Genomic DNA, 57,270 nt, shown 5'->3' with positions numbered 1-57,270 from the left:
TTCAAATTTGCAATGATTGTTTGCAATTAATTCTATTTCGAGAACTTCGACCGGTCGATATTCTCATCACATCGCAGCACACCACATCGCCACGAACGCCGACACCCGGCGTGACCGAACGACTCAACCGAATGAAGGAGCAACACCATGGCACGCAAACTCGACAACAAGATTGCACTCGTGACCGGCGCCACCAGCGGCATCGGTCTGGCCACCGCACAACGCTTCGCCGCCGAAGGCGCGCACGTCTATCTGACGGGTCGCCGCCAGGTGGAACTCGATGCTGCGGTCGCCTCGATCCGCGAGGCCGGCGGCGAGGCGACCGGATTGCGCGTCGATTCGACGAAGCTGGATGAACTCGACGCCCTTTACGCCCGAATCGGCGAAGCCCATGGCCGACTCGACGTGCTATTCGCCAACGCCGGCGGCGGTTCCATGCTCCCGCTTGGCGAGATCACCGAAGCCCACTTCGACGACACGTTCGATCGCAACGTGAAAGCCGTGCTGTTCACGGTACAGAAGGCGCTGCCGCTGCTGGCCGACGGCGCATCGGTCATCCTCACCGGTTCGACGGCCGGTAGCTCGGGTACCGCAGCGTTCAGCGTGTACTCCGCGTCGAAAGCCGCGGTGCGCGCCTTCGCCCGTAGCTGGATTCTCGACCTCAAGCCGCGTCGCATCCGCGTGAACACGATCAGCCCCGGCGCGACCCGCACGCCCGGCCTCCTCGATCTGGCCGGCAACGACGCCGCACAACGTCAGGGCCTCGCCGACTACCTCGCCGCACAGATTCCACTGGGGCGTCTGGGCGAGCCGACCGAAATCGCCAACGCGGCCCTGTTCCTTGCCTCCGACGATGCCAGCTTCGTGAACGGCGCCGAACTGTTCGTCGACGGCGGTCAACAACAGATTTGAGGCGAACGCGAGGTGAGGTCGCGAGGTGAGGTCGCGAGGTGAGGTCGATTGCGCACATCGCTTGCGGGCGACGAAACCACTGCGCATTGCGGCCTCGATCCGCCAGTGCCGCCGACGGGTCAAGGAATGCATGCCTGCGCACTTTCGACCTCACTCCGGACATCACGTCCGAACCCGCAACAACGCCACGAAGCCGCCGCCCCCCACGAGTGCCGTCACCACGCCCACAGGCAGGTCTTCCGGCGCGATCATCGTGCGGGCGAGCACGTCGGCCCAGATCAGCAGCACGGCACCGAGCAACGCGCAGACCGGCAGCAGACGTCCGTGTTCGGCCCCCACGATCCGGCGGCAGGCATGCGGCGTAACGAGGCCGACGAACCCGATGGCGCCGCTCACCGCCACCATCGCCCCGGTCACCAGCGCGCCCATGAGAAACACTTCCCCTCGAACGCGCGGCACGTTCACGCCCAGCGTCACCGCGGCGAGATCGCCCGTCATCAACGCGTTCAGTTCGCGGCGTCGGCCAATCAGCACAATGCCGCCGATCAGGGCAATCGTCGCCGGCATGGCGAGGATGTCCCAGCGCGCGAGGCCGAGACCGCCGAGGGTCCAGAACAACACGGACGACGCCGCGCGCTGATCGCCGAGATACAGCAACAGGTTGGCCGCAGCGAGCATCACGAACGACACGGCGACGCCGGCGAGCAACAGCCGGTCCCGTTCGAGGCGCCCCTGCCGGTGCGCGAGCACGATCACCGCGAGCGTTGCGAACGCTGCCCCGGCGAAGGCGAGCAGCGACACCGTGAACGGCCCGAAGACCGCACCGAGAAAGAGCGTCGCGAGCACCGCACCGAACGTCGCCCCCGCGCTCACACCGAGCAGATGCGGATCGGCGAGCCGATTGGCCGTCACGGCCTGCAACGCCACACCGACCATCGCGAGCGACGCCCCCACGATCGCCGCGAGCAACACGCGCGGCAAGCGAATGAGCCACACCACGGCATCCTGCGATGCCGTCCAGTCGTGCGCGACCATGCTTTGTCCGGCGCACTGCCCCACGCACGTCAAATGCGCGAGCACGATGCGCAACGTCAACGACGGCGCAATGGCCGTCGGGCCGAAACCGGTCGCGAGCACGATCGACACGATCAGTGCGAGCGCCAGTGCGCCCATCGTCATATACCGACGTGCCTGCACGGCCCTCATTGGGCGAACGCCTTCGGATACAGGCCGCGCGCAATCCTCTGCACCGCCTGCACGTTGCGAATGCCTGGGGTCGCTTCGTCGTAAGGCACCACGATGAAGCGGCGCGCGCGCACCGCCTCGACCTCCCGCAATGCCGGCTGATCGAGCAGGAACGCAATCTTCTGCGCCGCCGTGACGGCGCCGTAATCGACGACGACGATCGCCTGCGGGTTGCGCGCCACCACGGTCTCCCAGCTCACACGCGTCCAGCTTTGCGCCACATCGTCCATCACATTGCGCCCGCCGGCGGCTTCGATCAATGCCGTGGGCATCGCAAGACGTCCGGCAGTAAAGGGACTCTCCTCGCCGCTGTCGTAGACGAAGGTGCGCACCGGTGCCGTCTTTACGCTCACCCGGCTCACCCGGCTCACCCGATGTTTCAGCGTCTCAAGCTGTGACCGCATGCCGTCGATGATCGTGTCGGCCGCGCGTTCCACGTCGAAGATGCGTCCAAGATTGCGCAGATCGTTGTAGACGTCGTCAAACGACGCCGCACCACGTGGCATCACATGGCCGCACGATTCGCTCAGCTCATAGGTGCGGATGCCCATCGGCTCGAGCATCGCGGGCGTGACCGGGCCTCCGACATGCATGCCGTAGTTCCAGCCCGCGAAGTAAAAGTCGGCCCCCGCCTGCACCAGCACCTCCATCGACGGATACCGCTGCGCGAGTTCGGGCAGCCCGGCGAGTTGCCGACGCAGTGTGGCATTGCCGGTCTTCCATCCACTGATGCCGGTAAAGCCGACCATGCGCGATTTCAAACCGAGCGCGAGCATCATTTCCGTCAGATTGACGTCGTTGCTGACCGCGCGCTGCGGCGCGCGCTCGAACGTCACCGCGCGGTTGCAGCTTTGCACGGTGACGGGATAGCGCACATCGGCGCGCACGACCGTCGGGAACAGCACCGAGAACAACATCGAGAAAAGCATCGAGGTCAGGGCCATCGATCCCATCAGAACATAGCGTTTCATATCGGATGCACGAGTGTGATTCGGGGACGGCCGGTGACGGGATGCGCATCGACCAGCGCTTCGACGTGAAACGCCTGCGCGAGCCGCTCGACCGTCAGCACCTCGGCCGGCGCGCCATGCGCCACGATCTCGCCGTTCGCCAGCACATACAGACGGTCGCAGTAAGCGGCAGCAAGATTGAGATCGTGAAGGGTCGCGAGCGTCGTCACTTGCAACGAACGGATCAGCCGCATGAATTCGATCTGATGATGCAGATCGAGAAAGCTGGTCGGCTCGTCGAGCATCAGCACGTCCGGTTGTTGCGCGAGCGCACGCGCGAGCAGCACTCGCTGCTTCTCGCCGCCCGAGAGCGTGGCGAACGCACGCGCGCGGGCGTTCGTCATGTCGACGTCGCGCAGCGCTTGCTCGACGACGCGCGCATCATCGGGCGTATCGACGTCGAGCAGGCGCTTGTGCGGCGCTCTGCCCATCCAGACGACCTGTTCGACGCTCAGGCCGAAGTCGTCCGGCAACTCCTGCAAGAGCACGGCGATGTGCTGCGCCGACCAACGCGGCGACGCGCGCCAAACGTCGGTGCCGTCGAGCGTGACCGTGCCCGCCTGCGGCTTTGCGTAACGGAATGCGCAGCGCAGCAGGCTCGTCTTGCCGCTGCCGTTCGGGCCGATCAGGCCGACGAACTCTCCGCGCGAGACGTCGAGCGAGATCGACTGAAGTAGCGGCGACGCCTTTGGGCCAGCCAGATCGGCGGGCGACCAGCTCAGGCTGGCAATGTCGAGTGCGCGGAGCATCTTTGGACGGGCCTCAGAACTTCATCGTCGCCACGACCTGCGCCGAGCGCGACGGGCCAAGCAGCCACTCGGTCGGCGATTCCGACGTCACCGCATACGCGCGATTGCCAAGGTTGCGCAGGTAGAGCGTGAGATTGATGCGTCGCGTCGCCTGCCACGACGCCGAGGCGTCGAATACCGTGTACGACGGTATCGGCGCCGTGTTCGCGTTGTCGCTGTAGCGACGCCCGACGTAACGCAATCCCGTGCCGATCACCACGTCGCGCATTGGCGTGTAGGTCAGCCACACGTTCGCGGTCTGCTGCGGAATGTTGTTCGGCACGTTGCCGTTGCGCGACACCACCATCCCATTCACGCTTTCGTCGAAATTATCGTAACGGGCGCGCAAGAGCGACGCGTTCGCCTCGACGGACAAGCCGTAGCCCAGCGTCAGCGCGCCGGACACCTCGACGCCGCGAGACGATTGCTGGCCGACCTGCTGCGTCAGCGTCGGATGCAGCGGATCGGTCGTGAGCAGATGGCGCTTCACGATCTGGTAGACGGCGAGCGTCCAGAAGCCCCGAGCGTCGGGCAGTTCCTGCTTGAGACCCGCCTCCCACTGCTCGCCGGTCGCGAGATCGAACCGGGTCTGCGATTGCGACAGCGTGACCAGCGAACCGATGCTGTCCGCGCCGCGCGTGTACTGACCGTAGACCGACGCCGAGGGACTGAGCTGATACACGAGGCCAAGACGCCAGCCGACGTTCGAGAACGTCTTGCCGAACTCGGATCCTGTGGCCAGTTGCCGACGCGAATAGTCGAGATAGTCGTAACGCACGCCGCCCACCGCCGACAGGCGCGGCGTGATGCCGAAACGGTCTTCGGCGAACAACGCCACCTGACGTGTCAGCGTGCGGAATTCGGGCAAGGTCGGATCGGGGCTGGCGAACACGCCCGGGTCGAAAGCATCCGCATTGACGGCCGACGTGCCGCCAAACGGTGTGTTGCTGTCTCGCTGGAACGAGATCTGATTGGCCTCGACGCCGACGACGAAGCGGTTCGCGTGGCCCGCGATGGTGCGCTCGACGGTAGCATCGAGCCGGTTGCCGACCTGATGCTCGTGCTGAAGGATCTCGATGTAGTCGCTGCGCGTGACCCGACGCGTGGACGGGTCCATCTCGTACGATTCGCTGTTACGCCAATGCCGGTTGGTGTTCAGGTAGTACAACTGATCGCGGATCGTGATGCCGTCGGCGGCCCGGTAGACGCCGGTCAATCGCGTCGACTGATCGAAGTAGGCGATCAGTGCGTCGCCCACGTTGAAGTTCCGGTAACGCAGGGACGTATCGATCGTGCCGTTGTTGAGCGGCACACCGAAATACGTCGAGGGCATCTGACGTGCGTAATCGTAGTCGAGCGTGAACGATAGTTTCGGCGACACGTCGAGTTTCACCGCGCCGCCGACGGATGTCGTATGGGCGTCGCCGCGCTCGACCCATCCGTTACTGCGGTTGTCGCTCACGTAGAAGCGGTACGACAGCATCGGGCCGAGTGCGCCGGTCGTGTCGAGCGCAAAGCGCTTCTGGCCGTCGGTGCCGAAGCCCGCCTGAATCGTGGTCGCGGACTCGCGCTGCGGCCGCTTCGGCACGACATTCACCACCCCACCGATTGCGCCCTCACCGTACAGCACCGACGCCGGTCCGCGCAGGACATCGATGCGCTCGACTTGCCAGGTGTCGAAGGGAAACGTCATGGTGCCCGCGCCGGGATAAAGGCGCGTACCGTCGTAGAGCGTCATCACCGATTCCTGACCGGCGAAGCCGCGTACGGCGAGCGCGGTGCCGCCATTGCCCGGCGTGGCCGTGCTGGTCAAGCCGGTGGTGCGCGTCACAGCGTCGTTCACGCTCTGATCGCCGCGCGCTTCGATCTGCCGGGCGGTCAGCGTCTCGACGCTCGCGGGCGTGTCGAGACTGGACAGGTTCAGACGGGATCCGGTGGTCGTCGGCGTGGAGAGTGGCGCATCGTCGCGCGCGTGTTGCGCATTGACGTTGACCAGCGGCAGGTGGGTGTCGTCGGCGAACGTGACGGCGCTGCCGAACAGCGAGACAACGGTGAGCGCGGCTTTGCCAAGGGCGAAACAACGCCCTGCCGGGGCCCTGTCGAGGGCCGTCGAGCATGGATGATGCATGGGTCTCCTGGGGTTTCGCGCCCCAAAAAAATGGTCGATGTGCCCGACGGCCAGGTCTGACTTCCCGTCACGAGGACGAGTCACAGTGGCGCGACCGCGCTGGATTTGCACCAGCTTCCGGCCGTCGGTAGCGCGCATTCTACGTGTTGTTTCGGTGGATGTCGCTCACATGACAGGCAAACGCGAGCCTTGAGCGAATCGGCACAGCGATTGATCGTTCGCGCATCGTGTCGCCGCGTTGGCGAGGGTAGACTGCATCGGCCTTCTCCGGAAAACCACCGACGATGCGACCCGACACTGCGCCCCACCCACGCGACATCCAGCGAGACATCCATGCAAGACCCGACATCGGGCTGACAGCGCGCGTTATTCAGGGCAACGAACTACGGATTGCCAGCGTTCATCTGGAACGCAATGCCCTCATCGTCGTGGACAAAGGCATCAAGACGGTGACGACCGGCGATGGCGTGCGCGTCCGCGCAACACCGGGTCAGGCCCTCGTCGTACGTGGTGCGCAGACGGTGGACTTCACGAACGTGCTGGCGTCGGACGGCACGTACGAGGCGCGGTGGCTCATATTCGACGACGCGCTGTTGCTCGACGAACGCTATCGTCGCGATGCCACGTCGGCCGGTCGCGCCGCTGCCGAGCGTCAATCGGTAGTTGCCATCGGGAAGGTCGGCGGCCAATTCCATGCGTCGTTCGAAGCGGCACGCGAGGCACTTTCGCCCGTCGATTTGGTACCCGAAGGCGTTGCACGGCTGCGCGTGCTGGAAGTCGCCTACTGGCTGCTTGCACGTGGCGTAGCGCTCGCGCCACACGCTGCCCGGACGTCCGTCGCGGCCAGAATCCGCCATCTGATTGCCGCGGACGTCGATGCATCATGGCCATCCGCCATCGTGTCCGGGCGCCTCGCCATGTCCGAGGCCACGCTTCGACGTCGGCTCTCGGCGGAAGGCACGTCGCTCACCGAGGTCGTGGCGGACGTCCGAATGACCACGGCCCTGACCATGCTTCAGGCAACGTCGCGCCCGATCTCGGACGTGGCGATGTCCGTCGGCTACGAATCGCCGTCGCGATTCTCGGTGCGCTTTCGCGAGCGTTTCGGTTTCTCTCCCTCCGCCGTGCGCGATCCCGATCGCGGCGATCGCAGCGAGCGCGGCGCCTAGCCCTTCAGGAATTCATTCCCATGCTGACCGTACATCACCTCGGCGTATCCCAATCGGAGCGCATCGTCTGGCTCTGCGAAGAACTCGCCATCCCTTACCGGTTGGTGCGTTATGCGCGCGACCCTGTCACTCGCCTGGCGCCGGAAGCACTCAGACAGTTGCACCCGCTCGGTGCCGCCCCGGTCATCGAGGACGGCGACACGATGCTTGGCGAATCGGCTGCCATCGTGGAATACCTGCTGACGAAATTCGGCGACGGCCGACTGCAAATCGGACCGGATCACGCCGACTATCCCCACTATCTGTACTGGTTTCACTTCGCCAACGGCAATCTCCAGCCGATCATCCTGCGCTACATGACGCTCGCGCGTTCCGGACTGCCCGTCGATCATCCGGCGCTCACCAGCACCATGGGGCGACTGCAAGTCGCACTCGACACGATGGACGCGCATCTCGGCGCCCGTCCCTATCTTGCTGGCGACGAATTCACTGCCGCCGACATCATGACCGTATTCTCACTCACGACCATGCGCGTGTTTCAGCCCATCGACCTGACGCCGTACCCGCACATCCAGGCTTATCTTGCCCGGATTGGCGAGCGTCCCGTCTACCGACGCGCGATGGAGATCTGCGAGCCCGGGATAGTGCGCGAATGCTGACGAAAATCCGCGCAAATGAGCGTTTTGATGCGCGAATTCGGCGAGCGTGAGCAGAAAGTAGCCCAATCGGGAAGACCCGTAATACAATCGCCCCCACTCTGAATTCCCTCCCCCTCGGCAGAACGCCACCCTGCGCCATGCCCGCCGCGTCGACGGCGGCCGGGGGACGCTCATTCGCGCATCAGGCTACTGAGGAACACGACTTTGGCAACATCGGAACATGACCCGCTCGGCGAAGGCATCGAAGCAGGGGCGTCAGCCCCGTCGGAGCTGCGCCGCTCCCTGTCCGCACGGCACCTGACGATGATCGCCGTGGGCGGCTCCATCGGAACCGGCCTGTTCGTGGCCTCCGGCGCCACCATCGCGCAGGCGGGGCCGGGCGGTGCGCTGCTGGGTTATGTGCTGATCGGCCTGATGGTCTACTTCCTGATGACCAGCCTCGGCGAACTGGCCGCCGCCATGCCCGTGTCCGGTTCGTTCTCGACTTACGGCGCGCGCTATGTCGACGAAGGCTTCGGCTTCGCGCTGGGCTGGAACTACTGGTACAACTGGGCCGTCACCGTCGCGGTCGACCTCGTCGCCGCCCAACTGGTCATGGCGTACTGGTTCCCCCATGTTCCGGGCGTGTACTGGAGCGCCTTGTTCCTCGCCATCACTTTCGGTCTGAATGCGCTGTCGGCGCGTGGCTTCGGGGAAGCTGAGTTCTGGTTCGCGCTGATCAAGGTCGTTGCCGTGCTGGCGTTCGTCGCCATGGGCCTGATGATGCTGCTCGGGATCATTCGCGGCGGCGAGACCGGCGGGGTTGCCAACTGGACGGTCGGCGACGCCCCGTTCGCGGGAGGCTTCGCCGCCCTCATTGGCGTGGCCATGGTTGTCGGCTTCTCGTTTCAGGGCACGGAACTCATCGGCATTGCCGCCGGCGAATCCAAGGACCCGGCGCGCAACCTGCCGCGTGCCGTGCGTCAGGTGTTCTGGCGCATCCTGTTGTTCTACGTTGCAGCGATTCTGGTCATCGGTCTGCTCATCCCGTACACCGATCCGCATCTGCTGCGCAACGACGTGACCGATATCAGCGTCAGTCCCTTCGCCCTGATCTTCGAGCGTGCAGGACTGCTGGGCGCGGCTTCGGTCATGAATGCCGTCGTGCTGACCTCGGTGCTCTCGGCAGGCAATTCCGGCATGTATGCGGCCACCCGCATGCTCTACAGTCTGGCGCGCGACGGCAAGGCGCCGCGCGTGTTCGGCGGCGTGTCGCGCAACGGCGTGCCGATGTGCGCGTTACTTGCGACGGCCGCCGTCGCGGCACTGTGCTTCTTCACCTTCGTGTTCAGTCCGAACGCCGTCTACATCTGGCTGCTCAATACGTCCGGCATGACGGGCTTCATCGCCTGGCTGGGCATCGCGATCAGCCATTACCGGTTCCGCCGTGGTTACGTCAAACAGGGGCACGATCTGGCGAACCTGCCCTATGTCTCGCCGTTCTTCCCGTTCGGGCCGATCTTCGCGTTCGTGCTATGCCTGATCATCACGCTGGGGCAGAACTATCAGGCGTTTCTTCAGAACAGGATCGATTGGGGCGGCGTGGTCGCGACCTACATCGGCATTCCGCTGTTCCTGCTGATCTGGGCAGGCTACCGTCTGGTGCGCGGGTCGCATTTCGTCAGGTATCGCGACATGCATTTCCCGACAACGCAGGCGTCCCGCCACACAGACGCCCGCGTCGGGTCCGAGACTAGTAACGCGCTTCGCTGAGATCGGCGAGCAGCGTTGGGCCGGTGGGGCGCCAGCCGAGCCGCGCCTGCGTCAGTGCGCTCGACGCGGGCATATCGAACGTGACGAACATCGACATCCATCCGAAATACTCGGCGGCCTCCTCGGGTCGAATCGAGACGACGGGCAGGTTCAGGCCCTGCCCAAGCGTCTCGGCAATGTCCCGGACGCTCACGCCCTCCTCCCCGACCGCGTGATATCGGGCACCCCGCTGGCCCGCCTCCACCGCGAGACGATAGCAACGCGCCACATCCGACACGTGCCCGGCCGGCCAGACGTTCTTCCCCTCCCCCACGTAAGCGACAACGCCCTTCTCACGCGCTGCGGCGATCAGCGGCGTGACGAGCCCCTGCCGGTACGGGTTATGCACCTGCGGCAAGCGCATCACCGACACGTTCACCCCTGCGTCCAGAAGCGCATTGCCCGCGATCTCAGACGCGATGCGCGGATTCGCGTGCGTGCTGTCGAAGACGTCCTCGCTCGCGGGCAGACCGTTATGCTGGCTTCCGATGCCGGTGCCGGACGTGATCACGAGCGGGCGGTCCGTGCCGGCGAGCGCATTGCCCAGCGCGGTAATGACGCGCGCGTCCTTTTCGCAGTTCTCCACGAACCGCGAGAAGTCGTGATCGAATGCGGTGTGGATGACGGCGTCCGCCCTGGCCGCGCCGCTGCGCAGTGAGTCGAGGTCCTCGAGTGTGCCGTGATGCACCTCGGCGCCCGCCTGGCGCAGCGCCTGCGCCCCTTCGTCGGACCGTGTCATGCCGATGACCTGATGACCGGCGTCGATGAGTTCGGGAACCAGAACCGAGCCGATGAAGCCCGTTGCGCCCGTCAGAAAGATTCGCATGGTGAGATCTCCGTGGTATTCGGCACTCACTATCCGATCATTCGTTATCCCGTTAAAGTAGTGATCTCATCATAGTAAAGCGACTAACAGGATCGGGATCGTCATGTCAGTCAATACTGCCAAATCGCTCGGCGACTTTTTGAGAAGCCGCCGCACGCGCCTCGACCCCGCCAGCTTCGGGTTTTCCGGGCGCCGGCGAACGCCCGGCCTGCGTCGGGAGGAAGTCGCCCAGCGCGCGCATATCAGCCCGACGTGGTACACGTGGCTCGAACAGGGCCGCGGCGGCGCCCCGTCGGCAGACGTGCTGGAGCGTGTGGCCAGCGCCCTGATGCTCACCGACGCGGAGCGCGAGCACCTGTTCATGCTCGGGTTGGGACGCCCGCCGGAGGTGCGATACCGCGCCGTCGAGACCGTCAATCCCCGTCTGCAACGACTCATCGACCTGCTCGACGCCAGTCCGGCCATCATCCGCACCGCCACGTGGGACATCGTCGCCTGGAACCGTGCGGCTGCGGTGGTACTGACTGATTACGGCAAGTTGCCGCCCGGACAACGCAACATCCTTTACTTTCTGTTCCGGGATTCAGGCGCCCGCTCCCGACAACATGACTGGCAGGCCATTGCCCGCTTCGTCGTTGCGGGATTCCGGGCCGACGTGGCGCGCGCGGGGTTGGCCTCGGAGATGGGCGAACTGGTCGACGAGCTTTGCCGCATGAGCCCGGAGTTTGCCGCCCTTTGGCAGGAAAACGACGTGGTGGGTCCGGCCGACGGTGATGGGATCAAACGTCTTACGCACCCGGAACTCGGCCCCATCACACTGGAGTATTCGGCCTTTGCCGTCGACGGCAGACCGGACCTGAGCATGATCGTCTACAACCCGCTCGACGAAGATGTTGCCCGGCGGATTCGGGCGCTCACCGCGCAAACCTGAGTCCTGCGTCGGCATAACGCGCCAATCGCGCCCGCCCAATCACATCAAATCCGTTACAGCACCTTGTCGAGCGCCTTGGCGAACCGGTCCACCGCCGCGTTCACGTCGTTGAGCTTGTCCAGGCCGAACAGGCCGATGCGGAACGTCTTGAAGTCTTCCGGCTCATCACAGCGCAGCGGCACGCCTGCGGCGGTCTGCACGCCGACATCGGCAAACTTCTTACCCGAGCGAATGCCATCGTCATCGGTGTAGCTGACCACCACGCCGGGGGCTTCGAAGCCTTCTGCGGCCACGCTGCGAAAACCCTTTTCCTTGAGCAGTGCGCGAATGCGACGCCCGAGTTCGAGTTGTTCGGCGCGCACCTTCTCGAGGCCGTAGGCTTCGGTTTCCTTGATGACGTCGCGCAGCGTCGCCAGGCTGTCGGTCGGCATGGTGGCGTGATAGGCGAAGCCGCCTTTCTCATAGGCTTCCATGATTTGCAGCCACTGGCGAAGGTCGCACGCGAAGCTGGTGCTGGTGGTCGCATCGATACGCTCGCGAGCGAGCGCACTGAGCATGACCAGGGCGCAGCACGGCGATGCACTCCAGCCCTTTTGCGGCGCGCTGATCAGAATGTCGACGCCGCACGCCTGCATGTCGACCCACACCGTCCCGGAGGCGATGCAGTCGAGCACGAACAGTCCGCCCACGGCATGCACCGCCTCGGCGACGGCGCGCAGATAGGCGTCGGGCAGCATCATGCCCGAGGCGGTTTCCACGTGCGGCGCGAAGACCAGATCCGGCTTGTGTTCCTTGATCGCGGCAACGACTTCGTCGATTGGCGCCGGCGCGAAGGCGGCTTGTCGCCCCTGCTCGACGGGACGCGCCTTGAGCACGATCGACTCGGACGGAATGCTGCCCATGTCGAAAATCTGCGTCCAGCGGAAGCTGAACCACCCGTTGCGAATGACGAGGCATTTCCTGTCGGTCGCGAACTGACGCGCCACGGCTTCCATGCCGAAAGTCCCGCTACCCGGCACCACGACGACCGAATTGGCGTTGTAGACCTTTTTCAGGCCCTCGGAGATATCGCGCATCACGCCCTGAAAGCGCTGCGACATGTGGTTGATGGAGCGGTCCGTATAAACGACGGAATATTCGAGAAGCCCGTCGCGGTCGACGTCGGGGAGCAATCCTGGCATGTCTGCCTCCGATAATAGTGATGTGACGCGTTATGGGACAGATTCTAACGAAATCCCGTCACCCCCGCCCCCGCCACCTGCCCGCCACCTGCCCGCCGCGCGCCCGACGCCTTCGACCGGGCGTCGCACGCCCTCCGATCCCGATTTCCGAGTTTCTTCACTTATTCATGATTCCGATCCATTGATCACTTCAGATTTCCCGTTTCGCGGCCGTTGAACATTTGCTGTAAATCCTAATGACAACGAATGACCATAAATAACGAAGGGGAAATACATGTATCGACTGCGATTCATCGCTGCGCTGGCCCTCGCCTTATTGCTCAGCGCCTGCGGCACGCCCATGCGCGTGAGCATGACGCCGGAGCAGCGTAGCAAAATCACGGAACTCACGGCCCACGTGGTCGTCGTGCAGGACGAAGTGATCGCCGCCGTTCAGCCCTCCAATGCCGCGAGCATTGCGCTCGGGGGTGGCCTGATCGGCGCCATCATCGACAGCAAGGTGACGAATAGCCGTGTCAACGACTCGCAACAGTTGCTCGGTCCGTTCTACGCTGCCATCGAAGATGTCGACTATCGTAAGGAATTCAACGAATCGATCGCGCAGGGGCTCTCCGGATATGCGATCAAGGTCGGCAAGATCACAACGACGCCGCGTTCGTTGACGGGCCCCACGCTCGCTCGCCTGCGCAACGAACTCCAGCCCGGCCAGGCCTTGCTGATCATCATTCCCCGTTACACCCTCACCATGGACTTCCGCAGTTTCGACTCGGAGTCCGTCGTCTCGATCTGGGTGAAGTCCGACGGTTCGAACACGATCACACCGGCCCAGCGCGGCGTGCTGCACTATCAATCGGCGCTGATCGGCCCGGGCGGCAAAGCCTCGCTCGCCCTGTGGGGTGCGCAAAACGGCGCCAAATTCCGCGAAATCGTGCGCGAGTCGATTGCCGAAACGGTCCGCATGGTGATGCTCGACATCGAGATCGCAGAGGACACGGCTACGAAGACCGGCCCGGTCAAGACGTTCTCGTACAACACCGGTGCAAGCGTCGATACGGTGCAGGGCACGGTGCTCAAGGAGGGGGACGCCCGCGCGATCGTGCTGGGCGCCGACAAGAAACTCTATTCGCTGCCCAATCCGGGCGGCTCCGCCACCGTGGCGCAGAAATAATGCCGGGGACAACCATGAAAAAGCACACGACGATTGCCCTCACCCTCTCCCTCGCCGTCGCAGCGGCCTTCAGCGCCGGCGCTTTCGCTGCGCCCGCGCCCGACACCGGCGCGTCGGCCGCTCCGGCGGTCCCGCCCGGCTATGGCGAGAAAGTCGACATGAAGTACGACGCGCTCGCCACCGAAACGCCCCTTCGCGCCGTTCAGGCCGGCACATGCCGCGTACATATCGTGCCGGCCGTGGACGCCCGCCAGAACAAGGAAACGATCGGCGCTTCGGGCAGCGGCGCGTTGCTCGTGGAGAACGTCAGCCCGTGGATGAGCGAAGGTCTCGCCCATCTCAAGGACTACGGCTATGTCGTCTCGGAAATCGCCGACGGCGCCCCGGTCCCTGCCGAAGGCGTGACCATACGAACCAGCGTGACGCGCGCCTTTACCTGGCAGATCGGCCTGAAGCTCTTCAGCATGGTCGCCGTCAAAGCCGAGTTCATGGATCGCAATGGGGTGCTGGAGACGAAGTACTACCGCGCGCATGGCGACAAGACCAATATGTGGGGTGCGAACGCCGAATATGTCACGACCCTGAACTACGGTCTGAACAACATGCTCCCGTTCATCGCCCGTGATCTCCAATCGCTGTGCAAGGGCGAGAAGGTCGAGGAGTACACCTACGCCGGCCCGGACGGCGTGCCGCAAGCGAAGTAGGCACGAGCGGCGGACATTCGTCCGCCGTTTTTGCGCGTCACGGACGCCGACCGGTCACATCCGGTCGGCGGCGTCTTGCGGCGCATCGACCAGCGACTTGTCCAGATAGTCGTGGAAATGGACCGTGACCTGGTCCTTCGCCAGCAACACCACGGCGTACGCCGGTGGCTCGTGGCTCTGACGCACCGGATGTACCGTATGCATATCGAACGGTACCTGGTGATTGAGGCCGCGCATCGTGGAATACGCAATGCCGTGCCAGCTGCCGCAAACCGGGCGATGCACATGGCCGAAAAAGAGGTGACGCACGTTCCTGCGCCCCCCGATCTGCTTCCGAAACGCCTCGGGATTGGCCAGACCGATGGTATCGAGGCTCGGAATTCCGATGTCGAAGGGCGGGTGGTGCATGAACAGATACGTCGGACGTTCCCCCAGCCGGTCAAGCTCTCTGCCCATCCAAGCCAGTCGCGCCTCGCAGTACAGGCCGCCATGTTGCCCCTCGTCGAGCGTGTCGAGCATCAGAAACGACGCGTCCCCCACATCGAAACGCCCTTGCACGAAGCCGTGGTCATCGCGCAGCCGCTCCGGGAACGACGCAGTAAAGACCGAGCGTCGATCGTGGTTGCCCATCAGGGGAAAGGACGGAAATGGCAGCCGGTCAAGTTGCTCGCGCAGCGCGGCGTAGCCGGACGCTTCGCCACGGTGCGTCAGGTCGCCCGTGATCACGCAACACTCGGCGTCGGTGTGATGGGCAAGAATGTCGTCGACGCACGCGACAAGGCGCGCATAGGGATCCAGCCCGTAAAGCGGCTCGCCCGGCGTGACGAGATGCGTATCGGTAATGTGGATGAACTTGGTCATTTGGGCGGCTTTCAGCAGTGCTGGGAAGACGATGATCGGGGGGCGGGTGCAAGGCGTCATGGACGCATGCACCGAGAGCATAGCGCGCGATACGCACGCATTGCCGCCCGCCGTCCTTCACCGTCCTTTCAACGGGGGGATGAAGCCAACGGCCTCAGATACCGAGCCAGGTCCGTGCGGCAAGCCGTAACGGCCCGCTCGCCCGCCTCCGATCCGGCGACCAGCCCCTGCATCAGGAAAAACGTCACATCGGTAATACCGATGCAACTCAGGGCGTGCCGCAGATACGGCGTGAGGAAGTCGGGCTGCCGTGCGCTCTCCCCCGTATGAAAACCGCCCGAGCCAACGATGACCACCGTCGGACGGTCCTTGAGCAAACCAACCTTGCCGTCGGGCGTGCTGGCAAACGACCGGCCGATGCGCACCACATGGTCGATCCATAACTTGAGCGATGCCGGCACCGTGAAGTTGTGCATAGGCGTCGCGATCGCCAGAAACGATGTCGCCTCCAATTCTTCGATCAGACGCTCCGAGAGCGCGAACTGCGTCGGGTCTGGTTCTCTCGACGTAATCGCCGCCGCGTACTCGCTCGTAATCGCCGGTAACGGAAACTGCGCCAGATCGCGAACGATGGTCTCGGCATCGCCGGAGATTCGGGCATGCTCGTCGAGACACGTCTGCGCCATCCCGAAGGCGCGGCTCGACGCACCGTGCGGGCTTGCATTCAACAACAGCCGCGTCATTGGACTGCCTCTTCGGTCATGTCGAGCGCTTGTCGGAAATGCATCCCCTTCGCCAGCAGGCCGTTGCGGAAATAGAAGCGCTGCGCGAGCGCCATATGCAGGCCGGTGTCGAGCACGAACTGGGCGCATCCCGCGTCGCGCGCAATTCGCCGTACCTCGGCGAGCAGGGCCGAGCCCACGCCGCCGCGCTTATTGTCGGCAGCCACGACAAGATCGTCGACATAAACGAACGGACCGTAAATCAGATTCGTCATGCGGCGATACCCGGCCAGCCCCAGCAATCGCTCGCCATCGAAGGCGCCCAGCAGCCGGTATGCCTCGCCGCGCTGGCGCTGCACCTGCTCGGCAAACGCGTCCGCGCTCGCGAGATGCGGGCGAAGTTCCTTCATGACGGGGTACGCCGAACGCACTTCGCCCGGGGTCTCAAGATGTTTGAAAGTCAGCAATGGGTTCATGGTCTCTCTCTGACGGTAGTCCATCGCCGACTCTAGTCGGGGCGCACAGGGCGGACCAGAGTCAAGAATTGACGGAACGTCAGGGACAAGATGCGCGCGCCATTGCCTTCACGCCATGGGCCGGGCATCCCTCACTGCGCCACCCATCCCATGCCTTGCCCCTTGCCCGTGCGCTCGCGCAGCGCGGCGACCAGATAGTCGATGAACGATGCAATACGCGCGGAGATCGCGGTATTGCGGTAATACACCGCATTGACGGGCTGGCGCACGTCCTGCGTCTGACGCGGCAACACTTGCACCAGCCGCCCCGACTCGCAGTCGCGCACCGTCATGAACTCGGACAGACAGACAATGCCAGCGCCCTCCAGGGCGAGTTGCCGGAGCGTTTCGCCGCTCGACGACATCACGTCCGGCTCGATGCGGTGGGGCTCGCCGTCGGCGCCGAGAATCGGCCAGACATTCAGCGAATCGGGCTGTGTGAAGCCCAGCAACGTGTGCTTCGCCAGATCCTCGACCTTGCGAGGCTGCCCGTGCTGTTGAAGATACGCCGGACTCGCAAACATTCGCACACGGCTGTTGCCGATCAGGCGGCTGTGCAAGGTCGAGTCCTTCAGCCGGCCGATCCGGATGGCCACGTCGGTGCGTCGCTCCAGCAAGTCGATGATGCCCTCGTTGCTGTTGAGTTCGAGCTCGACCTCGGGGTACCGCTCGCGATAGCCGGGCACCAGAGGCACGATCACGTGCAACATGAACGGCGTGGCGGCATCGATACGCAGCCGGCCCGACGGCTTCTCGCGCCGCGTGAGCATCTGCTCCTCCGCACTTTCCACCGAATCGATGATCGCCCGGGCATGCTGCAAGAACGCCTTGCCCTCCTCGGTCAGTTCGAGTCGGCGGGTCGTGCGCCGCAGCAGCGTCGTCTTCAGCTTCTGCTCAAGACGCCCCAACGTGCGGCTCGTCGCCGACACCGTCAGGTCCAGTTGCTGCGCTGCCGCCGTGATCGAACCGGTGTCCACCACGGCGGCAAAGGCTTGCAGTTCGTCGAGCGTGATCTTCATTGTTGATTTCAAATCAAAATAATTTCGTTTATAGGCGACTTTTTCGGCAAAAGTAAAGGGCGCACACTGCCGCCAATGCCCTCATTTTCGTCATAGCCCTTTATCCCGAACATTTCCGAATCTTCCGAGGTCTCCCCCAATGAACTCCTCTGCTCCCGACAACCCCACATCGTCCTCTCACGCCACGCTCTCGCTGCTGGCGCTGGCCATCGGCGCCTTCAGCATCGGTACGACCGAGTTCTCGCCGATGGGCCTGCTGCCCGTCATCGCCGAGGGCGTGAACGTCTCGATCCCGACGGCAGGCATGCTGATCACGACCTACGCCCTGGGCGTGATGATCGGCGCCCCCATCATGACGCTCATCATGTCGCGCTGGTCACGTCGCACGGCGCTCATCGCGCTCATGAGCATCTTCACCCTCGGCAACCTGCTCTCGGCGGTCTCGGCCAACTACACCACGTTGCTGCTCGCCCGCCTCGTGACGAGCCTCAACCACGGCGCCTTCTTCGGTCTGGGCTCCATCGTCGCGGCAAGCGTCGTGCCGCGTGACAAGCAGGCGAGCGCCGTCGCCACCATGTTCATGGGACTGACGATCGCCAACATCGGCGGCGTACCGGCGGCCACCTGGCTGGGTCAGGCCATCGGCTGGCGCATGTCGTTCGCCGCCACCGCCGGTCTTGGCGTCGTCACCATGCTGACGCTGCGCTTCGCGCTTCCGAAGGGGGAAGCCGGCCGCATGCCGGACGTGCGCCGGGAACTGTCGGTACTGACCCGCCCCGTCGTGTTGATCGCGATGGCCACGACAGTGCTGGGCGCGGGCGCCATGTTCACGCTTTACACGTATATCGCACCGACGCTCGAAGCCATTACCGGCGCCTCGCCCGGCTTCGTGACCGCGATGCTCGTGCTCGTCGGCGTGGGCTTCTCCGTCGGCAACATTGCGGGTGGCAAGCTCGCCGATCGCTCGATCAACGCCAGCCTGATCGTCTTTCTGGTACTGCTCGTTGCGGTCATGCTCGCGTTCCCGGTGCTGGCCCGCACACATCTGGGCACTGCACTGGCCGTCGTCGTCTGGGGTATCGCCACGTTTGCCCTGGTTCCGCCGCTGCAAATGCGCGTGATGCGCGCTGCGGCCGAAGCGCCGGGGCTCGCGTCGTCGGTCAACGTCGGTGCGTTCAATCTCGGCAACGCCGTCGGCGCCGCAGCCGGCGGTGCGGCGATCTCCGCCGGCTACGGCTACACGGCGGTGCCCATCGTTGGCGCGCTGATCGCCGGTTCCGGCCTGCTGCTGGTGTTGCTCCAGATGGCCCTGCATCGCCCGTCGATGCAGACCGCCAGCCGCTGAGTCGCCCCAATATTTGATTCAGATGCAAAAATTATTGACCTGTAACGGCGTTTATTTCATGAGTCGAAACCGCCAGAATGGTCCTCACGGCAACACGTATTCCATCACTTCATTTCATCAGGAGCTCAAGATGAGCAACATTCCCGCTTTCGGTCTTGGCACCTTCCGCCTGCAAGGCCAGGTCGTCATCGATGCGGTGCGCACAGGCCTCGAACTCGGCTACCGCGCCATCGACACGGCACAAATCTACGGCAACGAAGCCGAGGTCGGCCAGGCCATCGCCGAGTCCGGCGTGGCGCGCGAGGACCTGTTCCTCACCACGAAAATCTGGGTCGAGAACTACAGCAAGGACAAACTCGCCGCAAGCCTCGAAGACAGTCTCAGAAAGCTGCGCAGCGACTACGTCGACCTCACGCTGATTCACTGGCCTGCACCCGACAACGGTGTGTCGCTCGACGAGTTCATGACGGCGCTGGCCGAGGCTCGCGCGAAGGGCCTCACGCGTCAGATCGGCATCTCGAACTTCAACATCGACCTGACGAAGCAGGCAATGGCGGCAGTCGGCAAGGACGCGATCGCAACCAACCAGATCGAACTGAGTCCGTACCTGCAAAACCCGAAGCTCGTCGGTTTCCTTCAGGAACAGGGCATCCACATCACGTCGTACATGACGCTCGCGTACGGCAAGGTATTGGGGGACGCGACCCTTGGTGCGATTGCGCAACGCCATCAGGCGACGCCCGCACAGGTGGCGCTTGCTTGGGCCATGCAGCGCGGCTTCTCTGTCATTCCGTCTTCCACGAAACGCGAGAATCTGGCGAGCAATTTGCTGGCGCAAACGCTGCAACTGACCGAAGCGGACATGGCGCAGATCGCCGCCCTCGATCGCAACGGGCGCGAAGTCAGCCCGGAAGGGCTCGCCGCCAAGTGGGACGACTGATCGCCACTACGCTCACCGAGCGTCGTCGAGGCTTCCGGGCCGCAGCGATGCTCAGGGCGACCGCCTAACGGCGGCACGCAACGAAAATGCCCGTACGGCTGTGGCCGTACGGGCATTTTTCACATCCGGGCTCGCTGTCGGATCAGGGCTCCGCAATCGTGAACCAGAAGTCGAACTTGTCGAACAGGCCTAGCATTTCCTTGAACTTGGCGCGGTCGCCATCGAACTTAACCTGGCCGCTGTCCGCGAGATTGCCAAGCTGCAATTTTCCAAGCGCGATATCGTCGAGCGCCGCCCGATTCAGGCTGATATTGGCATCGGCCTTTTGCAGCACCGCGTCCTTGCTGTAGTTCATCACGCCGTTCTTCACCGTCAGCGCGTACTTCTGTTTCGTATCCGGGAAGTCGACGTTGAATGCATAGGACTTGCCCGCCGCCGACATTGCCCTTCGGATTCTTCGGCAACAGATTGCCGTACATGTATGACGCGCGGCGACTCATGACCGTGCCAGCGAACACGTTCTCGCTGACGGATTCCTCCATGAAGCCCTCGGGCGCGACCAGCGGCACCTTGCCCGAGCGCACGTCCTTTTCATCCACGACACCGCGAACGCCGCCGAAGTGGTCGACGTGGCTATGCGTGAAGATCACGCCGGTGACGGGCAGATTTTCGACCTTGCTGTTCACCAGATCGAGCGATGCCTTGGCCGTTTCCACGGCAGTTAATGGATCGATCACGATCCAACCCGTCTTCCCGCGCACAAACGTGATGTTCGCAAGATCGACGTTACGCACCTGATAGATGCCGTCCACCACTTGAACAGACCCTGTGCCGAGAGCAGCTGCGACTGACGCCACAAACTCGGATTGACGGTAGGCGGCGCCTCGCCTCCCATGTTTTGCTTCAGGAAGTCGTACTGCGCCAGATCAATGACGGTATTGCCCGAAGCCCCTTTGATCACGGGGTTCGGCAATGAAGCCACGCTGAATGTCTTTGGAATCCTGCTTGTTGGCGAACGGAAGGAAGTTGCGAAAAACTACGGATGTCATTCTCAACACAACGTTCGGGCAATGACATCGGTGCTTGGGGCAAAAGCTGCCGCCCTTTCGGGCAACCGGGGACACGAATGAATGTGGCGCTTTCCACGAATTTGCCATCGTTTCCCACTGCTTGAATGAAATTGATAATCGATAAAATGGTACGCCCACAAAGGCGCCATATCGATTCGACCACAGCGCATCGAGAAACCGACTTTACGAATTTATTCAGAGGTGCTATCAATTGAAAAACGTTCGACATTCGAGATATTCCGAAAGCGGCGATGCCAAAAATGGAATAACGAGTATTCGAATACCTGCGCCGATTATTTAAATAATTCTCATCAGAATATTTCCTACAAGAGGGATGACGGCGACCTGAACCCGGGGAAATTCAAGGAGGCGCGCAGAAGCGCGCAGATGCCATGAACGTGAGTCGTAATTCGGTAGTCCACGTCGTCGACGACGACGCCTCGCTGCGTACGGCCCTCTCACGTCTGCTCACCGCATCGGGGTATCAGACGAAGGAATATGCGTCTGCGGGAGAATTTCTCGTCAGCGAGCCGGACACGCGTCCCGGTTGCGTATTGCTGGATCTCGAACTGGGTGGCCCGAGCGGTCTCGATTTGCAGCGCGCACTGCGTCGCCAGGCTTCGCCGCTACCCGTCGTGTTCATGAGCGGGTATGGCGACGTCGCGAAGTCCGTCCAGGCGATGAAGGGCGGTGCAGTCGACTTTCTGATCAAACCGTTCGGTCGCGATGCCCTGGTCGGCGCCGTGGAGACCGCCATCGCCGTGGCTCAGGCAAAATCACCGCCGCAAGCTGCCGATGTCGAGACGGAATCGCCGCTAACCGGGCGCGAACGCACGGTATTGCAGGGCATCTCCAAAGGGCTGCGCAATAAGCAGATCGCGGCCGAACTTGGCCTGTGCGAGCGCACCGTCAAATCGTGTCGTGCCGAGCTCATGCGCAAATTGAACGCGTCGTCGCTTGCCGAGTTGCTGGTCAATGCACAGCGACACGCCCCGGAAACGACCTTGCGAATGTCGTGAGCGCGATGCGGTGGGCTTTCCTGACTGCGCTTGTCGCGCTTCAATGTCTTGCACTGCCGAATGCCGTCACGGCCCAGACGCGCAACGGCGACGCTGCCGCGCAGCCTGATCGAACCATCGACGCATCGAGCGCTGCCACGCCGTCGTACTGGCAAGAGATCGCCATTCTCCTGATCGTGGTGGGGGCGCAAACGATCACCCTGCTCGCCCTGCTCAAGCAGCGTCGCGAACGCAAGCAAGCGCAGCAGGAGGCGGCGACGCGACGTGCCGACCTCACGCGGGCAGCGCGCATCGCGACGGTCGGCGAGCTTAGCGCCTCCATCGCCCACGAAGTCGGCCAGCCGCTGGGCGCGATCCTCAGCAACGTCGATGCCGCCGATCTGATGCTGCAAAGCGCCGCTCACGATGCGCCCGAGCTCAGGGACATTCTGACGGACATTCGCCGCGACGCCCTGCGGGCCAACGATGTCATCGTGCGTCTGCGTGCATTGCTGCAAAATCAGGCGATCACCTTCGTGCCCGTCGATTTCGATGCGGTGCTGGAGCGCGCCACATCGCTCGTGCGACCGGAAGCGCGACGTCGCGGCATCGTCGTCGATGTCGCGCTCAACACGAACGGCGCACAGGTGCTCGCCGATCAGGTGCAGTTGCAGCAGGTGTTGCTCAATCTGGCGATCAACGCCATGGACGCAATGGAAAACGCGGAGCCGCCGGATCGCTTGCTGTCCATCGAGACGAAGACGTGGGAGCAAGGCGTCGAGTTGATCGTGGGCGACCACGGCATCGGCATTCCCGAGAACAATGCCGAGCAGTTGTTCGAAGCGTTCTACACGACCAAGGCGCGCGGCACGGGGCTTGGACTCTCCATCGTACGCTCGATTGTCGAAGCGCATCGCGGCACGGTCATGGCGCGCAGAAGGCCGACGAAAGGCACCGAGTTCGTTCTCTGGCTGCCTGTGGCGTTTGGCCTGCCCGGCGACGGATGTGCCATGCCCGGGACGACATAATTCGCAGCAGTCCAGGCAAAAGTTCAGCCGAAGAACCGGGACGCGTGCCGGCATGCGGCGCAAGCCGACTTGCCCGCAAGGGAATCACGGCGTTGCCCGAAGTCCCAATGGAAGCCCATGCATGTTCCGCAGAAGAATGCGGTCATATGGAAGCCGCTCGCCGCCCTCGCCTTTCGAAGCCACTCATCGCGATCCTCGAAGATGACGACGGGCTTCGCCGCGCGATCGAACGGTTGCTGCGTGTGGCAGGGTATCGCACTTGCACGTTCGCCAGCCCGGCGGATGCGGACCTCCGGGCGAGTGTGGCGATGGCGCGCTGCCTGATTGCCGATGTTCAGCTCCCCGGGACGAGCGGCCCGGCGTTTTACGCGTCGCTGCCGTTGCCGCGTCCGCCGGCGATATTCGTCACGGCGAACGACACGCCGGCCACGCGCGCCACCGTGCGGGCCGCCGGCGCGAGGGAACTGCTCACCAAGCCGTTTCCCGGCAGCGATCTGCTGGCCGCTGTCGAGCGGGCAACGCGCGACGCATCGTAGCCCGTTGCGCCGCCATGCCGCCATGCCCGCCATACCCGTCAGACCCGGAAGTCTGCCGCCATGTCCTCGTCGCTGCGCGCAACCAGCTTTCCCGAACGGCAGGCACGGATGAAGGCGTCATAGTCCTTCTCGTTCTGTGTCGCGTAAGCCAGCGCATAGTCGGTCATCGCGTCGGCCAGCCGCTTCCCGTCGCCCGCGTAAGACGAGATTTCGACCGCCAGACCGCCCGACTTCGCATGCGCGCGGGCGAGCGCCCAGCCACAGATGCGCGCATAACCCAGCAGGATCGTGTCGCTCATGCGTTCGACGTCCGCCGATATTTTCATGTCGCGCAACTGCCGGAAGTAAAAGTTGCGCCCGTTGGGCCCGGTCGTCCAGCCGAGAAACGCATCGCTGGCGGCTTGCAGCAGGCGCTGGCCGGCGACCACCCGCAGCCCCTGATGCGTCACCTTGCCGGTCGGGAAATAGCGCGAGATGACCGATTCGCGGGCTTCCTTGACCTGCAGGAACAGCGGCTTGCCGTGCGCGTCGACGAACAACATGACGAGACAGAACGTGCCGACGCTGCCGACCCCGACCACCTTGAACGCAATGTCCTGAAGCCGGAACTGGTCGATGAGCGCGCGGCGGTCGACCGACAACGTGCCGACGTATTCGTCGAAGGCCTGCGCGAGCTTGCCTTTCCATGCGTGCGTGTCCGACCAGGCCTGCGCGTTGCCCAGCAGTGAATTCGGCCCGGAGGGGTGAAACAGCGCGGGCGGCGCGTCCTGAATGGTCCACTTGCCGTCCACGAATTTCGCCATTTTTTCCAGCATCGCCTCGTGCGAGCGGCCAACGGCCTTTTCCGCCGCCTTGCGAATCAGACGCCGCCCCTCTCCCGTCACGGCGGTTTCCGCCATCCGGTCGAACGTCACGATCTCGTGCCAGAGATCGAGCGCGCTGTAGCCCGCGTACTCCGTCATCCGTTCGCAATATTCACGCACCGCCGACGCCACGATGTCCTTGATCGTGCCCCTATCCACGCTCATGTGCTGGCCCGCAATGGCAAAGCTCGCCGCAAGCCGTTTGAGGTCCCATTCCCACGGGCCGGGCGCGACCTCGTCGAAGTCGTTGAGATCGAAGACGAGCTGCCGCTCCGGTGTGGCGAAGCCGCCGAAGTTCATCAGATGGGCGTCGCCGCAGATCGGGAAATGAAACCCTGTCGTGGCGGTCCTCGCCAGATCGTGCGCCTGAAGCACGGCGCTGCCGCGGTAGAACGTGAAGGGTGACACGGACATTCGCCCGTATCGGAGCGGCACGAGGGCGTCGACCCGGCCCGCGCTGTTTTGACGAAGCAACGTGACAGGATCGCGGTCGACGTTGCCGATATCGGCCTGTGCCGAGCGCGCCACCCGCTCTCGAGCCATCTTGCCTGCGGCCTTACGCTGCTCCAGAGTCAGATCGCCGGGCATGGGTCACCTCCATAGTTTGCGTGGATCGTTACGCGGTCGCGGCCGCTGCCTTTTGCGCAATATAGCGCTTCGTCGGCGGCTTGCAGCAATTGCTCGGGGGTCCCCGACGGTATCGCCCCGGTGCCGGCCACGCCGATGCTCACGCTCACGTGCCCGTGCTGGCTGCCTTCGTGCGCAATGGCCGCCGCGCGCACGGCAACCCGTATGCGCTCGGCAACATCGCGCGCGCCGTGAACGTCCGTTCCGGGCAGGATAACCATGAACTCCTCGCCGCCGTATCGCCCGGCGATATCCCCCGGACGCCGTATCGCGCCGACGATCGCCCGGCTCACCGCGACGAGCGCGTCGTCTCCGGCAGGGTGACCGTACCGGTCGTTGAATCGCTTGAAATGATCCACATCGATGAATAGCAGCGACAGCGGTACCCGCTCGCGCTGGGCGCGTCGCCATTCGCGGTCGTACGACTCGTCAAGCGTGCGACGGTTGGCCAGGCCCGTGAGCGCATCGGTACTCGCCATGCGTTGCAGCGCCGCCTCGGCAAGGTTGCGACGCCGACGGGCTCGGGCAAGGAGCGTTGCGAGCACGGCGCAACCGGCACCGAGCGCCGCCGTCAGCCCTGCCACCCAGAAAGCACGATCCCGCCAATCGGCAAATATCTCGCGCCTGGCGGTGCGAATCTCGATTTGCAACGGCAGGCCGTCGAGCGGTTGCCGAACGTAAAGGAAGTCTGCCTCGACGCCCTCCGGCACGACGCCCGACGCGACGCCCGACGCGATGCCCGACACAGCGTCGTCGGACTTAACAGGCGAGGACTGCGCGCCTTTGCGCCGTGGGTCGGTACTGGCGAGCACCCGACCATCGGCGCCCAGCAGCGAGACCGTGCCCTGCGCTGCGCCGGTCTGCCCGGAGAAAAGACGCGACAAGTAGTCGATGTCGATGGTCGTGCGCGCGCCGCCGTCGACGCGACGGTCGAACTGCGCGAGACAGCGCGCGAGCGAGCCCGCGCCATCACCGCCCTGCTCCTTCATGCACGCGGCAAGATCCCGTTCGACGACATAGGCCGTGAGCCTCGCGGCGCGATGATTGGCTTCGCGCGCATGTTCGAGCACTGCGCGCCGCCCTTCGTAAAGCAACGTTGCCCGCACGCCGACCACAATCGCGATCGCCAGGGCCGCAGCGATCAGGGTCGGGCCAAGCGCGCCGAACCATCGCCGGGATCGGGTGGGTGAGGTGGGTGACGCGAGCGCGGTGTCCGACGACTGCATGCCCCCTCCGGTCAGATCAGCGCCTTGACGACCTTGCCCAGCACGGCCGACAACGGCAACTGCATGGCGGCGACATAGAGCATCGGTACGGCCGCCGGCAAGACGATGGCGACGACGCAGAGTTTGCTCAGCGGCATGGAGCGCATGCGTCCGACCGCCTCGTAGATAGCGTGAATGTCCGCGACTGGTCCAAGCTCCGGCGCGTCGAGAATCTCGGGCTTACCGATCTCGCGGCGCAGGATCCAGCGCTGATGCACCAGCCGGTCGTGATGGGCGACAAGGCTGCCGTACTCGAAGATGGCACGGCGCTTGAGCGCGCCCAGCGGCATCGCCAGCGGCAGCAAGGGAATGAGAAAAACGATGGAGATCAACGCAGCGCTCGCCACCAGCAGCGTCTTCATCTGCAACGCGCTCACGCCGTGATACACGACCTCGTGCGCGAACGACGCCGCCACCACCGCCGACACCGCAAACGCCACCGGGCTGAAGACGAACGCCATACGCTCGACGAAGCTCAGCCCCCCGACGCGATCCGGATGCGACGGCACGAGCGCCAGCGGCATCTTGCCGAGTCTCCACAACAGGACGAACAGCAGACAGGCGCGCCACAGCCACGCAAGCAGCAACACCGTGAACAAGGGACGAATGACGAGGATGAACCACCATCCCCCGAACGTAATACTGCCGATGTCGTCTCCCGGACTGAGCCATGCCATCTCCTCGGCGCGTTCGACCATCGCCCCGACCGTCGACCACGCCATCGTGGCGGCGAATATCACGACCCAGGGCAGCGTGCGATCACGCATGCGCGCCATGTCGGCGAGTCTGGCGCGAAAGTCGGGGAGTGTCTCGGGCGTGACGATGCCGCTGTCGACGAAGTATCGGAACAGCGGCGGCATCAGCTTCTGCGCAATGCCCTCGGCAATGACCATCAAGGGGATGGCGATCAGGCAGCGGGCATGAATGCCGAAGTGCGCGACCAGCGTGTCGTCGGGATTGCCGTGATGGAAGGCGCGACCGGTAACGAGCGCCCAGATCGCCAGCGGCAGCCAGCTGACGGCCGCGAAGATCAGCGCCCGGCGCAGGGTGCCCATTCCCGTGTCGGGAATGAGTCGCAGCCGTCGCTGAAGGTGAAAGCCGGGATCCCCTTTAACCAGCGACAGATCGACGCTCTGGGCATCGTCCGACGTGGACTCCCCCTTGACCATGAAAGGCTCCTTGCCGGGCTAGTGTGCATGCGATCTGGCTCACTAGTGTTGCGCAGGAACGTCTAGGGGACTATCGGGGTTTCGGGCAACGCGTTGCCCATCAGGGCATGCGACAAGCGCGCCGCCCGTCCGCACGCCGCGCCGGGGCGGGGCGAGTCAGACGCCCCCTGTCTTTGCCGGCGCCGACACGGGCGTGCGCCGAGCGCGCGTGGCGCGCCAGCAAAGCATCGAACCGGCGCAGACCATACATGCGCCCCACCAGAATGACGCGACGAGCGGCGCGTGCAACAGCAGTGCGGCGAGGGCCGCAGACAGCACGGGAATGAAGTAGGAGGCGCCGACGAGAATCGTCACGTTGCCGCGCAGGATACCCACGTTCCACGCGGCATATCCGAAGCCCATGGCCGCAGCGGCCGCCACGAGACAGGTGCCGGAGCGAAGGTCGAGCGACATGGCGCCGCCACCGCCTGCGAAGTATTTGATCCAGAGTGCCACCGCCACGAGCATGAAAAAGGGCGTCACACCGTTCTTGCCGTCGGCAATTCTCGCAGTCACGGTGCAGTAAGCGGCCCAGAGGATCGCGCCGACGAACGCCAGACCATAGCTCAGCGGGTTATCGGCAATGTTCACGAGCATGCCTGGCAGGTCCAGCCCCCGATCGCCGCCGAGCACCCAGCAGATGCCGAGCATCGACAACAGGAAACCCGGCACCACCAGCCAGTTCGCGCGTTGCTTGTTAAAGACGATGGCGCTGACGAGTGTGAACGTCGGCCAGAGGTAATTGACCATGCCGACTTCGATCGCCTGACGTGAGGAATTCGCATAGCCGATCGACAGTGACAGACACAGCTCGTAGGCAACGAAGAGCAGCCCGCCCCACAGCAGGTAACGGCGAGGAAACGTGCTCAACTTCGGAAACCCGACGGTGAGCGCGAGGAATATCGAGGCCACCGTGTAGATCGCCGCAGCGCCGCCCGTTGCCCCGAGACTGACACTCACGTCGCGAATCAACGCCACGATGGACGCCCAGAGGACTACCGCGCTCAGACCGATGAGTGTCGCCTTGCTCCTGCTGTTCATGCGGGGTTCCTGCGCCGATGGCAATGAAAGTCGTGAGCGCAGGATTATACGAAACGTATGAAATGCGGCCTTCCGGCTGCTCTCCGGAACGCAGGCGGAGTCCGATCTGTTCTGGCCGTCAGCGCGCGCATCTGTATCTGTCAGTGTATCGAGCGCGAGCCTAGAATCGCGTCATCGCTCTCACGAATTCAAGGACTTCCATGCTTCGCGTTCTCGGCAGGCCCTCGTCCATCAATGTGCGCAAGGTGTTGTGGCTTTGTCACGAACTCGGTGTCCCGTTCGTGAACGACCCATGGGGCGACGGCGACGCGTCGCGCAAGCTGGACGACCCGGCGTTCGCGGCGCTCAACCCGAATCTGATGGTGCCGGTGCTCGAAGACAACGGCTTCGTGCTGTGGGAGTCGAACAGCATTCTGCGCTACCTCGCAGGCTCACGTGAGCGCACCGACCTCTATCCGGTTGCGCCGCGCGAGCGTGCCCGCGTCGATCAATGGATCGACTGGCAGTCCTCCGACCTCAACCCGGCATGGAAGTATGCGTTCCTGTCCCTGGTCCGACGCGCGCCCGGCTACGACGACCCGCAAGCGCTCGCCACCCACGCCGCGCGATGGAACGACTTCATGCGCGTGCTCGAACAGCAGTTGCAGGGCACGCAGGCGTTCGTGAGTGGCGAGACGTTCTCGTTGGCGGACATCCCCATCGGGCTGTCGGTGCATCGCTGGTTCAGCGTACCGATCGAGCGCCCCCAGCTCGAAGCCGTGTCGGCCTACTACGATCGCCTGTCCGAGCGCGAAGGCTTTCGTCTGTACGGACGTAACGGAACGCCCTGACGGGTGGCACGCCCTGACAGGTGACACGGACGGCCCGCCGCTGGCCGGGCGTCCCGCTACCCGACTACCCCACTACCTTGCCGCCGGCGCGGCCTGCGCCATCGTCTCGCGCATCACCTCCGCCAGCGCCATGACGCCCGCCTCGATGTGTTCGAGCCGTATCGACGAAAAACCGAGACGGAACATATTGCGCGGCGGGGCGTCGCCCATGAAGAACACGTCGCCCGGTTCGATCAGAATGCCGCGCGACTTCGCCCGTGCGGCCAGCACGTTGGCATTGAGCTGCGGCGGGCCCTGCACCCAGCACGACGCGCCGCCTTTGACACGCACGAACGAGACTTCCGGCAGATGGGTGCGAAGCGCCTCGCTCAGTATCTCCGCGCGCTTGGCATAGGTGTCGGCCAGACGCCGCAACAACGCGTCGTGATGCCCCAGCGCCAGAAACATGGAAAACGAGCGCTGAATGAACGCCGACGGATGCCGGATCATCAACCGGCGCAGGGCACGCAGTTCATTGACCAGCGCCGCCGGCGCCACGATATAGCCCAACCGTAGTCCAGGCGCGAAGGACTTCGACAGGCTGCCGATATAAATGACCCGGTCGCTGCGGTCCAGACTCTTGAGCGCCGGAATCGGAATGTCCGAATAGCTGTTCTCGCTTTCGTAGTCGTCTTCGATGAGCACGAAGTCGTCCGTCTCCGCGCGCCGCAGCAGCGCCTCGCGGTGCGCGAGCGGCATGGTGGTCGTGGTCGGGCATTGATGTGACGGCGTGACGTACACGTAATCGCATTGCGACAGACGATCGTCCACCGGCAGTCCGTATTCGTCGACCGGCAAACCGATCAGCTTTGGTGTGCGAATCGCGAAGATATTGCGGGCGTCGGGGTATCCGGGATCTTCCACGCCCACGGTGGTGCGAGCGCCGACGAGCAGGTCCGCGAGCAAATACAGCGCCTGTTGCGCGCCGTTGGTGAGCACGATTTCGTCCGCGTCGGCCCATACGCCTCGTCGGGGCAACACGCGCGTACGAATCTGCTGGATCAGCGTTTCGTCGTCGCGCGCGATCATGTCCGGCGCCCAGTCGCGAATTTCCATGACGGTCAGCGCCTTCTGGCAGCACTCGCGCCAGTCGGCCGTCGGGAACATCGTCGGATCGAACTGCCCGTAGATGAACGGGTACTGATACTGCTGCCAGTCGATCGGCTTGACGATGTTGCGCTGCGCCGACGGACGCACGACGTAGCGGCCTTCCCAGTCCGGAGTGGACGGATCCAGCGGCGCAATGGTGCCAGTGGCCTCCGGCTCGGCGCCGACCGCCGTCTTCGGCGCGCCCTGCGTCCCGACGCGCGGCGCGAGGATATCTCCGTTCACGAAATAACCACGCCGTTCACGCGCGATCAGATAGCCTTCGTCGACCAGTTGCTGGTAAGCCAGCACGACCGTATTGCGCGCCACGCCCAGCCCTTCGGCCAGTTCGCGCGAGGACGGCACCGCCGCGCCGCGCATCAGGCGCTCGTCCAGAATCGCCGACACCAGCATCTGGCGAATCTGGCTTTGCAGACTCATGCCCGCGCGCGCCGACACGGAAAACAACTGGTTCCACATCGCCGCAGAAATCCGGCTCGACATCGCGTCCCCTTTTTCTATGTCACTTCCAGAACGTCAATTATTACTCATGAGACGGTGACGTTAATTCCGAATTGGGGTTTATCCGAAGACGGTCGAAAACGGGGTGGATGCCAGCATCCATGCGCCTTGCGAGGCCATCTCGACGCAACTGGACCAGTTGGCATCATCAAATGCGGCCAACTGGCTCTAACGAACAAAATAGTGCGCGGCAATGATGCAGTCACTTGGCGCCGATTTGTCACACCGCACGCGTCAACCCGAGTGTTCCACCGAAAACTTTCCGATTAGAGGTGAACCATGACTGGACTTCCGAACCGGCTGCGACGGGCGTTCGCTGCCACGGCGCTGGCGGCAGCCGCACTCCCCGCGACACTGGCGGCCACACTAACGCTCGGATTGACGCTGCCCGCGACCACACAGGCGCAGGAAAAGGAGGTGACGATCGCTTACCAGCAGATCGTCGATCCATGGCTGGTCGCCATCGCCGGCGGCGAGTTCGAGAAGGCGACCGGCTACAAGATCCACTGGCGCCAGTTCGAATCCGGGGCAAAGGTCGCGACCGCCCTCGCCTCGGGCGACATCAAGATCGGCGTGCTCGGCTCCAGCCCGATGGCCGCTGCAGTCTCGCAAGGGCTCGATCTGCAACTGTTCTGGATCCTCGACGACATCAACAAGGCCGAAGCGCTGGTCGTTCGCAATGCGTCGAACATCAAGACGCCCGCGGACCTCAAGGGCAAGAAGATCGGCGTGCCATTCGTATCCACCACGCACTACCACACGATGTTCGCGCTGCAACAGTGGGGCATCAAACCCACGGAAGTGCAGGTACTCAACATGCAGCCGAATCAGATCGTGGCCGCATGGGAGCGCGGCGACATCGATGCCGCGTACGTGTGGGATCCGGCACTTGCGCAAATCAAGCAAAGCGGGCACGTGCTGATCACGTCCGGCGAATTGTCCAAACAGGGCAAGCCCACGTTCGACGGCATTGCCGTCGACCGCCAATGGGGGGAGGCGAACGCCGATTTCATGGCGAAGTTCGTCAAGGTGATCGCCGACGCCGACGCGGCGTATCGCGGCAATCAGGCCGCCTGGAGCGCCACCTCGCCGCAGGTCAAGGCCATCGTGAAAATGATCGGCGGCAAACCGGAAGACGTCCCCGGCGCGCTGTCGCTCTACGCCTATCCGTCGGCACAGCAGCAAGCGTCCGCCGACTGGCTGGGCGGCGGCAAGGACAGCCGCGCTGCGAAGGCCCTCAAGGACACTGCCGATTTTCTGAAGGGCCAGCAGAAAATCAATGCCGTCAAGGCGGACTACACGCCCTATGTCACGTCGCGCTACGTCGACGCCGCACTCAAGTTGAAGTAAGCCGTAACGGGGCCGACGCGCCGCGATGCGGCGGCGCGCCATCCCCTCCCCGATCGCTGCATCGTCTGGAGAAGGGCTTCATGGAACAACTCATCGTCAACGACGTCAGCGTCGTGTATCCCGGCCGGCGTCCCGGCGAGCAGGTGCAGGCGCTCGCCCACGTCGATCTGAGCATCGCCCCCGGCGATTTCGTCGTGGCGCTGGGCGCCTCGGGGTGCGGCAAGACCACGCTGCTGAGTCTGATGGCCGGATTCATCGCGCCGACCTCCGGCGAGTTGCTGCTCGGCGACGCGCCCATCGAAGGCCCGGGCGCCGATCGCGGCGTCGTGTTCCAGAAACACGCCCTGTTGCCGTGGCTGAGCGTGATGGAGAACACCGAATTTGGCCTGAAGCTGCAAGGTATCCCGAAAAACGAGCGACGCGCGCGTGCGGCGCGCAATCTCGCGCTCGTGGGCTTGCAGGACTTTCACCACCACATGATTTATCAGCTCTCGGGCGGCATGCAGCAACGTGTCGGGATTGCCCGCGCGCTCACCTGCAATCCGTCGATGCTGCTCATGGACGAGCCGATGGCCGCGCTCGACGCCCTCACCCGCGAGACCATTCAGGAACTGTTGCTCGACGTTTGGCGCGAGACACAGAAGATGATCTTCTTCATCACGCACAGCGTGGAAGAAGCACTGTTCCTCGCGAGCCGCCTGATCGTCATGTCACCGCGCCCGGGCCGCATCACGCACACCTACGAACTCGACTTCAACAAGCGCTATCTCGAATGCCGAGATGCGCGCGCCATCAAGTCGAGCCCCGACTTCATCGCCATGCGCGAAACCGTGCTCAGCATCATCTACGGTGACGAGCGTGCCGGGCAGACGACGTCTGCCAGCGCGGTTGCCGCCTGATCGCGGGAGACGAGCCATCATGATGACCAAACCCGTCGCCAATCCTCACGCCTCAGCCACCGCCGTGGGCGGTGCGCAGCGTCCCGCCGGTACGCCCAATGCACCGCGCGCTGCGCGTCGTCGCGGTTTGCTCGCGCGCATGTTTGCCCCGCGCCCGGTCAAGGCAGGCGAATCGTTCGGCGCCCCCGGTCAGGGGCCCAGCCTCGCGATCAGCGTCGTGACCGTCATCGCCCTGCTGTTGCTGTGGGTGGCGATCACCTCGTCGGGCATGATCAAGCCGCTGTTTTTGCCGGGACCGCGCGCCATCGTCGAGAAGTTCATCCAGGTCTCGACGGAAGGCTTCGCCGGGTCCACGCTGTGGCAACACACCCTCGCCAGTCTGTATCGCGTGTTCGGCGCGTTCGCGCTGGCGTGCGTCACCGCGATTCCCGTGGGCATCCTGATGGGTGTGTCGCGCATCGGGCGCGGCGTTTTCGACCCGCCTATCGAGTTCTATCGACCGTTGCCGCCGCTGGCCTATCTCCCGCTCGTGATCATCTGGTTCGGCATCGGCGAGTTCTCCAAGGTTTTCCTGATCTATCTGGCGATCTTCGCACCGCTGGCCATTGCAGCCCGGGCGGGAGTGCGCTCCGTGTCGATGGAACAGATTCACGCGGCCTATTCGATGGGCGCGTCACCGCGCCAGATCGTCATGCACGTGATCGTCAAATCGGCGCTGCCGGAGATCTTTACCGGCATGCGCATCGGTATCGGTGTGGGCTGGACCACGCTGGTGGCCGCCGAAATGGTGGCGGCATCGAGCGGTCTCGGTTTCATGGTGCTCAACGCAGCGGAGTTCCTCGCGTCGGACATCGTGATCATGGGGATCATCGTGATTGGCTTTTTCGCCTTCGGTTTCGATCTGATCATGCGCTATCTGGAGCGCGTGCTGGTCCCATGGAAAGGCAAGGTCTGATCGTGAAGCAGCCGTTGCGTTGGTCATAGTCGGTCATCAAAAGAAGACGCAGGGCGGCGCCCCCCGTTTTACGCCGCCGCCCCTGACGTCCAAACCATGTATTCAGGAGGTTGTGTGGCAGTTGAGACATTCATCGGCAGTTTCCCCCGCGTTGCAGCCCTCGCAGTCATTCCCCGCACCCAATATCCGCTCACAGGAGGTCGCCATGGCCAATCGTGAATCCGGAACGCATCTGCAATCGAGCCTGAAACAACGTCACATGAGCATGATCGCGCTGGGCGGCGTGATCGGGGCCGGACTCTTCGTCGGCAGCGGCGTGGTCGTGCATGCTGCCGGCCCGGCGGCCGTGCTGTCGTTTTTGATCACCGGTGCACTGGTCGTGCTGGTCATGCGCATGCTCGGCGAGATGGCGTGCGCGCTGCCTGCGGTCGGCTCGTTCTACGAGTACGCGCGACTCGCGTGGAACGACAAGCCTGTCGGCGGTGAACTGGCCGGCTTTCTGACCGGCTGGATGTATTGGTACTTCTGGGTGATCGTGGTCGCCGTCGAAGCGGTCGCCGGCGCCAACCTGATCCAGTTCTGGCTGCCGGACATTCCGGCATGGGCCATCAGTCTGGCGTTGCTCGTGGTGCTCACGCTTACGAATCTGGTCTCCGTGGCGTCGTACGGCGAATTCGAGTTCTGGTTCGCGTCGATCAAAGTGGCGGCCATCGTCGTCTTCCTGTTCCTCGGTGCACTCTTCGTCTTCGGCATGTGGCCTGGGGCTGTGGCGAGCACCGGACACCTGCTCTCACACGGTGGCTTCATGCCGAACGGCATCGGCCCGGTGATGGCCGGCGCAGTCGCGGCGACCGGGTTTTACTTCGGTGCGGAAATCGTCACGATTGCCGCCGCCGAAGCGGCCGAGCCGCAGCAGGCCGTGGCCCGGGCGACGAACTCGGTCATCGGCCGTGTGCTTTTCTTCTATATCGGCTCGATCCTGCTGGTGGTCATGCTGGTGCCCTGGAATTCCGCCGGGATGGCGACGCCGTATGTCAGCGCCCTCGAAGCGATGCGCATTCCGGCAGCGGCGCACATCATGAACGCCGTGGTGCTGACCGCCGTGCTTTCTGCCCTGAACTCCGGACTGTACGCGTCGTCGCGCATGCTCTTCGCGCTGACGCGCCGGGGCGACGCGCCGCGCTCGCTCGCGAAACTCAACGCGAGGGGTGTGCCGGTACGCGCAATTCTGGTCGGCACCCTGTTCGGCTACGTGGCGGTGGTGATGTCGTACGTCTCCCCCGACACGGTCTTCGCTTTCCTCGTGAATTCGTATGGCACCGTGGCGATCTTCGTGTACGTGCTGATCGCCTTTTCGCAACTCAAGCTGCGCAAGCGCCTGGAGCGCGACGCCCCGGGCAAGCTGAAAGTGCGCATGTGGGGGTTCCCGTATCTGACATGGGTGGCGATCGTCGGCATGCTGTCGATCGTCGGCGCAATGGCCTTCATCCCCGACCAGCGCACGCCGTTGGCGCTCGGCATCGTGAGCCTCACCGTGCTGCTGCTCGCCTTTACCGTACGATCGATCTGGCGCAAGCTTCGCTCGCCGGACCCGGAGTTCGACATCTGAGGGTGGCGGCGGGCGGCGGTGAGCGTCCGGCGTGCGCCGCCAACTTCTCTTGCGCGTGCGGCCCTTACAGCGTTTTCGAACCGGCAGAATCCGACCAGGCATTGCCGCCGCCGTTATCGAGATGGGAAGCCATGGGGACGGCGGCGTAGCGGTTTCTTAAGCGGGTGGCCGTCAATGCATCCGGCGGGTGCCATGTTCGCCTCGTCGCATCGGCCGTCGTCTTCATTGCCCGCCTGTCGAACTTCTCCGCCTCTGCCTTCACCCGGCCGTACGTCTTGAGGTCGTCGACGTTGGCGAACGCTGCCGCGCTTTTCCAGAGCAATTCGGAGATCGATGTGGCGTCGGTCAGGCCCTGCGGTGCGTGCCCCGCGAGCGCATGCCACACCTGACCGAGCGTCGCCATCATGTGCGTCTCTCCCTTGGCGCCTTTGACTCCCTTGGCTTGCTTGATGTCTGCCACAGGACGAGCGTCGATGCATCGTTCCGTCAATGCGCACCAGGTTCGCCAACTTTGAAGGTCCGGGCTTCGCGCGGCTTCGCTTGCGACCGGGCTTCCGACTTCGCTGCCGGTTCCACGCCCGACTTCCCTGACGAATTTTTCCGCCATCGACGTCCGGCTACCTTGTGAAGCATGCACGCCGTCCTCGTCCTTGCAGCGCAGGAACCAACGTCGCGTCTGAGCCGGTGTCAGGGCACCCTGTCCGTCTCCGAAGCACGATGCCCCCAACGCCATGCGCAAGTCGATACCCGGAAAGGTCAGAACAATCTGGAGATGCGTTCCCAACGTCGCCCCGTCGAGCATGGTGGCCCGCTGCCCGCAGGGGATCGCGTTAAGCAACAGCAAGGCCGATTGGTCGGCCAGGTCCAGCTTGCCCGCGCGCTGCAGGTAATCCCGGCCACTGCCGATGGACGCCACATGGCAAAGCGCTGCGGCGTACAGAAGATCCGCCTTCCGATTACCCACCAGGGCGCTCGACACCAGATCGAGTGGCCCCATCGATCGAAAGCGTTTCAGGAAATCGGCAAACACTCGGTCGGGCAGGTCGAATCCACCGAGACACTGGCGGTTGAATTCATTGAGTATCGCCAGTCGGCGCTCGCTCGGGTGCGTGCTCGGAAAGGGCGAGGTGTGGAAGTTCGCGCGTGCGGCGCTGAAGATCGACTGCATTGTCGGATTCGGTTGCAGGTTGTGTCGCCGGGACGGGCAACGCGGTGTGTCGCGCCGACATCGTGCTGACATTGTGTTCGACGGTTCCGGTGCCGCGCGCCGGCCCTGAAGTGCCTGACGTGTCTAATGCGCCCAGTGCGGCGAATGCATCGAACGCATCGAATGCGCCGAACATGTCCCACGAGAATTGCGCGTCGGATCGACCCGCCAGATTGAGTTCCCCCCGGATAGCCTCCAGTTCCGCGCCGACCTACTCGACGCGGGCACGCAGGTTCTCCGTAAATGTCGCGGCATCGCTCTGCCGCAGTGTTTCCACGAGTTGTGTGACCTCACGCTCCGCTGCGGCGTTGTCGTCCCGTCTGCACGCATCGATCGCAAGTTCGTAGCACTTCATCGCCTCGGCCCGCCGCTCGGTCCATAGCGCTTTGATCGCGTGAACCAGCTTGATGTTTGCCGAGCGGTAACAGTTGCTCGCCAGGTCGTACTCGCCATTCGCCTTGTGGTGGCTGGCCAGATCGAGATACGCCTGCCCGCAACCGCGCCAATCGCTCGCGGCGCAATACGCGTCGACGCAGTATTTCATTGCCTCGTGCACGGAAAACGGCTCGGGGTCCCGATACAGGTCTCCGGACATGCGACGAACCAGCCCTCTGAGGGCATCGCCTAACGCCGAATGGATGATCGGGCTGCCGTGCAGACTGCCCACGGTCTTGTCGTCGATGCATTTCCTGATGAGCGCGTACCATGCCTTCCATACCGCCATGTCGGAAATCGACGCCCCGGCGTTTTGCATCTCGGCCGCGAACTTCTCCAGCAAGGTCGTGCCGTCCGCCTGCATCTCGACGAGGAGCAACTTGGCGTCGCTGACCGACAACGCGTTGGCGCCATCGCCGAAACAGGCCGCCCCCGGGGAGATCCGCAGGTCAAGTGTGGGCAAGGTCATGACGATCATGCATCGATCGCCGATCTCGGCATTGGCGAGCATGCGTCTCAGCGTGTCGTGCGGAATGGCGCTCAGGAGCGCCGCCGAGTCGTCATCGGCAAGACGAAGATCGCCTCGGGCATTCAGGTAGTCCCGACCGAGCCCGGAAGACGCCACGTGGCAAAGCGCCGCACAGGACAACAATCGCTTCTTGTTGTCCCGGCCCAGCGATTGCACCATGGCATCGAGCGGGCCCAGATACCAGAAGTTCTCCATGAATCGCCTGAACTGAAGCGCCGTCGGACGCTGGCCGTTCTCGAGAATCTCGTTGTACTGCGCCAGCACGGCGACACGTTCGTCGCTCAGACGCATGCCCGGGTAGCCGCTCACCGGGAAGTTCCTGACAGCGGCCTCGATCGAATTTTCCATGGACGGTGACTCGTCGGCAGATGCGATTCGGGCAGTCTGCGCCTGACACCGGACGGCCACCTTTCATTTTTCGCCACCGTCGGCTTCGCCTTTTGCCCATCCCTCATGGGAAGCCGACGGCCCGCGCAAGCCGTGCAAGACCCGACATGACTCCGGCACGATGTTTAGAACACCGCGTCGAGCTTGCGCACCCAGCTCGCATGCTGGCGATGGAACGACGTGGTCATCATTAGCGGCCCACGGGTCTCTGCGAGCCGGAGCACATCGGCCGCCAACCGTTGTGCCTCGTCGGGCAAGTTAGCGTTTCCATATGCCGCATACAATCGCTCCCCGGTACGCGACAGGAAATCAAAGTCGCTCACGGCGACCAATTGGTCGAAATGCCCCTGTGCCCGCTGCAACCATTGTCTGGCCGCGTACGGCTCGTTCGCCTTTTCGAGACATCGCGCCGCAGCGATGGACTCGTGAACGGCGAGGCGCGTCAGCACCTGCGGGCTGTCGTCGTGCGAATGCATGCCGGGGTTGCTCGCCTGATCGGCATAGTGCGCTGCCAGCGAACAGCGCATTTGCGCCGCATTCCCCCAGTCCTCCTGCCTTTCCAACAGCCGGGCGCAGCGACTCAGCGCCGACGCAATCTCCTGCGCATTTTCCATCGACCGGGCAGCCGACAAATACACGGTCGCGAGATCCCGGACATCCGTCGTCTGCGCTGCGTTGTAAAACGCCGAACACTGGCTCATTCCGGCGAGCAGCGCATACCAGAGTGCATTGCAGGTGGCGTCTCCGACACCGTTGTGCTCGCTGGCCACGCGATCGGCAACGCGCCCGAGCAACGTTCGGGAGGTGTCGTCCGTGGCAAGCAACATGCTGGCCACTGCCTCGTGCGACAGCAGGCCGGGACATTCGACACACACCGTCGTGAGGGGCAGATGGAGTCCGGTATCGCCAATGCTCATGAGGATCATCCCGTCCTCACTCAGTGTCGGATTTCCGAGCATGTGAGCGCGCGCGCCTTCGTCGAGCTCCATTAACAGCAGGACGACGTGCTCGTGAAACGAACGGTCACCGAACGATGACTGCGCGTCCCAGAGAAACTCGCGTCCCGCCGGAAACGATGCGATATGACAAATCGCCACGGCGTTGAGAATCTCCCGCTTCGCCCCGGACCGAAAGAAAAGATCGGCGAGCGCATCCCACCACCCCATTCTCGTGAAATCGGAAAGGAACGTGCGGAACAGTTCGGGCGACGCGTGCTCCGGTTGACTGGCGAGCGTATTGAACTTGGCCAGCGCATCCGCGCGTCGAGTACTCAGATCCTTCTCGGGATAACTCGGGAACGGGAATTGGGCGTGCGTGAGATTCGTTAAGGAGATCGAGTTGAGCGGATTCATGATCGCGGTGACATCCATAAAATACGACCGCTTCAGATTAGCCTCCGCTCACCGGTACGCCCTTTCGAAATTCGGCTGGCCCGGGCTGGGCGATGACTCGATGCACGCCGCCTGCAATGCCTCGCGCAGACCCGCAATTTCGGCGTCCGATAGTACCCCGATGAAGACCATCGACGAGGGTTGCAACGCCATGTCCGGATGTCGGGTAAAGCTCACACGCGAACCGACGACATGGACCTCGCTCATGCCCGCCGAAGCGAGATTCGAAGCGAGATTCACGAACCCTTTCGCTCGCAGCAACTTTCCGGGATACCGCGCGAACGCCGCTTTCAGGTGAGCGCGTTCCATCTCACCTGCCGCGTTCCAGACGAAACTGCGCAGCCCTGCGGGCAACGTGCGATGCGCCCCCTCGAGCGGTCTCGGACGAAATGCGTCCGAAGGCGGCAGTGCATGATCGGGGAACAGAATCGCCGGTGGTACGACGCCCCGGTCCGATGTCACGACGACCTGCGTCGCGCCGAGTTCAGCGAGCCGCGACCTGATCGAGCACAGCGCCTCTGGCGAAACGAGATCCGTCTTCGTCATCACCAGCGTACTCGCCGACAGGATCTGCTTCGTGGCAATGTCGCCGACGTAGCGGTCCGCCAGGGTTTGCGCAATGCCACTCGCGTCCACGGCCACGACAACGCCATGAAGCCGGAACGCCTTGTCCAGGAGTCCGACCTGTGCGATTCGCATCGGGTCGGACACGCCGCTCGCCTCGATCACCAGCAGGTCCGGGCGAACGTCGCGCTCCCCGATCGCAATCAGCGTTTCGACGAGACGGCCGCCGATCGTGCAACACACGCAGCCGTTCTCCAGTCCGATGACGTCGTCGCCGCGCTCCCGAATGAGCGAGGCGTCGACATTGATCGAGCCGAAGTCGTTCACGAGCACCGTCACGCGCAGACCGTCAGCATTGCGCAGCAGCGCGTTGACGATGGTCGTTTTGCCGGCGCCGAGATATCCGCCGAGCACGATCATCGGTACCGGTGGCCGGGCGGCAGTCGCCACGGATGTCGTCCCGGCACTCACAGTCGTCGCCCCGGTCATCATGCGGGCGCGCGAAAAATCTCGCCACCGAGCACCGTGCCCCACACCGGCATCTGACGCAGGTCGTCGATGGGCGCCTCGTGCGGATCGGTGTCCAGCACGGCGAAGTCGGCATATTTGCCTACTTCGATACTGCCGATCAGATGATCCATGCCCAGCGAGAACGCGGCGCCAAGCGTGATGGCGCGCAACGCGTCGTCGACCGGCAATCGCAACGACTCGCCCAGCACACGCCCCGAAGATGTCTCGCGCTTTGCCGCACACCACGCGGTGAACAGCGGATTGAGTTGCGTGATCGGGGCATCCGAGTGCAGTGCGAACGGCAGGCCGATCCGACGTGCGATCTCGGCGGCGTCCATGCGATTGGCGCGATCCGGGCCCATCGTCTGTGCGTAATGCGCGTCGCCCCAGTAATACACATGGTTCGCGAAGAAATTCACGCACATGCCGAGTCGCTGCGCCCGCGTGAGTTGCGCGACGTCGGCCATCTGGCAGTGCTGCAACGTATGACGGTGATCCGACCGGGGATGCGTCTGAAGCAACGCGTCGATGGCATCGAGCACCGCCTCCGTCGCTTCGTCTCCATTCGTATGGATGTGCAACTGCAATCCTGCCGCGTGAAACGGCAGGAACGTCTCGACCAGTTGAGCGGGCGCAATGAGCCACAGCCCATTCGGCTTGCCGTTGTGATAGCCGGGCCAGCGCAGACGCGCGGTGAACCCCTGAATCGATCCGTCGACGATGAACTTGACCGGCCCGTAGTGCAGCTTGTCCGTATTGCCCTCACGCGCATCGATCACCCGCTGCGGGCCGCCCTCGGGGCAGCGTTGCGGCGCGAATGCCGGGACGATGCGTATGGGGTATTGCGGATCGGCCGTCGCCGCGTGCAGGTTGGCATTGCCCGAGGGTGTCAGGTCGTTCACGAGGTCGGTGGCAGTCGTCACCCCGGCCAGTTGCGCCACGCGTGCGAAATTCCAGATCGCACGCGGACTCTCGCTTGCGGCGATCGACAAGCCTTCACCGATCACGCGATATACCGGGAACATTGCCGCGAATTCCTGCAACTCGCCAGTCGGTTCGCCATCCGCGCCGATCACAACGCCTTCGACGTCGGTATCGCCGTCGATACCGGCAAGTTCGAGCATCGGCGTGTTGACGTTCATCAGATGGACGCTCGCGTGCAGAATCGCAATGGCCCGTGTGATCGACACCGAATCGATATCGCGCGCGACCAGCGGTGTGCCCTCGAAGAAGATCGGATCGTAGCCCCACGCGAGCAGTGGCTTATGGGTATCGGTCATGCGCCGCTCGGCGTCGCGAAGCCGGGCGAGAACCTCTGCGGGCGTCTTCAATCCCTCCCACAGTCGACCGTCCGGGCCACGCCGGTCGTAGTAGCCGACATAGACGGCGTCCCACATCGCGCCTTCCATCAGATGGCAATGCCCTTCGACCAGACCGGGCATGAGGACTTTGTCGCGCAGTGTTTCGATGGCGGCAGCGTCGGTCCAGCGGCGCATGTCTTCGGGTCCGCCCACGGCGAGAATCCGGCCATCGCACACGGCAACGTGGGTCGCCACCGGCTGCGCCGGGTTCATCGTCACGATCTTTCGGGCGACGTACACGCGAATGTCGTCGCGGCTTCCCGAGGAGGTGTCCTTGTTTGTCATCCTGTCCGTCATGGTTATTTCTTGGAGGGGGAAAGCGCACCGACGCCCGCGTCCATGGCGTGCGCACGGTTGCCGCCGAGCAGCCCATGGAGCGCCGACATCACCACGACGTTGACGATCAGGCAGATCAGCCCGAGATTCACGCCGCCGAGGTCCGGGTTTTGGTAATAGAGCACGAGCGCCAGCCCCTGACCGGCGAGCACACCGGCGGCCACTGCCGTTGCACGCACGCGCAGGCGAAACACCACGGCGATCACGCCTGGCAGGAACTGCGTCACGCCGTAGTAAGCCATGTTGATGAGCGTGAGCATCAGGTTCGGTGTGAGCAACGTCAGAACGATCGAGCCCAGCAGGTACAGCACGATGACGAGCTTCGAGCTGGCTTTCTGGCGATGCTCCGGCATGCCCGAGAGAATGTTGCGCGTGACGATGGGGCCGAGGGCAAGGCAAATACCGGCGAGCACCAGCAGTCCGGAAAGCGCTGCGCCTGCCGCGACCAGACCGACGAGCCACGACGGCAGCAACTGCGTCACGGCAGCGAAGAAGGCTTCGTTCGGTGAGGTCAGTTGAATGTTCCGGCTGATCGCGTAGTAAGACGCCAGCACGAGGAACGGATACATCAGCATGTACAGCGGCATCGCCACTTGCGTGCGACGAATCGTTGCCGCGCTTTTCGCCGTGAAGAAATTCTGCACGCCGAATGGCATTACGTACATGCCGAGCGACTGGAACACGATCGTCGTCATGGCAAACGTGAGCTGCTGCGTGCTCATGGCATTGCTCACGTGCTCGCTTGCCGCCTGAAACACGGGCGTGACGCCCGCCTCCCACGCGACTGCCACGCCGGTGACGACGATAGCGACAACCATCAGCACGTCCTTGAGCACGGCGATATAGGCCGAAGCGCGCACCCCGGCAATCGCAATGTAGACAAAGGCCAGCATCGCCGAGAAACAGATGAGCCACAGCGGCTGAAAATTCCACCCCAACCCCTTGAGCGCCGCCACCAGTCCGGTGAACTGCAACTGCCCCCACGGCAACAGGAAGACGATGGCCGTCACCGCGACGACCAACTCAAGGAAGCGGCTCTGGAAATGCCCCTTGAACAGATCCGGCAGGGTGATCGCGTTATAGCGCTTGCCCGCGTCCCAGATCTTCGGGCCGAGAAAATAGCCGACGGGATACGCCAGCAGGATGTAGCCGAGGAACCACACGCCATACGTGGGCCCCTTGGCATAAATGCCGCCCGGAAACCCTACCATCGTGCCGATGCTGTAGATCTCGCCGGCCGCGAGAAAGAACACCAGCCACGCACCGAACTGACGTGACGCAACGAAAAAGTCGTGAACGCTTTGCGGACCACGTCCACCACGCGCTCGCAAAGCGAGATAAACCGACAACAGAATGAAGCCGGCAAAGATGAGGGTTGCCATCAACGCAATCTCCGAGTTAGCGGATTTCGCAGGTGTTTCAGGTTTGCGAAGTTGTAGGTATGTGCAGGAGAACGACGGGGGCGGCGATCAGGCCGGGTCCTCGACGATGTGCCGGTCGAACAGCGTCCAGCACAGCCACAGGCAAACCGATGTGAGCACGAACCACAGGAAGATCCAGCCGTAGATGAACGGCACGCCCAGCACATACCGCTCGACGGATGCGGCCCATGGCAACAGACCCACGACACCGAGATACGGCAACCCAAGACCTATCAGCAATCTCAACATGTTCTGTCTCCGCTTCGCGACGCATCATTCGCATTGTTCGCATCGTTCGCATCGGCCACGCCGCCGGATGGCGGCCAGTGGTCTGCTGTCTGGCCCAGTATCCCCAGCCAAAATTCGCGCCGTTTAGAGCCACATCGCAGGAAAGTGTGGTGCCAGGCAGAGACTTCGTCGTCGCCGAAAACGCTGCCGTGGTGCCGCTTCGCGCTGGCACCATCACAAGTCGGCGGTGGTACTAATCCGGGAAAAATGTTCTTGGCAGTATTGGCTCATTTTCGTCAGGAGCCTAACGTGGGTACGATTGAATCCTTCGCGCTGGATCGTCGCTCCGCATCGCCATACGATCCGCTTTACGATCCGTTAGTCTCATCCGGGCCCGGTCTGGGCATGGACTACGCACCCACTTACTGGGTGGCCACGGCGGGCGAGCCGCCGGAAGACGACGGGCCGCTCCCCGGCGATGCCGACGTCGACGTGGTCATCGTCGGCGCCGGCTTCACCGGACTGTCCACCGCGCTGTTTCTCGCACGTGAGCACGGCATTCGCGCGACCGTGCTCGAAGCCAACCAGACGTGCTGGGGATGCACGAGCCGCAATGGCGGCCAGGGACAAAATGCCAGCGGGCGTCTCTATCGCTCGCAATGGATCGACCGCTGGGGCAAGGAGACGGCGTTGCGTCTGGACGCCGAAATCCGAGAAGGTTTCAACACGTTCAAATCGCTGATTGCCGAGGTGCCCGAGTGCGATCCGCAACCGGGCGGACATCTCTACATCGCGCACCGTGCGCGCAAGATGGACTTCCTGCGCAATGAAGCGAAGGTCATGCGCGACGTGTTCGGCTACGACACACGCATCCTCTCGCGCGAGGAAGTGAGCGAGCAATATGTCGACGACCGGGAAAGTTGCGGCGCGCTGCACGAGCCCGACGGCATCGGCGTGCATCCGCTCAAGCTCGCCTTCGGCTATCTGCGCATGGCGCGAGCGCTGGGCGCGCGCGTGCATCCGTCGACACCCGTGCTCGACGTGCAGACGATCAACGGCGTGCATCACGTGCGCACGCCGCGCGGGGTGGTCCGCGCGCGGGCCGTCGCGTTCGCCACCGGCGGCTATACGCGCAACGACGTCACCAAAGCGCTGCGCTCGAAGATCATGCCGATTCTGTCGAATTCGCTTGTCACGCGCGTGCTCACGCCGGACGAGATCGCGGCGACCAACTTTCGCACCCACGAAGTCATCACCGACACGCGCACGCTGCGCTACTACTACCGGCTGCTGCCCGACAACCGCCTGCAGATCGGCAGCCGCAGTTCGATCACCGGCGCCGATGCGCAGAATCCGAAGCATATGGCGGTGCTCGTCGAGGGACTGCATCGCAAGTTTCCCGCGCTCAAAGGCATTCGCATCGATTACTCGTGGTGGGGCTGGGTCGACGTCAGCCACGACATGATGCCGCGCGTAACGCAGCCCGATCCGAAGCAAAACCTCTTCTACGCCGTGGGATACGGCGGCAACGGCGTGTCGTTCTCCGCGCACGCGGGACGCCGACTGGCCCAGCGCATCGCCGGCGAGCGCGATCCGTCGTGGGATCTGCCCATCTACGATTCGGCGCTGCAATACCCGAACGTGTTCGGCACCGTGCAGTGGGAAGGCTTCGCGCCGTTTCGCCGCATCGGCCAACGCTTTCTCTATCAGCGATACCACGCGCAGGACGAAGCGCGTTGATATCCGTTCACCCTCAACCTCCGGAACTTGTCATGACCCCTCAGAACGACGCCGCTGCCAACGACGCTGCGATCAACTTACTCGCGACTTTCAACGATGCCTGGAACCGGCACGACATCGACGCTCTCATGGCCTGCATGACCGAGAACTGCGTGTTTCACGCGGTCGCCGGTCCGGACATGCTCGGGCGCACCTTCGAAGGCCGTGACGCGGTACGCGCCGCGTTCCAGTCCGCGTGGGAGAACTTCCCCGACGCCTCATGGACCGAAGGCGTTCATTTCGTGACGGGAAATCGCGGCGTGTCGGAATCGACATTCCGCGGCACGAAGGCCGACGGCACCCGCATCGAAGCCCGCATGGTCGACGTCTTCACGCTGCGCGACGGGAAGATCGAAGTGAAGAACGCGTTCCGCAAGGACCGTCCGGCGCTCTGATTGCCCCGAAGGCCGCCCGGATTCCCCGCCCCGCCTGCCGGGGCATTTTTTCTGAACACAGGCGCCGTGCTGAATGAAACGAATTTACATTTTTCAATACAAAACGTACCAAATAATAAAAATACCGATTGACCAAGGCAATTTAATCCCCTAGATTTCGATACAAGCAAACTAAATCGGAATTATTTGTTCCGTTTATTTTTCACTGGAGACACCCCATGAATGCCAAAGATCCGGCTTCGGCCACCCAGCAAATGACGGCCTCCGACGCCGGTCCGCAAACGATGACGCCGTCGGAGGCGTTCGTCGAAACGATGGTCGCCAACGGCGTGAGCGAGATGTTCGGCATCATGGGCTCGGCCTTCATGGACGCCATGGACATCTTCGCGCCTGCCGGCATTCGTCTGATTCCGGTGGTGCACGAGCAAGGCGCCGGACACATGGCCGACGGTTACGCCCGCGTGTCGGGCCGCCATGGTGTCGTGATCGGACAGAACGGCCCGGGCATCAGCAACTGCGTGACGGCGATTGCCGCCGCTTACTGGGCGCACAGTCCGGTCGTGATCGTCACGCCGGAAGCGGGCACGATGGGCATCGGTCTGGGCGGTTTCCAGGAAGCGAAGCAACTGCCGATGTTCCAGGAGTTCACGAAGTATCAGGGCCACGTGACGCACCCGGCACGCATGGCCGAATTCACCGGCCGTTGCTTCGATCGCGCCATGGCCGAAATGGGCCCCACGCAGCTCAACATTCCGCGTGACTATTTCTACGGTCAGATCAAGGCCGAGATTCCGCGCCCGCAACGTCTGGACCGCGGCGCCGGCGGCGAAGAGCGCCTGAACGAAGCTGCGGAACTGCTCGCGCAGGCCAAATTCCCGGTCATCATTTCGGGTGGCGGCGTGGTCATGGCCGACGCCGTCGAGGAGTGCAAGGCGCTGGCCGAACGCCTCGGGGCGCCGGTCGTCAACAGCTACCTGCACAACGACTCGTTCCCGGCAAACCATCCGCTGTGGTGCGGCCCGCTCGGCTACCAGGGCTCGAAGGCAGCGATGAAGCTGCTCGCACAGGCGGACGTGGTGGTCGCACTCGGCTCGCGCCTTGGACCGTTCGGCACCCTGCCGCAGCACGGTCTGGATTACTGGCCGAAGCACGCCAAGATCATCCAGATCGACGCCGATCACAAGATGCTGGGCCTCGTGAAGAAGATTTCCGTCGGCATCTGCGGCGACGCCAAGGCGGCGGCCATCGCCCTGTCGCAGCGTCTGGCCGAGCGCGCCCTCGCCTGCGATGCCACGCGCGCTGCACGTGCCGATCAGATCGCTACCGAGAAAGCCGCGTGGGAGAAGGAGCTCGACGAGTGGACCCACGAGCGCGATCCGTACAGCCTCGACATGATCGAAGAGCAGAAGCACGAGAAGACCTTCAACGGCGGTCACTATCTGCATCCGCGTCAGGTGCTGCGCGAGCTGGAAAAGGCGATGCCGGAAGACGTCATGGTCTCCACCGACATCGGCAACATCAACTCGGTGGCCAACAGCTACCTGCGCTTCAACAAGCCGCGCAGCTTCTTCGCCGCCATGAGCTGGGGCAACTGCGGCTACGCGTTCCCGACGATCATCGGCGCGAAGGTTGCGGCGCCGCACCGTCCCGCCATCTCCTATGCCGGCGACGGCGCATGGGGCATGAGCCTGATGGAGACGCTCACGTGCGTGCGCCACAACATTCCGGTCACCGCCGTGGTCTTCCACAACCGTCAGTGGGGTGCGGAGAAGAAAAATCAGGTGGACTTCTATAACCGCCGTTTCGTCGCCGGTGAACTGGAAAGCCCGAGCTTCGCCAATATCGCGCGGGCGATGGGCGCCGAAGGCATCGTGGTCGACCGTCTGGAAGATGTCGGCCCGGCACTCAAGAAGGCCATCGACCTCCAGATGAATCACGGCAAGACGACCATCATCGAAATCATGTGCACGCGCGAACTGGGCGATCCGTTCCGCCGCGACGCCCTCTCCAAGCCGGTGCGCATGCTCGACAAGTACAAGGACTACGTCTGACGCGGTAGCGGTTTCTCGTGTGACAGCGCTCCCGGCTCTGTGGGTGCCGGGGGCGCTTTTTTTCTTCAGACGACATCATGAAAGCCATCAACCGCATCATCGATACCGCGCGCCGCGCACCGATGCGCATCGTGTTGTGCGAGTCGGACGACGAACGCGTGCTGCGCGCCGCCGCACGCGCCACGCAGGAGAAAATTGCGCGTATCGTGCTGGTCGGCGACATCGGCAAGACACAGCGCGCCGCCGACGCCGCACGCATCGATCTCGCCGGTATGGAACTGATCGATCCGGCAACGTCGGACATGACAGAAGCGTTCTCTCACATCTGGTATGGCATTCGTTCGAAAAAGGGGATGACGCGCGAACAGGCCGCCGACGAAATGCGCACGCCACTGGGCTTTGCCAACATGATGGTGCGCCTCGGTCACGCAGACGGCTCGGTCGCAGGTGCGGTCCACACGACCGCCGACGTGGTGCGAATGGCGATTCAGATCATCGGCGTGCAACCGTCGTTCCAGCTGGTGTCGAGCTTCTTCCTGATGATGCTGTGCGAGCCGTTCCATACCATGAAGGGCGGGCTGATCTTCTCGGACTGTGCGCTGGTCGTCGACCCCGATGCCGCGCAACTCGCACAGATCGCGATGGCGGCTGCCGACAGCGCCAGTGCGCTGCTCATGGAACCACCACGCGTGGCAATGCTGTCGTTCTCGACCAGTGGCAGCGCGAAGCATGCGGCAGTCGACAAGGTGGTGGAAGCCACCCGCCTCGTCAAGGCAGCCCGACCGCAACTTGCCATCGATGGCGACGTGCAGCTCGATGCGGCCATCGTCGAAGAGATCGCGCAACGCAAGGTCGTGCATTCGCAAACCGAAGGACACGCCAACACCCTCATTTTCCCGAGTCTCGACGCCGGCAACATCGGCTACAAACTGGCGGAACGCATTGGCGGCGCAAAGGCGATCGGCCCGCTGTTGCAAGGGCTGAATCGCCCGGCGAACGATCTCTCGCGCGGATGCAGCGCGGACGACATCTATTACGTGATCGGCGTGACCTGCGTGCAGGCACAGGCGGCACGCGCGAAGCTGACCGGGATCTCGCCGCTCGCGATCCGGGCATGACGTGGCAGGTGGTTCAGGCGTCGCTGCCATTGATGCTGCTGCTGGGCTTTGCGACGTATTTCCAGACCGTGACCGGCTTCGGGCTGGGCATGATCGTGCTGGGTGGCGCGAGCGGATTCGGGCTGGCGCCGGTCGCGAGCGTCGCCATTCTGGTGAGCCTGGTGACGCTCGTGAACAGCGCGCTCGCATTGCCGGGCACGTTGCATCTCATCGACTGGCGTGCCGTGCGCGCGGCAACGCTGGGCATTGTGCCCTCCGTCGTCATAGGCGTGCTGCTCTTCGATTATCTGAACGGCACGGCGTCCAACGTGTTGCATCTGCTGCTGGGCGCAGTCGTGCTCTACGGCGGGATCGGGTCGGCGATCAGACCCGCACCGCAGTCCGAACGCTCGGGCGACGCGGGTTTTTTCTTCAGCGGCATCTTCGGTGGGTTGCTCAGCGGCATGTTCGGCATCTCCGGCCCCCCGCTGATCTTCTATTTCTACCGCCAGCCGCTCACCCTCGTGCAGATTCGCTGCGCCCTGATCCTGCTCTTCGCGGTGACCGCGTCGATCCGTACCGGTTACAGCGCCATCGCCGGACAAATTCCTGCCGCCATGGGATGGCAGGCAGCGATCGCGGTGCCCGTCGTCACGCTGGCCACCCTGTTCGCCAGACGCCATCCGCCGCCGCTCTCAGCCACCATGACACGACGCCTCGCTTTTCTCACGCTGATCTTGCTTGGCGCGCATCTGATGGTCGGCGCGGTGATCGAGATGATGTGATGGGTTGCGCCAGCGCCGAACGTGCATATCGTACATATCGCGCTCGTGCATGCTCACACCGCGCTCACCCTGCGCTCACGTAGCGCTCACGTGGTGTTCACGTGGCGCTTAAGCAGAACTTAGGCCCCCGTGCGTCGGCCGCCGCGACCGATCCAGTCGACGAGCTTCGCAAGCATCGTCATGTCGGGAGTTTTCGTCAGATCGAGCGCTACCGAGTTTCGGTAGTACGGACTGAGGTCGAGGCCCACGCCGAGTCCCATCACCTCCACGTCGCCTCGCGCGTGTTGTTGCGCGACGACTTCGCGTAGGTGGTGGTCGAGGTAATGCACGTCGTTGACCTGATTCGTGGCGGCGTCCATCGGGCTGCCGTCGGAAATCACGATGAGCAGCCGCCGATTCGCGCTGCGCACGCGCAGCCGCTCGCATGCCCACTCGACGGCCTCGCCGTCCACGCCCTCGCGAAACAGATCTGCCTTGAACAGCGCCGCGATGTCGGTGCGCGCACGCCGCCAGCTCGTCACGGCGTCTTTGAAAATCAGGTGCGAGACTTCGTTCAGACGCCCGGGAAAGCGCGGCTTGCCGCGCGCGAGCCAGTCGGTGCGGGCGCGCCCGCCGTTCCACGCACCGGTCGTGAACCCAAGGATTTCATTGGCGACACCTGCCGCATCCAGCGCGCGCGAAAGCACGTCGACAATCATCGCCACGGCGTCGATCTGCGCCTTCATCGAGCCCGAACAGTCGATGAGAAAGCTCACCATCGATTCGGCGATCAGGGTGTGTTTTTCCAGCCGGAAGAGCCGCCGCTCGGCAGGTGAACTGACGAGTTGCGCAAGACGCCGTCCGTCGATACGTCCCTGCTCCTCGCCAAACGACCAGCCGTCACGCTGCGGCACGGCCAGCGCCGCCTTGAGTGCGCGCGCCAGCCTGGGCACATTGATCGCCTGTGCGACGATGCGCTCATCGAGCCGTTCCCGGAATTCGGTGAGCAACGCGCGACGCACCAGTGCTCCCGCGTACCCCTCGCGGTCGTAACGATTCGTGAAGACGCGATACCCCTGCTCGGACGCCGTCAGCACGCGGCTGTCGCCCGAGTGCGCGAGCGTGATGCCATCGTCCTCCTGCTCGTCGAAGTCGAGAAACAGCGAGAAGGCATTGCGCACGCCCTTCTCGTCTTCATCGTCCTGGGTATCGTCGTCGCGGGATTCACCCCCGGCCGCGCGAATCAAGCCCGCAATGTCGGACGCCAGTTCGCGCGCGTAAGGGGCGAACGCCGCCTGATCGGCGCGCGTGAGGCGCATGCCGGCGAGCGCGCCGCCAATGCGCGGTGCGACGGCCATGCGCGTGGCTTCGATCAATCCTTCCGTCTCGTCGATGACGGGATAGCCGGTCAGCCGCGACCAGCTCATCTGTGCAACGGTGTACAGCAGCAGGCCGACGTGGCTCTCCGTCACGCCGGACGCATGCATTGCGCGCGACCACGCTTCGAAGCGCTCGCGCAGATTGATCGCAACGCCGGGCATGCCGGCCGGGATGAGCGTCTCGCATCGCAACTGCTCCAGCAGTTCGAAGAGCAGGCGCTCGATCGGTGCGTCCGGTTGCATGCTGCGATGCAGTTCGGCGTCGCTGTGACGCAATCGCAGGGCCGCGCCGTCCGCCGCACCGCGCAAGGTCGCCAACTGATCGGCAGGCCCCGGCAGCATTTGCAGATGCGGCGCATGCAGCGGCAACGCCCGCATGTTCCGGCACAGGCGCGCGCCGCTGTAGTGCAGCGCGGCGTCGCCGGTCATCGCCCGCACGGTTGCGGCGCAAAGCGCTTCGCCGCGCGCGGCGCGCCGTGCCGCCTCGCGCTCCGAGATCGTCATGACGCATCGGCCAGCGACGAGCGGCCACCGTCGGTCAGCGGCAACGCCTGCCCAAACGCGCGCTGGTAATACTCCGCCACCACGGCACGTTCCGCCTCGTCGCACTTGTTCAGGAACGTGAGACGGAACGCGAGCGCCGCATCGCGGAAGATACCCACGTTCTCCGCCCAGTTGATGACCGTGCGCGGCGACATGAGCGTGGACAAGTCCCCCGTGGCGAAACCCTTGCGCGTGAGTTCGGCCACGCTGAGCATCGATTCGATGAGCGTTCGTCCCGCCTCGTCGTCGAGCGCAGGCACGCGCGCCAGCACAATGCCGGCTTCGTCCTCACGCGACAGGTAATTGAGCGTCGCGACGACATTCCAGCGGTCGATCTGCGCGTGGTTGAGCACCTGCGTGCCGTGATACAGGCCGTTGAGATTGCCCAAACCGACGGTGTTCGTCGTCGCAAACATGCGAAAACCGGGGTGCGGATGAATCACGCGATTCTGGTCGAGCAGCGTGAACTTCCCATCGCGCTCGAGAATGCGCTGGATGACGAACATCACATCGGGGCGACCCGCGTCGTACTCGTCGAAGATCAGTGCGACCGGGCGTTGCAGCGCCCACGGCACGATGCCTTCCTGAAACTCGGTGACCTGATGGCCGTCGCGCACCACGATGGCGTCCTTGCCCACGAGATCGAGACGGCTGATGTGGCCATCGAGATTCGCGCGCACGCACGGCCAGTTCAGACGCGCAGCGACTTGTTCGATGTGCGTGGATTTGCCGGTGCCGTGCATGCCCTGCACCATCACCCGGCGGTTGTTCGTGAAGCCGGCAAGGATCGCCAGCGTCACATCGGGATTGAAACGGTAGGCGGTGTCGATCTCGGGCACGTGATCGTCGCGCTCGCTGAACGCCGGTACCTGAAGATCGGTGTCGATGCCGAACACGGTGCGGGCATCGACGGTGTGATCCGGCTGTTGGGTTGCGGTCTGCATCACGGCGTCTCCATCCATTTCCAAAACGGTGTCAGCGCATCATAGCGTTAACCATTTTTAGAAACAATTTGTTCCGAATAATTAAAACACTGATTGACGCTGTACGGAGGCTCGTCTAGATTCGGATGAACTGAAACGCATCGGAAACCTCGCCAATGCCGGTCGACAACCTGTTTGGGTACAATACCGCTGATCCATTTTCCGGAACGGCGCATATGAACGACGCAGCGATTCAGCACGACTCCCCATCGGACAACAAAGCGGATACCCCGACACTGCGGGCATTCGCGCTGCTGGAGTATCTCGTCGCTGCCGACGCGCCGGTCTCGCTCGCCGATATGGCGCACGACATTCAGATGCCGAAGGCGTCGCTGCACCGCATGCTCGGATCGCTCGAAGCGGGCGGTCTGGTGATTCGCGAACCGGGGCAGAAGAACGCCTATGTGATCGGCCCGCGACTTGCGCAACTGAGTCTGGGCGTGATGATGCAGGCGGGCGCACGCCGCATGCGCCACGCCATTCTCGGCCGTCTCGTGGCCGACCTCGGCGAGACCTGCAACCTCACGATGCTGCATGAAACCGAGGTGCTTTACCTCGACCGCATGGAAGCGCCGTGGCCGCTGCGTCTCGATCTGAAACCCGGCTCGCACGTGCCCGCGCACAGCAGCGCGAGCGGCAAGCTGCTGTTGGCGATGTTGCCCCGCGAGCAGCGCGCCGCGCTGCTTCGCGCGATGAAACTCCAGCGCTTTACCCCCAACACGCTGACCGACCCCGAGTTGCTGGAAAGCGAACTCGACCGCATCGCGCACAAGGGCATTGCCGTCGATAACGAGGAATTCGTGCTCGGTATTGCCTGTGTCGCCGCGCCCGTGCTCAAGGAAGACGGCGCCTGTATCGCCGCCGTGGCGGTGCACGCGCCGGTGTCGCGCACGTCGCTGTCGAAAGCGATGGAATTCGTGCCGCGACTTCAGGAAGCCGCCAAGGAACTCGCGAAGACGTTCTGAGCTGTCAGGCGTCAGGGGACGTCAGACGGCCTTCGCCCCTTCGGTGCGCCCCGCCTTGGCGTCGTTGGCGTCGTTGGCGTCGTTGGCGTCTTTGGCGAAATTGGCGGCGTGTGATTTTTCGGCTTGCTCGCGCTTCGCCAGCGCCTCTTCCTTGCTTGCCCGCTGCCAGTCGAGCAGCGGTGCGAGCGCCGTCGCGGTCTCGCGCAGCGTCGGCACCAGCCCCATCAACTGCTCCAGCGTGACACGTGCCGTCGGGCCATGTACCGCCAGCACGGCGCGCACATGAGCATCGTCCGGCGCACGTACGGGCACGCCGACCGCGACCATCCCGCGCACGAACTCTTCATTGTCGATGCCGATACCTCGCGCGGCGAGCCGGTCCAGTTCGGCGTCGAGCAGGCTCGCATCGGTGATCGTGCGCGGTGTCATGCGCCTGAGCGACAGCCGTGAGATCACCTCCCGACGCTGCGCCGCCGGCATCTGCGAGAGGAACAGTTTGCCGCTCGCGGTGCAGTGCAGCGGCACGCGCATGCCGGGGTGCATCTGCATGCGCAGCGGCTCGTTCGTCTCCACGCGTTCGATGTAAAGGACTTCGTCGCCGTCGAGCGCCGTGAGGTTGACCGTCTCGCCCACGCGATCCACCAATGCACGCAACAAAGAGCGCGCCGCGCGAGTGAAGTTGTTGTTCGCCAGCGTGACGAGGGCGAGCCGCGCCGCACGCGGCCCCAGCGACAACCCCCGCTCGGCACCGCGCGAATCGGGCACGTGCGAGACATAGCCGCATACCTCCAGCGCTTCGATCAGCCGCATGAGCGTGGCTTTCGGAATTGCCAGGCGCGAGGCGAGTTGCGACAGCGTGTAAGGCTGCCCGGCCAGGGCGAGACGCTCGATCACGGCGAGCGCTCGCAGATTGCGCGCCTCGTCGCTCGCGCGCAGGTCTGCGTCGTCCAGCGTGCCAGTGTCGCGCGTTGCCCGCATCGCTGCCTCCCGAAGCGTCGGACGCACCCGCCCGACACCAGTCGATCAATAAAAGAAACAAAATATACCAATTATTTGAGGGCGATCAGCCTCGGGATTACCCGGGAGCGTGCCTCGTGCGCGCGTTCGCCTCATGCCACCACCCGCCCGGCATCGCGTCGCGACGCCTAGTAAAACCCCGCAGATGCACCGCAGCAATTGCTTCGTTCTGAAACCGCAAGCGCGAAATCCGTTTCAGTTTTCGGTCGTCGACGTTTTTTCCCTTGGCATTCGCGCATCGCTCGCCGACATTGGATCGAAACAAACCGAAACGAATCGTTTCATCCCATCGTGACAAATGGCGATGAGACATCGACTGCAGGAGACAGGCGGCATGGAACATGAGGTCGACTATCTGATCGTCGGCGCAGGCTCGGCAGGGTGCGTGCTTGCCAATCGTCTGAGTGCAGACCCCGCGAATCGGGTGCTGCTGCTCGAAGCCGGCGGACACGACAGCAATCCCTGGATTCACGTCCCCGTCGGCTATTTCAAGACCATGCACGATCCGGAACTGGACTGGTGCTATCGCACCGAGCCGGACGCCAACGTGGCGGGACGCCAGATCGACTGGCCTCGCGGCAAGGTGCTGGGTGGGTCCAGTTCGCTCAACGGTCTGCTCTATGTGCGCGGCCAGCGAGAGGACTACGATCGTTGGGCCGAACTGGGCAATCGTGGCTGGGGCTATGCCGACGTGCTGCCCTACTTCCGCAAGTCCGAAGATCAGGAACACGGGGCCAATGCGTATCACGGTGTGGGCGGCCCGCTCAAGGTCTCGGATTTGCGACTGCGCCGGCCCATCGCCGAGCACTTCATCGCTGCCGCCAAAGACATCGGCATTCCCTTTAACGAGGACTACAACGGCGCGACGCAGGAAGGCGTCGGCTACTTCCAGCAGACGGCCTTCAAGGGGTTTCGCTGGAGCACGGCCAAGGGCTTTCTCAAACCGGCGCGTCACCGCACCAATCTGATCGTCGAGACGCGGGCGCAAACCTGTCGGGTGCTGTTCGAAGGCAAGCGCGCCGTCGGTGTCGAGTATTTGCAGGACGGTCAGCGCAAGAAGGCGCGTGCGCGCGTCGAAGTGATTCTGGCGGCCGGGGCCATCGGCTCGCCGCAACTGCTGCAAAACTCGGGCGTCGGGCCGACGACGGTGCTCGCGAAAGCGGGCGTTGCATTGCGCCACGCGCTGCCGGGCGTCGGCCGGAATCTGCAGGACCACCTGCAAGTGCGTCTCGTCTTCAAGACGCGCGAGCGAACATTGAACGACGAGGTGAACCATCCCCTGCGCAAGGCGCTCATCGGTTTGCAATACGCGCTGTTTCGCACCGGCCCGCTCACGCTCGCTGCGAGTCAGGTCACGATCTTCACGCGCTCACGCCCGGAACTCACGCGTCCGGATATTCAGTTCCACATGCAGCCGCTCTCCGCCGACAAGCCGGGCAAGGGGGCGCATCGCTTCTCGGCCTTCACGTCGTCCGTGTGCCAGTTGCGACCGCATAGCCGGGGCAGTGTCGAGATCCGCGCGAACGACCCGTTGCAGTACCCGACGATTCACGCGAACTACCTCTCGGACGAGCGCGATCACCGCGTGGTGATCGACGGCATCAAAGTCGCGCGCCGCATCGCGGCAGCGCCCTCGCTCGCGCCGCACATCATCAGCGAATTCGTTCCCGGCGCGCAGTACCGGAGCGACGAGGAACTACTTCAGGCAGCGCGACAGTTCAGCCAATCGATCTACCACCCGGCGGGCACCTGCAAGATGGGCGACGACGCCATGGCCGTCGTCGACGATCGCCTGCGCGTGCATGGCCTTGCCGCACTGCGGGTCGTGGACGCGTCGATCATGCCCGAGCTGGTGTCGGGCAACACGAATGCACCGACCATCATGATTGCCGAGAAAGCGGCCGACATGATTCTCGAGGACAGGAAGCAAGCGTCGGGCATGCAGGAAATCCGCGGCAGCAGGCAGGCGCCGACGGAAGCTGTCCTGGCGGTGTAGTCGCATCGCAGTCATCAGCCCCCAACCCCATTACAAGCTTCACCAGATTCGGAGACAACCATGAATGCATCGACCCAGACCGACGCCCGGCA

At 63.7% G+C, this 57,270-nt stretch carries 51 protein-coding genes, 1 pseudogene and 1 riboswitch (1 of these 53 only partly in view); of the genes and pseudogenes, 25 read left to right on the top strand and 27 right to left on the bottom strand.

Annotated elements, in window-relative coordinates; translation table 11 throughout:
- Positions 1-147 precede the first annotated feature (147 nt).
- Positions 148-912: an SDR family NAD(P)-dependent oxidoreductase gene (locus PCA31118_RS10130; protein ID WP_150625062.1), complete on the top strand. Its 765-nt coding sequence runs from the start codon at positions 148-150 to the stop codon at positions 910-912.
- 162 nt (positions 913-1,074) lie between these two features.
- Here PCA31118_RS10130 and PCA31118_RS10125 read toward each other — a convergent pair whose 3' ends face one another.
- The 4 genes from PCA31118_RS10125 to PCA31118_RS10110 all read right to left on the bottom strand — a co-directional run bounded on the left by PCA31118_RS10125 (position 1,075) and on the right by PCA31118_RS10110 (position 6,083).
- Positions 1,075-2,118 carry a FecCD family ABC transporter permease gene (locus PCA31118_RS10125; protein WP_150625061.1) on the bottom strand — a complete coding sequence of 348 codons (1,044 nt, stop codon included), beginning with the start codon at positions 2,116-2,118 and terminating at the stop codon, positions 1,075-1,077.
- Positions 2,115-3,086 carry an ABC transporter substrate-binding protein gene (locus tag PCA31118_RS10120; protein WP_246190177.1) on the bottom strand — a complete coding sequence of 324 codons (972 nt, stop codon included), beginning with the start codon at positions 3,084-3,086 and terminating at the stop codon, positions 2,115-2,117. The genes PCA31118_RS10125 and PCA31118_RS10120 overlap by 4 nt, the downstream gene beginning before the upstream one ends.
- A gap of 38 nt (positions 3,087-3,124) precedes the next feature.
- Positions 3,125-3,916 carry an ABC transporter ATP-binding protein gene (locus PCA31118_RS10115; RefSeq protein ID WP_150625060.1) on the bottom strand — a complete coding sequence of 264 codons (792 nt, stop codon included), beginning with the start codon at positions 3,914-3,916 and terminating at the stop codon, positions 3,125-3,127.
- Positions 3,917-3,929: 13 nt separating this feature from the next.
- Positions 3,930-6,083 carry a TonB-dependent receptor gene (locus PCA31118_RS10110; RefSeq protein WP_150625059.1) on the bottom strand — a complete coding sequence of 718 codons (2,154 nt, stop codon included), beginning with the start codon at positions 6,081-6,083 and terminating at the stop codon, positions 3,930-3,932.
- A riboswitch (adenosylcobalamin (AdoCbl) riboswitch) is annotated at positions 6,081-6,230 on the bottom strand. Its footprint overlaps the gene before it by 3 nt.
- 137 nt (positions 6,231-6,367) lie before the next feature.
- Between PCA31118_RS10110 and PCA31118_RS10105 the strand changes: the two genes are divergently transcribed.
- The 3 genes from PCA31118_RS10105 to PCA31118_RS10095 all read left to right on the top strand — a co-directional run bounded on the left by PCA31118_RS10105 (position 6,368) and on the right by PCA31118_RS10095 (position 9,663).
- Entirely contained in the window at positions 6,368-7,252 is an 885-nt protein-coding gene (locus tag PCA31118_RS10105; protein WP_150625058.1) for a helix-turn-helix transcriptional regulator, read from the top strand.
- Between the two features lie 20 nt (positions 7,253-7,272).
- Complete coding sequence (locus PCA31118_RS10100; RefSeq protein WP_150625057.1) at positions 7,273-7,911, top strand: glutathione S-transferase family protein; 639 nt, start codon at positions 7,273-7,275, stop codon at positions 7,909-7,911.
- 204 nt (positions 7,912-8,115) lie between these two features.
- The gene (locus PCA31118_RS10095; RefSeq protein WP_425495332.1) at positions 8,116-9,663 is read left to right on the top strand and encodes an amino acid permease; all 1,548 of its coding nucleotides are present in this window, start codon (positions 8,116-8,118) and stop codon (positions 9,661-9,663) included.
- Here PCA31118_RS10095 and PCA31118_RS10090 read toward each other — a convergent pair.
- Positions 9,644-10,528: an SDR family oxidoreductase gene (locus PCA31118_RS10090; RefSeq protein WP_150625056.1), complete on the bottom strand. Its 885-nt coding sequence runs from the start codon at positions 10,526-10,528 to the stop codon at positions 9,644-9,646. The genes PCA31118_RS10095 and PCA31118_RS10090 overlap by 20 nt on opposite strands.
- Before the next feature lie 103 nt (positions 10,529-10,631).
- Here PCA31118_RS10090 and PCA31118_RS10085 point away from each other — a divergent pair, with 103 nt between their 5' ends.
- Positions 10,632-11,459: a helix-turn-helix transcriptional regulator gene (locus tag PCA31118_RS10085; RefSeq protein ID WP_150625055.1), complete on the top strand. Its 828-nt coding sequence runs from the start codon at positions 10,632-10,634 to the stop codon at positions 11,457-11,459.
- Positions 11,460-11,512: 53 nt separating this feature from the next.
- On the opposite strand, the gene PCA31118_RS10080 is transcribed toward PCA31118_RS10085, so the two are convergent.
- Positions 11,513-12,640, bottom strand: a complete 1,128-nt coding sequence (locus PCA31118_RS10080; protein WP_150625054.1) for an aminotransferase class V-fold PLP-dependent enzyme — start codon at positions 12,638-12,640, stop codon at positions 11,513-11,515.
- Positions 12,641-12,914: 274 nt separating this feature from the next.
- Between PCA31118_RS10080 and PCA31118_RS10075 the strand changes: the two genes are divergently transcribed.
- A complete protein-coding gene (locus PCA31118_RS10075; RefSeq protein ID WP_150625053.1) occupies positions 12,915-13,808 on the top strand; it encodes a hypothetical protein in 894 nt (297 codons plus the stop codon).
- Between the two features lie 14 nt (positions 13,809-13,822).
- Complete coding sequence (locus PCA31118_RS10070; protein WP_150625052.1) at positions 13,823-14,512, top strand: hypothetical protein; 690 nt, start codon at positions 13,823-13,825, stop codon at positions 14,510-14,512.
- A 54-nt stretch (positions 14,513-14,566) separates the two neighbouring features.
- On the opposite strand, the gene PCA31118_RS10065 is transcribed toward PCA31118_RS10070, so the two are convergent.
- The 4 genes from PCA31118_RS10065 to PCA31118_RS10050 all read right to left on the bottom strand — a co-directional run bounded on the left by PCA31118_RS10065 (position 14,567) and on the right by PCA31118_RS10050 (position 17,629).
- Positions 14,567-15,373: a phosphodiesterase gene (locus tag PCA31118_RS10065; protein WP_150625051.1), complete on the bottom strand. Its 807-nt coding sequence runs from the start codon at positions 15,371-15,373 to the stop codon at positions 14,567-14,569.
- Positions 15,374-15,501: 128 nt separating this feature from the next.
- Positions 15,502-16,116 (bottom strand): FMN-dependent NADH-azoreductase, encoded by a 615-nt coding sequence (locus tag PCA31118_RS10060; protein WP_150625050.1) that lies wholly within the window; start codon positions 16,114-16,116, stop codon positions 15,502-15,504.
- Positions 16,113-16,571, bottom strand: a complete 459-nt coding sequence (locus PCA31118_RS10055) for a GNAT family N-acetyltransferase (protein WP_150625049.1) — start codon at positions 16,569-16,571, stop codon at positions 16,113-16,115. Before PCA31118_RS10055 ends, PCA31118_RS10060 begins: the two co-directional genes overlap by 4 nt.
- Before the next feature lie 131 nt (positions 16,572-16,702).
- Positions 16,703-17,629 (bottom strand): LysR family transcriptional regulator, encoded by a 927-nt coding sequence (locus tag PCA31118_RS10050; protein ID WP_150625048.1) that lies wholly within the window; start codon positions 17,627-17,629, stop codon positions 16,703-16,705.
- 139 nt (positions 17,630-17,768) lie between these two features.
- Between PCA31118_RS10050 and PCA31118_RS10045 the strand changes: the two genes are divergently transcribed.
- On the top strand, positions 17,769-18,974 hold the full coding sequence (locus PCA31118_RS10045) for an MFS transporter (protein ID WP_150625047.1): 1,206 nt from the start codon (positions 17,769-17,771) through the stop codon (positions 18,972-18,974).
- A gap of 130 nt (positions 18,975-19,104) precedes the next feature.
- On the top strand, positions 19,105-19,914 hold the full coding sequence (dkgB, locus tag PCA31118_RS10040; protein ID WP_150625046.1) for a 2,5-didehydrogluconate reductase DkgB: 810 nt from the start codon (positions 19,105-19,107) through the stop codon (positions 19,912-19,914).
- Between the two features lie 142 nt (positions 19,915-20,056).
- Here dkgB and PCA31118_RS27645 read toward each other — a convergent pair whose 3' ends face one another.
- Positions 20,057-20,356: an alkyl sulfatase C-terminal domain-containing protein gene (locus PCA31118_RS27645; RefSeq protein ID WP_425495331.1), complete on the bottom strand. Its 300-nt coding sequence runs from the start codon at positions 20,354-20,356 to the stop codon at positions 20,057-20,059.
- Between the two features lie 79 nt (positions 20,357-20,435).
- Positions 20,436-20,651, bottom strand: a pseudogene (locus PCA31118_RS27640) (MBL fold metallo-hydrolase); the annotation flags it as partial.
- Positions 20,652-21,376: 725 nt separating this feature from the next.
- Here PCA31118_RS27640 and PCA31118_RS10030 point away from each other — a divergent pair.
- The 3 genes from PCA31118_RS10030 to PCA31118_RS10020 all read left to right on the top strand — a co-directional run bounded on the left by PCA31118_RS10030 (position 21,377) and on the right by PCA31118_RS10020 (position 23,546).
- Positions 21,377-22,003 carry a response regulator transcription factor gene (locus PCA31118_RS10030; protein ID WP_150625045.1) on the top strand — a complete coding sequence of 209 codons (627 nt, stop codon included), beginning with the start codon at positions 21,377-21,379 and terminating at the stop codon, positions 22,001-22,003.
- A gap of 5 nt (positions 22,004-22,008) precedes the next feature.
- Entirely contained in the window at positions 22,009-23,010 is a 1,002-nt protein-coding gene (locus tag PCA31118_RS10025) for a sensor histidine kinase (RefSeq protein WP_150625044.1), read from the top strand.
- Between the two features lie 146 nt (positions 23,011-23,156).
- The gene (locus PCA31118_RS10020) at positions 23,157-23,546 is read left to right on the top strand and encodes a response regulator (RefSeq protein ID WP_174990413.1); all 390 of its coding nucleotides are present in this window, start codon (positions 23,157-23,159) and stop codon (positions 23,544-23,546) included.
- Between the two features lie 38 nt (positions 23,547-23,584).
- Here PCA31118_RS10020 and PCA31118_RS10015 read toward each other — a convergent pair whose 3' ends face one another.
- From PCA31118_RS10015 to yddG, 4 genes are all read right to left on the bottom strand, one after another.
- Complete coding sequence (locus PCA31118_RS10015) at positions 23,585-24,997, bottom strand: DUF2252 domain-containing protein (RefSeq protein WP_150625042.1); 1,413 nt, start codon at positions 24,995-24,997, stop codon at positions 23,585-23,587.
- Positions 24,982-26,262: a sensor domain-containing diguanylate cyclase gene (locus PCA31118_RS10010; protein ID WP_150625041.1), complete on the bottom strand. Its 1,281-nt coding sequence runs from the start codon at positions 26,260-26,262 to the stop codon at positions 24,982-24,984. Before PCA31118_RS10010 ends, PCA31118_RS10015 begins: the two co-directional genes overlap by 16 nt.
- 11 nt (positions 26,263-26,273) lie before the next feature.
- Positions 26,274-27,470 (bottom strand): hypothetical protein, encoded by a 1,197-nt coding sequence (locus tag PCA31118_RS10005; RefSeq protein ID WP_150625040.1) that lies wholly within the window; start codon positions 27,468-27,470, stop codon positions 26,274-26,276.
- Positions 27,471-27,626: 156 nt separating this feature from the next.
- On the bottom strand, positions 27,627-28,550 hold the full coding sequence (gene yddG, locus PCA31118_RS10000) for an aromatic amino acid DMT transporter YddG (protein ID WP_150625039.1): 924 nt from the start codon (positions 28,548-28,550) through the stop codon (positions 27,627-27,629).
- Between the two features lie 200 nt (positions 28,551-28,750).
- Here yddG and PCA31118_RS09995 point away from each other — a divergent pair, with 200 nt between their 5' ends.
- The gene (locus tag PCA31118_RS09995) at positions 28,751-29,380 is read left to right on the top strand and encodes a glutathione S-transferase family protein (RefSeq protein ID WP_150625038.1); all 630 of its coding nucleotides are present in this window, start codon (positions 28,751-28,753) and stop codon (positions 29,378-29,380) included.
- Between the two features lie 72 nt (positions 29,381-29,452).
- Here PCA31118_RS09995 and pdxR read toward each other — a convergent pair whose 3' ends face one another.
- Positions 29,453-31,009: a MocR-like pyridoxine biosynthesis transcription factor PdxR gene (gene pdxR, locus PCA31118_RS09990; protein WP_150625037.1), complete on the bottom strand. Its 1,557-nt coding sequence runs from the start codon at positions 31,007-31,009 to the stop codon at positions 29,453-29,455.
- A 297-nt stretch (positions 31,010-31,306) separates the two neighbouring features.
- Here pdxR and tauA point away from each other — a divergent pair, with 297 nt between their 5' ends.
- The 4 genes from tauA to PCA31118_RS09970 all read left to right on the top strand — a co-directional run bounded on the left by tauA (position 31,307) and on the right by PCA31118_RS09970 (position 35,840).
- On the top strand, positions 31,307-32,377 hold the full coding sequence (gene tauA, locus PCA31118_RS09985; protein WP_150625036.1) for a taurine ABC transporter substrate-binding protein: 1,071 nt from the start codon (positions 31,307-31,309) through the stop codon (positions 32,375-32,377).
- An 80-nt stretch (positions 32,378-32,457) separates the two neighbouring features.
- A complete protein-coding gene (locus PCA31118_RS09980; protein ID WP_150625035.1) occupies positions 32,458-33,276 on the top strand; it encodes a taurine ABC transporter ATP-binding protein in 819 nt (272 codons plus the stop codon).
- Positions 33,277-33,415: 139 nt separating this feature from the next.
- Positions 33,416-34,231 (top strand): ABC transporter permease subunit, encoded by an 816-nt coding sequence (locus PCA31118_RS09975; RefSeq protein WP_150625210.1) that lies wholly within the window; start codon positions 33,416-33,418, stop codon positions 34,229-34,231.
- Positions 34,232-34,436: 205 nt separating this feature from the next.
- Positions 34,437-35,840, top strand: a complete 1,404-nt coding sequence (locus PCA31118_RS09970; protein WP_150625034.1) for an amino acid permease — start codon at positions 34,437-34,439, stop codon at positions 35,838-35,840.
- 64 nt (positions 35,841-35,904) lie between these two features.
- On the opposite strand, the gene PCA31118_RS09965 is transcribed toward PCA31118_RS09970, so the two are convergent.
- From PCA31118_RS09965 to PCA31118_RS09935, 7 genes are all read right to left on the bottom strand, one after another.
- Positions 35,905-37,008 (bottom strand): hypothetical protein, encoded by a 1,104-nt coding sequence (locus PCA31118_RS09965; protein ID WP_150625033.1) that lies wholly within the window; start codon positions 37,006-37,008, stop codon positions 35,905-35,907.
- A 250-nt stretch (positions 37,009-37,258) separates the two neighbouring features.
- Entirely contained in the window at positions 37,259-38,359 is a 1,101-nt protein-coding gene (locus tag PCA31118_RS09960) for a hypothetical protein (protein WP_150625032.1), read from the bottom strand.
- 164 nt (positions 38,360-38,523) lie between these two features.
- A complete protein-coding gene (locus PCA31118_RS09955; protein WP_150625031.1) occupies positions 38,524-39,750 on the bottom strand; it encodes a hypothetical protein in 1,227 nt (408 codons plus the stop codon).
- A gap of 48 nt (positions 39,751-39,798) precedes the next feature.
- Positions 39,799-40,803 (bottom strand): CobW family GTP-binding protein, encoded by a 1,005-nt coding sequence (locus PCA31118_RS09950; RefSeq protein WP_246190156.1) that lies wholly within the window; start codon positions 40,801-40,803, stop codon positions 39,799-39,801.
- A gap of 38 nt (positions 40,804-40,841) precedes the next feature.
- Complete coding sequence (locus PCA31118_RS09945; protein ID WP_150625208.1) at positions 40,842-42,509, bottom strand: amidohydrolase; 1,668 nt, start codon at positions 42,507-42,509, stop codon at positions 40,842-40,844.
- A gap of 14 nt (positions 42,510-42,523) precedes the next feature.
- A complete protein-coding gene (locus PCA31118_RS09940; protein ID WP_150625030.1) occupies positions 42,524-43,942 on the bottom strand; it encodes a sodium:solute symporter family protein in 1,419 nt (472 codons plus the stop codon).
- Between the two features lie 87 nt (positions 43,943-44,029).
- Entirely contained in the window at positions 44,030-44,230 is a 201-nt protein-coding gene (locus PCA31118_RS09935; protein WP_039395941.1) for a DUF3311 domain-containing protein, read from the bottom strand.
- A gap of 288 nt (positions 44,231-44,518) precedes the next feature.
- On the opposite strand from PCA31118_RS09935, the gene PCA31118_RS09930 reads away from it, so the two are divergent.
- The 5 genes from PCA31118_RS09930 to PCA31118_RS09910 all read left to right on the top strand — a co-directional run bounded on the left by PCA31118_RS09930 (position 44,519) and on the right by PCA31118_RS09910 (position 50,316).
- The gene (locus tag PCA31118_RS09930; protein ID WP_174990412.1) at positions 44,519-45,949 is read left to right on the top strand and encodes an NAD(P)/FAD-dependent oxidoreductase; all 1,431 of its coding nucleotides are present in this window, start codon (positions 44,519-44,521) and stop codon (positions 45,947-45,949) included.
- A gap of 32 nt (positions 45,950-45,981) precedes the next feature.
- Entirely contained in the window at positions 45,982-46,383 is a 402-nt protein-coding gene (locus tag PCA31118_RS09925) for a nuclear transport factor 2 family protein (protein WP_150625029.1), read from the top strand.
- 218 nt (positions 46,384-46,601) lie between these two features.
- Positions 46,602-48,434, top strand: coding sequence for a sulfoacetaldehyde acetyltransferase (gene xsc, locus PCA31118_RS09920; protein WP_425495329.1), 1,833 nt, complete (start codon positions 46,602-46,604; stop codon positions 48,432-48,434).
- A 77-nt stretch (positions 48,435-48,511) separates the two neighbouring features.
- Positions 48,512-49,552 (top strand): phosphate acetyltransferase, encoded by a 1,041-nt coding sequence (gene pta / locus PCA31118_RS09915; protein WP_150625028.1) that lies wholly within the window; start codon positions 48,512-48,514, stop codon positions 49,550-49,552.
- Entirely contained in the window at positions 49,549-50,316 is a 768-nt protein-coding gene (locus PCA31118_RS09910; protein WP_150625027.1) for a TSUP family transporter, read from the top strand. The genes pta and PCA31118_RS09910 overlap by 4 nt, the downstream gene beginning before the upstream one ends.
- Before the next feature lie 119 nt (positions 50,317-50,435).
- Here PCA31118_RS09910 and PCA31118_RS09905 read toward each other — a convergent pair whose 3' ends face one another.
- Positions 50,436-52,178 carry a cobaltochelatase CobT-related protein gene (locus PCA31118_RS09905; RefSeq protein WP_150625026.1) on the bottom strand — a complete coding sequence of 581 codons (1,743 nt, stop codon included), beginning with the start codon at positions 52,176-52,178 and terminating at the stop codon, positions 50,436-50,438.
- Positions 52,175-53,161, bottom strand: a complete 987-nt coding sequence (locus PCA31118_RS09900) for an AAA family ATPase (protein ID WP_150625025.1) — start codon at positions 53,159-53,161, stop codon at positions 52,175-52,177. Before PCA31118_RS09900 ends, PCA31118_RS09905 begins: the two co-directional genes overlap by 4 nt.
- Before the next feature lie 215 nt (positions 53,162-53,376).
- Between PCA31118_RS09900 and PCA31118_RS09895 the strand changes: the two genes are divergently transcribed.
- A complete protein-coding gene (locus tag PCA31118_RS09895; protein ID WP_150625024.1) occupies positions 53,377-54,165 on the top strand; it encodes an IclR family transcriptional regulator in 789 nt (262 codons plus the stop codon).
- 21 nt (positions 54,166-54,186) lie between these two features.
- On the opposite strand, the gene PCA31118_RS09890 is transcribed toward PCA31118_RS09895, so the two are convergent.
- Positions 54,187-55,143, bottom strand: coding sequence for an IclR family transcriptional regulator (locus PCA31118_RS09890; protein WP_246190155.1), 957 nt, complete (start codon positions 55,141-55,143; stop codon positions 54,187-54,189).
- 373 nt (positions 55,144-55,516) lie between these two features.
- On the opposite strand from PCA31118_RS09890, the gene PCA31118_RS09885 reads away from it, so the two are divergent.
- Both PCA31118_RS09885 and PCA31118_RS09880 read left to right on the top strand, forming a co-directional pair.
- Entirely contained in the window at positions 55,517-57,178 is a 1,662-nt protein-coding gene (locus PCA31118_RS09885) for a GMC family oxidoreductase (RefSeq protein WP_150625023.1), read from the top strand.
- 60 nt (positions 57,179-57,238) lie between these two features.
- Positions 57,239-57,270, top strand: the start of a protein-coding gene (locus PCA31118_RS09880) for an MFS transporter (RefSeq protein ID WP_044454094.1). Its footprint extends 1,297 nt past the window's final position; the window shows 32 of its 1,329 coding nt (coding positions 1-32); it begins with the start codon at positions 57,239-57,241; its stop codon lies off the right edge, out of view.

Origin of the sequence: Pandoraea captiosa (assembly GCF_902459775.1) — a bacterium.
Classification (GTDB): domain Bacteria; phylum Pseudomonadota; class Gammaproteobacteria; order Burkholderiales; family Burkholderiaceae; genus Pandoraea; species Pandoraea captiosa.
The sequence above is the reverse complement of the archived record's forward strand: the minus strand, read 5'-3'. Positions and strand labels throughout refer to the sequence as shown.

Coding starts and splice junctions, on each gene's coding strand:
- PCA31118_RS10010 (WP_150625041.1), bottom strand. CDS start 26,262: ATGCAGTCGTCGGACACCGCGCTCGCGTCACCCACCTCACCCACCCGA.
- PCA31118_RS09895 (WP_150625024.1), top strand. CDS start 53,377: ATGAACGACGCAGCGATTCAGCACGACTCCCCATCGGACAACAAAGCG.
- PCA31118_RS09885 (WP_150625023.1), top strand. CDS start 55,517: ATGGAACATGAGGTCGACTATCTGATCGTCGGCGCAGGCTCGGCAGGG.
- PCA31118_RS09970 (WP_150625034.1), top strand. CDS start 34,437: ATGGCCAATCGTGAATCCGGAACGCATCTGCAATCGAGCCTGAAACAA.
- PCA31118_RS09910 (WP_150625027.1), top strand. CDS start 49,549: ATGACGTGGCAGGTGGTTCAGGCGTCGCTGCCATTGATGCTGCTGCTG.
- PCA31118_RS10110 (WP_150625059.1), bottom strand. CDS start 6,083: ATGCATCATCCATGCTCGACGGCCCTCGACAGGGCCCCGGCAGGGCGT.
- PCA31118_RS10070 (WP_150625052.1), top strand. CDS start 13,823: ATGAAAAAGCACACGACGATTGCCCTCACCCTCTCCCTCGCCGTCGCA.
- PCA31118_RS09960 (WP_150625032.1), bottom strand. CDS start 38,359: ATGGAAAATTCGATCGAGGCCGCTGTCAGGAACTTCCCGGTGAGCGGC.
- yddG (WP_150625039.1), bottom strand. CDS start 28,550: ATGAACAGCAGGAGCAAGGCGACACTCATCGGTCTGAGCGCGGTAGTC.
- PCA31118_RS09905 (WP_150625026.1), bottom strand. CDS start 52,178: ATGACGATCTCGGAGCGCGAGGCGGCACGGCGCGCCGCGCGCGGCGAA.
- PCA31118_RS09890 (WP_246190155.1), bottom strand. CDS start 55,143: ATGCGGGCAACGCGCGACACTGGCACGCTGGACGACGCAGACCTGCGC.
- PCA31118_RS10020 (WP_174990413.1), top strand. CDS start 23,157: ATGGAAGCCGCTCGCCGCCCTCGCCTTTCGAAGCCACTCATCGCGATC.
- PCA31118_RS09980 (WP_150625035.1), top strand. CDS start 32,458: ATGGAACAACTCATCGTCAACGACGTCAGCGTCGTGTATCCCGGCCGG.
- PCA31118_RS09925 (WP_150625029.1), top strand. CDS start 45,982: ATGACCCCTCAGAACGACGCCGCTGCCAACGACGCTGCGATCAACTTA.
- PCA31118_RS10130 (WP_150625062.1), top strand. CDS start 148: ATGGCACGCAAACTCGACAACAAGATTGCACTCGTGACCGGCGCCACC.
- PCA31118_RS09965 (WP_150625033.1), bottom strand. CDS start 37,008: ATGCAGTCGATCTTCAGCGCCGCACGCGCGAACTTCCACACCTCGCCC.
- PCA31118_RS10045 (WP_150625047.1), top strand. CDS start 17,769: ATGAACTCCTCTGCTCCCGACAACCCCACATCGTCCTCTCACGCCACG.
- PCA31118_RS10060 (WP_150625050.1), bottom strand. CDS start 16,116: ATGACGCGGCTGTTGTTGAATGCAAGCCCGCACGGTGCGTCGAGCCGC.
- PCA31118_RS09945 (WP_150625208.1), bottom strand. CDS start 42,509: ATGACAAACAAGGACACCTCCTCGGGAAGCCGCGACGACATTCGCGTG.
- pta (WP_150625028.1), top strand. CDS start 48,512: ATGAAAGCCATCAACCGCATCATCGATACCGCGCGCCGCGCACCGATG.
- PCA31118_RS27645 (WP_425495331.1), bottom strand. CDS start 20,356: ATGTCGGCGGCGGGCAAGTCCTATGCATTCAACGTCGACTTCCCGGAT.
- PCA31118_RS09995 (WP_150625038.1), top strand. CDS start 28,751: ATGCTTCGCGTTCTCGGCAGGCCCTCGTCCATCAATGTGCGCAAGGTG.
- PCA31118_RS10050 (WP_150625048.1), bottom strand. CDS start 17,629: ATGAAGATCACGCTCGACGAACTGCAAGCCTTTGCCGCCGTGGTGGAC.
- PCA31118_RS10115 (WP_150625060.1), bottom strand. CDS start 3,916: ATGCTCCGCGCACTCGACATTGCCAGCCTGAGCTGGTCGCCCGCCGAT.
- xsc (WP_425495329.1), top strand. CDS start 46,602: ATGAATGCCAAAGATCCGGCTTCGGCCACCCAGCAAATGACGGCCTCC.
- PCA31118_RS10055 (WP_150625049.1), bottom strand. CDS start 16,571: ATGAACCCATTGCTGACTTTCAAACATCTTGAGACCCCGGGCGAAGTG.
- PCA31118_RS10125 (WP_150625061.1), bottom strand. CDS start 2,118: ATGAGGGCCGTGCAGGCACGTCGGTATATGACGATGGGCGCACTGGCG.
- PCA31118_RS09955 (WP_150625031.1), bottom strand. CDS start 39,750: ATGAATCCGCTCAACTCGATCTCCTTAACGAATCTCACGCACGCCCAA.
- PCA31118_RS09900 (WP_150625025.1), bottom strand. CDS start 53,161: ATGCAGACCGCAACCCAACAGCCGGATCACACCGTCGATGCCCGCACC.
- PCA31118_RS09940 (WP_150625030.1), bottom strand. CDS start 43,942: ATGGCAACCCTCATCTTTGCCGGCTTCATTCTGTTGTCGGTTTATCTC.
- PCA31118_RS10100 (WP_150625057.1), top strand. CDS start 7,273: ATGCTGACCGTACATCACCTCGGCGTATCCCAATCGGAGCGCATCGTC.
- PCA31118_RS10080 (WP_150625054.1), bottom strand. CDS start 12,640: ATGCCAGGATTGCTCCCCGACGTCGACCGCGACGGGCTTCTCGAATAT.
- PCA31118_RS10015 (WP_150625042.1), bottom strand. CDS start 24,997: ATGCCCGGCGATCTGACTCTGGAGCAGCGTAAGGCCGCAGGCAAGATG.
- PCA31118_RS10005 (WP_150625040.1), bottom strand. CDS start 27,470: ATGGTCAAGGGGGAGTCCACGTCGGACGATGCCCAGAGCGTCGATCTG.
- dkgB (WP_150625046.1), top strand. CDS start 19,105: ATGAGCAACATTCCCGCTTTCGGTCTTGGCACCTTCCGCCTGCAAGGC.
- PCA31118_RS10085 (WP_150625055.1), top strand. CDS start 10,632: ATGTCAGTCAATACTGCCAAATCGCTCGGCGACTTTTTGAGAAGCCGC.
- PCA31118_RS10090 (WP_150625056.1), bottom strand. CDS start 10,528: ATGCGAATCTTTCTGACGGGCGCAACGGGCTTCATCGGCTCGGTTCTG.
- PCA31118_RS10075 (WP_150625053.1), top strand. CDS start 12,915: ATGTATCGACTGCGATTCATCGCTGCGCTGGCCCTCGCCTTATTGCTC.
- PCA31118_RS10030 (WP_150625045.1), top strand. CDS start 21,377: ATGAACGTGAGTCGTAATTCGGTAGTCCACGTCGTCGACGACGACGCC.
- PCA31118_RS10065 (WP_150625051.1), bottom strand. CDS start 15,373: ATGACCAAGTTCATCCACATTACCGATACGCATCTCGTCACGCCGGGC.
- PCA31118_RS10105 (WP_150625058.1), top strand. CDS start 6,368: ATGCGACCCGACACTGCGCCCCACCCACGCGACATCCAGCGAGACATC.
- pdxR (WP_150625037.1), bottom strand. CDS start 31,009: ATGTCGAGCCGGATTTCTGCGGCGATGTGGAACCAGTTGTTTTCCGTG.
- PCA31118_RS09975 (WP_150625210.1), top strand. CDS start 33,416: ATGTTTGCCCCGCGCCCGGTCAAGGCAGGCGAATCGTTCGGCGCCCCC.
- tauA (WP_150625036.1), top strand. CDS start 31,307: ATGACTGGACTTCCGAACCGGCTGCGACGGGCGTTCGCTGCCACGGCG.
- PCA31118_RS10025 (WP_150625044.1), top strand. CDS start 22,009: ATGCGGTGGGCTTTCCTGACTGCGCTTGTCGCGCTTCAATGTCTTGCA.
- PCA31118_RS10120 (WP_246190177.1), bottom strand. CDS start 3,086: ATGCTTTTCTCGATGTTGTTCTCGGTGCTGTTCCCGACGGTCGTGCGC.
- PCA31118_RS09935 (WP_039395941.1), bottom strand. CDS start 44,230: ATGTTGAGATTGCTGATAGGTCTTGGGTTGCCGTATCTCGGTGTCGTG.